46 protein-coding genes, 1 tRNA gene and 1 rRNA gene (1 of these 48 running past the window's edge) are annotated in these 57,254 nt (G+C 71.9%); 12 read left to right on the top strand and 36 right to left on the bottom strand.

Features of this window, described 5'->3' with window-relative positions; genetic code table 11:
• The 4 genes from ACXVGS_RS01175 to ACXVGS_RS01160 form a co-directional block, all read right to left on the bottom strand.
• Window positions 1–855: the start of a multicopper oxidase domain-containing protein gene (locus ACXVGS_RS01175; protein ID WP_458536544.1), read on the bottom strand. 2,322 nt of this gene lie to the left of the window's left edge; 855 of the gene's 3,177 nt are visible here — the first part of the coding sequence; the start codon lies at window positions 853–855; its stop codon lies off the left edge, out of view.
• Between the two features lie 10 nt (window positions 856–865).
• Window positions 866–2,164 (bottom strand): multicopper oxidase domain-containing protein, encoded by a 1,299-nt coding sequence (locus ACXVGS_RS01170; RefSeq protein ID WP_458536543.1) that lies wholly within the window; start codon window positions 2,162–2,164, stop codon window positions 866–868.
• Between the two features lie 17 nt (window positions 2,165–2,181).
• Window positions 2,182–3,447, bottom strand: coding sequence for a multicopper oxidase domain-containing protein (locus tag ACXVGS_RS01165; RefSeq protein ID WP_458536542.1), 1,266 nt, complete (start codon window positions 3,445–3,447; stop codon window positions 2,182–2,184).
• 76 nt (window positions 3,448–3,523) lie between these two features.
• The gene (locus ACXVGS_RS01160; RefSeq protein ID WP_458536541.1) at window positions 3,524–8,911 is read right to left on the bottom strand and encodes an IPT/TIG domain-containing protein; all 5,388 of its coding nucleotides are present in this window, start codon (window positions 8,909–8,911) and stop codon (window positions 3,524–3,526) included.
• Between the two features lie 337 nt (window positions 8,912–9,248).
• Here ACXVGS_RS01160 and ACXVGS_RS01155 point away from each other — a divergent pair, with 337 nt between their 5' ends.
• Together ACXVGS_RS01155 and ACXVGS_RS01150 are read left to right on the top strand one after the other, a co-directional pair.
• Complete coding sequence (locus ACXVGS_RS01155) at window positions 9,249–9,920, top strand: response regulator transcription factor (protein ID WP_458527828.1); 672 nt, start codon at window positions 9,249–9,251, stop codon at window positions 9,918–9,920.
• Window positions 9,910–11,043 carry a sensor histidine kinase gene (locus ACXVGS_RS01150; RefSeq protein ID WP_458527827.1) on the top strand — a complete coding sequence of 378 codons (1,134 nt, stop codon included), beginning with the start codon at window positions 9,910–9,912 and terminating at the stop codon, window positions 11,041–11,043. Before ACXVGS_RS01155 ends, ACXVGS_RS01150 begins: the two co-directional genes overlap by 11 nt.
• 9 nt (window positions 11,044–11,052) lie before the next feature.
• Here ACXVGS_RS01150 and ACXVGS_RS01145 read toward each other — a convergent pair whose 3' ends face one another.
• Window positions 11,053–11,535 carry a MarR family winged helix-turn-helix transcriptional regulator gene (locus ACXVGS_RS01145; protein ID WP_458527826.1) on the bottom strand — a complete coding sequence of 161 codons (483 nt, stop codon included), beginning with the start codon at window positions 11,533–11,535 and terminating at the stop codon, window positions 11,053–11,055.
• A gap of 129 nt (window positions 11,536–11,664) precedes the next feature.
• Here ACXVGS_RS01145 and ACXVGS_RS01140 point away from each other — a divergent pair, with 129 nt between their 5' ends.
• Both ACXVGS_RS01140 and ACXVGS_RS01135 read left to right on the top strand, forming a co-directional pair.
• A complete protein-coding gene (locus ACXVGS_RS01140) occupies window positions 11,665–12,882 on the top strand; it encodes an MFS transporter (protein ID WP_458527825.1) in 1,218 nt (405 codons plus the stop codon).
• A gap of 214 nt (window positions 12,883–13,096) precedes the next feature.
• On the top strand, window positions 13,097–13,705 hold the full coding sequence (locus ACXVGS_RS01135) for a hypothetical protein (RefSeq protein ID WP_458527824.1): 609 nt from the start codon (window positions 13,097–13,099) through the stop codon (window positions 13,703–13,705).
• A gap of 3 nt (window positions 13,706–13,708) precedes the next feature.
• On the opposite strand, the gene ACXVGS_RS01130 is transcribed toward ACXVGS_RS01135, so the two are convergent.
• Entirely contained in the window at window positions 13,709–14,599 is an 891-nt protein-coding gene (locus ACXVGS_RS01130) for a LysR family transcriptional regulator (RefSeq protein ID WP_458527823.1), read from the bottom strand.
• A gap of 83 nt (window positions 14,600–14,682) precedes the next feature.
• Here ACXVGS_RS01130 and ACXVGS_RS01125 point away from each other — a divergent pair, with 83 nt between their 5' ends.
• Window positions 14,683–15,585 (top strand): EamA family transporter, encoded by a 903-nt coding sequence (locus tag ACXVGS_RS01125; protein WP_458536540.1) that lies wholly within the window; start codon window positions 14,683–14,685, stop codon window positions 15,583–15,585.
• Window positions 15,586–15,617: 32 nt separating this feature from the next.
• Here the strand turns inward: ACXVGS_RS01125 and ACXVGS_RS01120 are convergent, their stop codons facing one another.
• The 5 genes from ACXVGS_RS01120 to ACXVGS_RS01100 all read right to left on the bottom strand — a co-directional run bounded on the left by ACXVGS_RS01120 (window position 15,618) and on the right by ACXVGS_RS01100 (window position 24,065).
• Window positions 15,618–18,362 carry an FAD/NAD(P)-binding protein gene (locus ACXVGS_RS01120; protein ID WP_458536539.1) on the bottom strand — a complete coding sequence of 915 codons (2,745 nt, stop codon included), beginning with the start codon at window positions 18,360–18,362 and terminating at the stop codon, window positions 15,618–15,620.
• A 242-nt stretch (window positions 18,363–18,604) separates the two neighbouring features.
• A complete protein-coding gene (locus ACXVGS_RS01115; protein WP_458527820.1) occupies window positions 18,605–20,509 on the bottom strand; it encodes a hypothetical protein in 1,905 nt (634 codons plus the stop codon).
• A 650-nt stretch (window positions 20,510–21,159) separates the two neighbouring features.
• Entirely contained in the window at window positions 21,160–22,131 is a 972-nt protein-coding gene (gene sigJ / locus ACXVGS_RS01110; protein WP_458536538.1) for an RNA polymerase sigma factor SigJ, read from the bottom strand.
• Window positions 22,128–23,093, bottom strand: coding sequence for an NAD-dependent epimerase/dehydratase family protein (locus ACXVGS_RS01105; protein ID WP_458527818.1), 966 nt, complete (start codon window positions 23,091–23,093; stop codon window positions 22,128–22,130). The genes sigJ and ACXVGS_RS01105 overlap by 4 nt, the downstream gene beginning before the upstream one ends.
• A 705-nt stretch (window positions 23,094–23,798) precedes the next feature.
• On the bottom strand, window positions 23,799–24,065 hold the full coding sequence (locus tag ACXVGS_RS01100; protein ID WP_458531344.1) for a hypothetical protein: 267 nt from the start codon (window positions 24,063–24,065) through the stop codon (window positions 23,799–23,801).
• A 517-nt stretch (window positions 24,066–24,582) separates the two neighbouring features.
• On the opposite strand from ACXVGS_RS01100, the gene ACXVGS_RS01095 reads away from it, so the two are divergent.
• Complete coding sequence (locus ACXVGS_RS01095) at window positions 24,583–24,819, top strand: hypothetical protein (RefSeq protein WP_458531343.1); 237 nt, start codon at window positions 24,583–24,585, stop codon at window positions 24,817–24,819.
• Between the two features lie 216 nt (window positions 24,820–25,035).
• On the opposite strand, the gene ACXVGS_RS01090 is transcribed toward ACXVGS_RS01095, so the two are convergent.
• Together ACXVGS_RS01090 and ACXVGS_RS01085 are read right to left on the bottom strand one after the other, a co-directional pair.
• A complete protein-coding gene (locus tag ACXVGS_RS01090; protein ID WP_458527815.1) occupies window positions 25,036–25,419 on the bottom strand; it encodes a hypothetical protein in 384 nt (127 codons plus the stop codon).
• A gap of 8 nt (window positions 25,420–25,427) precedes the next feature.
• Window positions 25,428–25,730, bottom strand: coding sequence for a three-helix bundle dimerization domain-containing protein (locus ACXVGS_RS01085; RefSeq protein WP_458527814.1), 303 nt, complete (start codon window positions 25,728–25,730; stop codon window positions 25,428–25,430).
• A 459-nt stretch (window positions 25,731–26,189) separates the two neighbouring features.
• Between ACXVGS_RS01085 and ACXVGS_RS01080 the strand changes: the two genes are divergently transcribed.
• Window positions 26,190–26,621 carry an SRPBCC family protein gene (locus tag ACXVGS_RS01080; protein WP_458531342.1) on the top strand — a complete coding sequence of 144 codons (432 nt, stop codon included), beginning with the start codon at window positions 26,190–26,192 and terminating at the stop codon, window positions 26,619–26,621.
• Here the strand turns inward: ACXVGS_RS01080 and ACXVGS_RS01075 are convergent, their stop codons facing one another.
• Window positions 26,622–26,855, bottom strand: coding sequence for a hypothetical protein (locus tag ACXVGS_RS01075; RefSeq protein ID WP_458527812.1), 234 nt, complete (start codon window positions 26,853–26,855; stop codon window positions 26,622–26,624).
• A 278-nt stretch (window positions 26,856–27,133) separates the two neighbouring features.
• On the opposite strand from ACXVGS_RS01075, the gene ACXVGS_RS01070 reads away from it, so the two are divergent.
• Window positions 27,134–28,087 (top strand): hypothetical protein, encoded by a 954-nt coding sequence (locus tag ACXVGS_RS01070; protein ID WP_458527811.1) that lies wholly within the window; start codon window positions 27,134–27,136, stop codon window positions 28,085–28,087.
• A 939-nt stretch (window positions 28,088–29,026) separates the two neighbouring features.
• Here the strand turns inward: ACXVGS_RS01070 and ACXVGS_RS01065 are convergent.
• The 6 genes from ACXVGS_RS01065 to ACXVGS_RS01040 form a co-directional block, all read right to left on the bottom strand.
• A complete protein-coding gene (locus tag ACXVGS_RS01065) occupies window positions 29,027–33,244 on the bottom strand; it encodes an HAD-IC family P-type ATPase (protein ID WP_458536537.1) in 4,218 nt (1,405 codons plus the stop codon).
• 182 nt (window positions 33,245–33,426) lie between these two features.
• Window positions 33,427–33,861 (bottom strand): hypothetical protein, encoded by a 435-nt coding sequence (locus tag ACXVGS_RS01060; RefSeq protein ID WP_458527809.1) that lies wholly within the window; start codon window positions 33,859–33,861, stop codon window positions 33,427–33,429.
• A gap of 108 nt (window positions 33,862–33,969) precedes the next feature.
• Window positions 33,970–34,215 carry a hypothetical protein gene (locus ACXVGS_RS01055; protein WP_458527808.1) on the bottom strand — a complete coding sequence of 82 codons (246 nt, stop codon included), beginning with the start codon at window positions 34,213–34,215 and terminating at the stop codon, window positions 33,970–33,972.
• A gap of 356 nt (window positions 34,216–34,571) precedes the next feature.
• On the bottom strand, window positions 34,572–34,796 hold the full coding sequence (locus ACXVGS_RS01050; RefSeq protein WP_458527807.1) for a hypothetical protein: 225 nt from the start codon (window positions 34,794–34,796) through the stop codon (window positions 34,572–34,574).
• A 362-nt stretch (window positions 34,797–35,158) separates the two neighbouring features.
• A complete protein-coding gene (locus ACXVGS_RS01045; RefSeq protein WP_458527806.1) occupies window positions 35,159–35,362 on the bottom strand; it encodes a hypothetical protein in 204 nt (67 codons plus the stop codon).
• 710 nt (window positions 35,363–36,072) lie between these two features.
• Window positions 36,073–36,156, bottom strand: a tRNA-Tyr gene (locus tag ACXVGS_RS01040).
• 124 nt (window positions 36,157–36,280) lie between these two features.
• Here ACXVGS_RS01040 and ACXVGS_RS01035 point away from each other — a divergent pair.
• The gene (locus tag ACXVGS_RS01035; protein ID WP_458527805.1) at window positions 36,281–36,775 is read left to right on the top strand and encodes a YajQ family cyclic di-GMP-binding protein; all 495 of its coding nucleotides are present in this window, start codon (window positions 36,281–36,283) and stop codon (window positions 36,773–36,775) included.
• Between the two features lie 96 nt (window positions 36,776–36,871).
• Here the strand turns inward: ACXVGS_RS01035 and ACXVGS_RS01030 are convergent, their stop codons facing one another.
• The 13 genes from ACXVGS_RS01030 to ACXVGS_RS00970 all read right to left on the bottom strand — a co-directional run bounded on the left by ACXVGS_RS01030 (window position 36,872) and on the right by ACXVGS_RS00970 (window position 50,417).
• On the bottom strand, window positions 36,872–37,942 hold the full coding sequence (locus ACXVGS_RS01030; protein ID WP_458533102.1) for an alkene reductase: 1,071 nt from the start codon (window positions 37,940–37,942) through the stop codon (window positions 36,872–36,874).
• A gap of 157 nt (window positions 37,943–38,099) precedes the next feature.
• Window positions 38,100–40,595 (bottom strand): aminopeptidase N, encoded by a 2,496-nt coding sequence (pepN, locus tag ACXVGS_RS01025; protein WP_458531338.1) that lies wholly within the window; start codon window positions 40,593–40,595, stop codon window positions 38,100–38,102.
• Between the two features lie 113 nt (window positions 40,596–40,708).
• A complete protein-coding gene (gene htpX / locus ACXVGS_RS01020) occupies window positions 40,709–41,587 on the bottom strand; it encodes a zinc metalloprotease HtpX (RefSeq protein WP_458527802.1) in 879 nt (292 codons plus the stop codon).
• Between the two features lie 80 nt (window positions 41,588–41,667).
• On the bottom strand, window positions 41,668–43,140 hold the full coding sequence (locus ACXVGS_RS01015) for a proton-conducting transporter transmembrane domain-containing protein (RefSeq protein ID WP_458536064.1): 1,473 nt from the start codon (window positions 43,138–43,140) through the stop codon (window positions 41,668–41,670).
• Window positions 43,137–44,621 carry a complex I subunit 4 family protein gene (locus tag ACXVGS_RS01010; RefSeq protein ID WP_458536536.1) on the bottom strand — a complete coding sequence of 495 codons (1,485 nt, stop codon included), beginning with the start codon at window positions 44,619–44,621 and terminating at the stop codon, window positions 43,137–43,139. The genes ACXVGS_RS01015 and ACXVGS_RS01010 overlap by 4 nt, the downstream gene beginning before the upstream one ends.
• Before the next feature lie 2 nt (window positions 44,622–44,623).
• Window positions 44,624–46,501: an NADH-quinone oxidoreductase subunit 5 family protein gene (locus tag ACXVGS_RS01005; RefSeq protein ID WP_458536535.1), complete on the bottom strand. Its 1,878-nt coding sequence runs from the start codon at window positions 46,499–46,501 to the stop codon at window positions 44,624–44,626.
• A complete protein-coding gene (gene nuoK / locus ACXVGS_RS01000) occupies window positions 46,498–46,797 on the bottom strand; it encodes an NADH-quinone oxidoreductase subunit NuoK (protein WP_458527798.1) in 300 nt (99 codons plus the stop codon). Before nuoK ends, ACXVGS_RS01005 begins: the two co-directional genes overlap by 4 nt.
• Complete coding sequence (locus ACXVGS_RS00995) at window positions 46,794–47,351, bottom strand: NADH-quinone oxidoreductase subunit J family protein (RefSeq protein ID WP_458527797.1); 558 nt, start codon at window positions 47,349–47,351, stop codon at window positions 46,794–46,796. Before ACXVGS_RS00995 ends, nuoK begins: the two co-directional genes overlap by 4 nt.
• Window positions 47,348–47,962 (bottom strand): NuoI/complex I 23 kDa subunit family protein, encoded by a 615-nt coding sequence (locus ACXVGS_RS00990; protein ID WP_458536534.1) that lies wholly within the window; start codon window positions 47,960–47,962, stop codon window positions 47,348–47,350. Before ACXVGS_RS00990 ends, ACXVGS_RS00995 begins: the two co-directional genes overlap by 4 nt.
• Entirely contained in the window at window positions 47,962–48,921 is a 960-nt protein-coding gene (gene nuoH, locus ACXVGS_RS00985; RefSeq protein WP_458531334.1) for an NADH-quinone oxidoreductase subunit NuoH, read from the bottom strand. Before nuoH ends, ACXVGS_RS00990 begins: the two co-directional genes overlap by 1 nt.
• Window positions 48,918–49,445, bottom strand: a complete 528-nt coding sequence (locus tag ACXVGS_RS00980; protein WP_458531333.1) for an NADH-quinone oxidoreductase subunit C — start codon at window positions 49,443–49,445, stop codon at window positions 48,918–48,920. The genes nuoH and ACXVGS_RS00980 overlap by 4 nt, the downstream gene beginning before the upstream one ends.
• Entirely contained in the window at window positions 49,442–50,035 is a 594-nt protein-coding gene (locus tag ACXVGS_RS00975) for an NADH-quinone oxidoreductase subunit B (protein WP_141790034.1), read from the bottom strand. Before ACXVGS_RS00975 ends, ACXVGS_RS00980 begins: the two co-directional genes overlap by 4 nt.
• Window positions 50,036–50,057: 22 nt before the next feature.
• The gene (locus ACXVGS_RS00970) at window positions 50,058–50,417 is read right to left on the bottom strand and encodes an NADH-quinone oxidoreductase subunit A (RefSeq protein ID WP_458527793.1); all 360 of its coding nucleotides are present in this window, start codon (window positions 50,415–50,417) and stop codon (window positions 50,058–50,060) included.
• 208 nt (window positions 50,418–50,625) lie between these two features.
• Here ACXVGS_RS00970 and ACXVGS_RS00965 point away from each other — a divergent pair, with 208 nt between their 5' ends.
• From ACXVGS_RS00965 to rarD, 3 genes are read left to right on the top strand one after another with little or no spacing between them, the layout of a single operon-like run.
• On the top strand, window positions 50,626–52,509 hold the full coding sequence (locus tag ACXVGS_RS00965) for a 2-oxoacid:acceptor oxidoreductase subunit alpha (protein WP_458536533.1): 1,884 nt from the start codon (window positions 50,626–50,628) through the stop codon (window positions 52,507–52,509).
• Window positions 52,506–53,588 carry a 2-oxoacid:ferredoxin oxidoreductase subunit beta gene (locus ACXVGS_RS00960; RefSeq protein ID WP_458527791.1) on the top strand — a complete coding sequence of 361 codons (1,083 nt, stop codon included), beginning with the start codon at window positions 52,506–52,508 and terminating at the stop codon, window positions 53,586–53,588. Before ACXVGS_RS00965 ends, ACXVGS_RS00960 begins: the two co-directional genes overlap by 4 nt.
• Window positions 53,585–54,529, top strand: coding sequence for an EamA family transporter RarD (gene rarD / locus ACXVGS_RS00955; protein ID WP_458536532.1), 945 nt, complete (start codon window positions 53,585–53,587; stop codon window positions 54,527–54,529). The genes ACXVGS_RS00960 and rarD overlap by 4 nt, the downstream gene beginning before the upstream one ends.
• 4 nt (window positions 54,530–54,533) lie before the next feature.
• Here the strand turns inward: rarD and ACXVGS_RS00950 are convergent, their stop codons facing one another.
• From ACXVGS_RS00950 to rrf, 3 genes are all read right to left on the bottom strand, one after another.
• Window positions 54,534–55,835, bottom strand: coding sequence for a D-arabinono-1,4-lactone oxidase (locus tag ACXVGS_RS00950; protein WP_458534418.1), 1,302 nt, complete (start codon window positions 55,833–55,835; stop codon window positions 54,534–54,536).
• Window positions 55,832–57,010, bottom strand: a complete 1,179-nt coding sequence (locus ACXVGS_RS00945) for an amino acid deaminase/aldolase (RefSeq protein WP_458536531.1) — start codon at window positions 57,008–57,010, stop codon at window positions 55,832–55,834. Before ACXVGS_RS00945 ends, ACXVGS_RS00950 begins: the two co-directional genes overlap by 4 nt.
• 156 nt (window positions 57,011–57,166) lie before the next feature.
• Window positions 57,167–57,254, bottom strand: a 5S ribosomal RNA gene (rrf, locus tag ACXVGS_RS00940); the annotation flags it as partial.

The following is a 57,254-nucleotide window of genomic DNA, read 5'->3' as shown; positions in this document are numbered from 1 at the left end:
CAGGACCCGGTGCCCCTGGTCAGTGCTGACCGGGTCGGTCGACGGGAACGGCTTGCCGTTGATCAGCCGGTACTTCGGTGCGAAGTCGCGCATGTCGAACGTCGCCGGCGCCGCGTTCAGGGCCGGGTCGACCTCACTGAGCACCACGACGGCGTCGTCGTCGTAGCTCGTGCCGGACGAGCCGTAGGCGGTGCCGTCGGGCGCGAGCACCACGATGGCGCCGGCCAGGCCCATCGCCACCTGACGGGTGCCATCGGCGGTGTGCCCGGCCTCGTACAGGTAGGTGCCGGGCCGGCCGGCCGTGAACGTGTAGGTCGACATGCCGCCGGCCGCTGTGCCGGACACCTCGGCCGTGGCCGACAGCCCGGCGGAGAACGCGGCGGCCGGCTGGCCCGGGAAGGCCAGGGAGGTCGCCTCGTCGAGCTGGTTGTGCAGGGTGACCGTGACCCGGTCGCCCTGGTGCACGACGAGCAGCGGGCCGGGGGCGGTGGCCGACCCGGCCGCACCGGTGCTCGAGTAGCCCCAGATCGGCACGGTGCGGCCGAGCAGCGAGGTGGTGCCGGCCATCGCCCACAGGTCGCAGGAGACCGTGCCCGACCCGGTGCAGCCCTGCCCGGAGAGCTTGCCTGCCGCGGCCGCGGGCACGGCCGTTGTGGCCCGGGTCGGCAGGCTCCTGGTCGAAGCCCTCGCCGGGGCGGCCAGGGGCCGGCCGGCGGCGGCCGGTGTGACCGCACCTGCCGCGTCGGCCCGTGAGGCGACAACAGGTATGCCGAGCAGGCCCACCGCGGCGAGCGCCGCGATACGTCGTGCCCACCGGGGCGAGCGCGCCCGGTGACAGGGGGTGTTGCGGGTCATCGCCCTCACCTCAGTTCGCCGGGCAGCCGGCGGGCGGGTCGATGCGGAAGACCGTCATCATCCCCCCGAAGGTCGCCCCGTAGTTGGTGGCCTGCTGCAGCGCGTGGCTGTGTGCGACGTGGTAGTACTCGCCGCACTCGTTGTTGGCCGTGATGTTGGCCGGGAGCGGGTTCTTCACCCCGAGGTAGGGACTCTCGCTGAACCACGTGTCCGAGCCGACGAGCAGCTGGTCGGTGATTGCCGGCACCTGGGTCGGGATGGGGTTCGTCTTGGGGTCCCAGTGCTCGACGTCGCGCCAGTCCATCAGCGCGTCGACGCTCTGCCCGGGCTCCACGTCGAGGTCGTACTTGAGGTACGACAGGTCCTGCCCCGTCGGTCCTTGCAGCGCGTGCCCGTCCTTGTTGACCACCCGCTCGTCGCTGCCGTGCGGGTGGAACGGGTAGTTCACCGCGCCGGCGTTGAGGTAGCGGATGACCGCGGGCAGGGGGTTCGTCACCGCGTCGTACGGCTGGATGTGGACCAGCGCGCCGTAGGGCTGGTTCGGCAGCCACGAGGCGTGGTTCGGCGCCAGGGTGTCGGGCATGCTGCGCCCGTTGATCATGTAGTACCGGGCTCGGTACTTGCTCATGTCGTAGGGCTGGCGCCGCTCGACCGCAAGGTGCAGGTCGGGGTCGACCTCCGAGAGCAGGAACACGTACTCGTGCGCGGGGTTGAACCTCGAGTCGGGCCGGCCGTTGACCTGGTCGGGGGGGCCGGCCGGGCGCACGACCAGCGCGCCGTACAGCCCCATCTGGACCTGCTTGTCGACGTCGGTGCCGCTCTCGTACAGGTACGTGCCGGGGGCGCCGGGGGTGAACGTGTAGGTCACCGAGCCGTCGTTCGCGGCCGCGGGCTGGACCAGCGAGGTGAGCGACCCGCCCGAGTCCAGCTGCGGCTGGGCCGGGTTGCCGTTGGCCTTCACGCCCTTCTGGCCGGGGAAGACGATCGAGGTGGCCTCCGGCAGGGTGTTGTGCAGCACCACGGTGACCGGCTGGCCCTCCGTGACGCACAGGGTCGGGCCGGGGAGCTGGAAGTGCCCCCGGCTGTCGGCGAAGCCCCACATGTAGAGCGAGTTGCCGTCGGGGGTCGAGACGTAGCCGTCACCGGCGGTGAGCGAGAACGTCTGGTGCGTGTCGGTCAGGCACTGAAGGCCTTCGGAGGTGGCTGCCTCGGCCGACCGCTGGCTGGTCACCAGGGCGGTGACCGCGAGCGCGCCGACCAGGGCCGCGGCGCCGGCCCGGCGCCGCACGGAGCGGGTGATGGGTTGCATCGGGTCTCCTCTGTCGGTCACGCGTTCGGGGCGGTCTGCGGGCCCAGGGTTCCGGCAGGGGAGACGACGATCTTCGTCATCATCCCGCCGTAGCCGGGGCCGCCGCCGTTGTCGAGGTAGGAGTACTGGCGGTCGTAGAGCAGGTACTCCCCCGGAGCCGGCGCCACGAAGATCACGTCGCGGCTCTCCCCCGGGCCCACGTCGACCGTGTTGGTGGTCAGGTAGTTGGTCGTGCCGTCGCGCCCCTTGAGCAGGCTCGCGTCCTTGGCGATGACCTGCAGGTCGATGTTGTCCACGGTCATCGCATGGTTCTGGTAGCCGAGGCTGGACAGGCGCAGAAGCACCCGCTCCCCGGCGTTGCACCGGATCAGCGACGAGATCGGTTGGTACTGAAGGCGTCCCGCAGCCGTGGAGTTCGGGTTGCCGTTCGCGGCGGTGGTGTCGGGCCAGGCCCGCCCGTTGAGCAGCCAGAAGCTGGGGTCGAAGTCGGTCCAGTCGCTGACCTGGATGTGCGCGTCGCGGTAGTGGGCGGCCGACCACAGTTCGGTGATCATGAACGCGAACTCGCGGTCGTAGCGGGTCGACCCGTCCCCGTCGTTGTAGGCGTACTTCGAGCCCACCGGGTCGCCGGCCACCGGGTGGCGGTTCTGCTGCGGGCGCACGAAGACCATGCCGGTCATGCCCATCTGCACGTGCTCCACGTCCTCGAAGTGGCAGTGGTACATGTAGGTCCCGGCGTCGTGCGGCCGGTAGAAGTAGGACAGGTCGCGGCCGATCGGCACGGCCAGCGACAGCTCGGGAACACCGTCGAACAGCGGGATCGCGTTGACGAAGCCGTGCCAGTGCAGCGTGTGGCCGTCGAAGAGGTCGGGCCGCTGCTGCAGGCCGAGGTTGGTCAGGGTGAGCGTCACCTCGTCGCCCTCGTCGAAGGACATCATCGGCGCGCTGATCTGCGCCTTGCCGCGCTGCGCCGCGACCTGCGTGGTGCTCATCCCGGTCACGTCCCGGAAGCCGAACACGTACGTGTTGAACGGGCTCGGCGCCAGCGAGTCGGGGAAGAACGGCGGGTCGGCCGGTGCGTTGGGCGGCATGGACACCCAGCCGTCGGTGCCGACCAGGTGCACCGTCCTCTGCGGAGCGGCGGCTGCCGCCGGGCGGCTGGCTGCGCGGGCGACCGGGCTGTTGAGCAGCCGGGCGCCGATCAGGGTGGCGCCGGCGATCCCGCCGGTGCCCGCCAGGAACAGGCGGCGGGACAGGGCCCGGGGCGTTGCGTTCTCGGTCATCTCAGCTCCACGTGAGGTGGTGGTGGCTTGGGCTCCGGCCGGTCCGTCGAGCGGGGCGGACCGGCCGGAGGGTCTGTCAGGGCTTCAGCTGGTCCGAACCGGCGTCGTACCGGCTCCCGGTGCCGGGTCGGGAGTCGCCGTCGATGTCCTTCGCCGGCGAGAAGACGGTGTAGCTGAACCCGGTGGTCCCGGTGCCCCACCGGACGACCGCGTTGGCGGCGCCGCGTCCCCAGGCCGGCGACGACGTCCCGGCGAGGTGGTAGTCGCCCATCAGCGTCGGCGGGAGAATCTCCGCGACGATGACCGCCTGGCGGAAGGCCGGGTAGGTCCTCGAGGCGAGGATGTTCACCGTGACGTCGAACGGGTCCTTCAGGCCCGGAGCCGAGGTGACGGTGGTGTTGGACCCGCCGTCGGTGCCGTTGGTGGACTCGATGACCGAGTTCACCGGGCTCAGCGACCCGGCCGTGTCGACCACGCCCATGTCCCACGGGTTGACGCCACCACTGGTGCCGTCCGGCAGGGTGCCGCCGATCCCGTAGACCCAGCCGCCGTTGAACGTGCCGGCCCGGTTGTCCGAGAACACGTCGTCCAGGAGCGTGGGCTTGCTGAACGTGGTGGTCTGGAGGGTCGTCGAGCCGGGGAATGCCGAGCTGCGCAGCCGCGCCTGCAGCGGGTCGCTGTTGGCCGCGGTGGACAACCCGGCCGGGGCCGGCTGGCCGTCGCTGGTCACCGCGGTCGCGGTGGTCAGGTTGCGGGCAATGGTGTTGTTCACGACGTTGACGAAGACGGCGTCGTCGAGCGCGATGCCGCCACCCTCGTGGGCCGAGACGTTGTTCGCGATCGTGTTGTTGGTGATCGAGATCGTCTCGGGGTTGTTCCGCGAGATGTGCGACCCGCTGGTCTGCAGGAGCCGGATGCCACCGCCGTCGTCGTTGGCCAGGTTGGCCTGGACCACGTTGGCGTCGATGGTGACCGGCCCGCTGCCCGCGGAGAGCTGCGTCGGGTCGGCCGGCAGCTCTCCCGCGACCATCACCGCGCCGCCCTCGTCGTAGGAGGCGTTGAACCAGATGCGGTTGCGGGTGATGGTGCCGCCGGTGCTCCCGCCCGGGTTGGCGTTGTAGCCGAACGCCGAGAGCGCGCCGCCGTACTCCGCGGAGAAGTTGCCGCAAAGAGCGTTGTCGGTGACCTGGTAGCCGTCGCTGCCGGTGAACAGGCCGATGCCGCCGGCGAGGTTGGTCCCGCCGTTGTCGCGGATCTGGTTGTGCGCCACCGTCAGGTCGTAGTTGCGGTTGTCACCGACGTACGGCGTGCCGACGCGGATGGCTCCACCGTAGGAGCCGCCGTTGCCGCGGATCACGTTGTCGGAGACCTGCATCGACCGCACGTTGCTGTGCAGGTAGATGCCGCCACCCTGGGTGACCAGCGCCCCGGTCGCGCCGTACGGCGTCTTCACACCGCCGGTGATCTCGTTGACGTTGCCGGCGAAGTCGCTCTGGGCGCCACCGGTGATGGTGAAACCGTCCAGGCTGACGTTGCCGTAGCCGCCGAACGGACCGCTGGGGTCGTCCAGCACGGTGACCACCGCGGCGTCCGGGACGGCTGGGTCGCCGGAGTAGCGCAGGCTGCTGAGCAGGGTGACCCACGCGGTGCCGCTCGGGTTGTCGGGGTTGAAGCCGGACCCGTCGAGGATCGACCCGGGAACGTAGGTCTTGTCGGGCAGGAACCCGCCCGGGCCGACGCCCTGGATGCGCACCCGGTGGTGCACGATCAGGTTCTCGGTGTACTCACCCTGCGGGTTGGCCGAGGTCTGGGCGTTCGGCCAGACCACGACCATCCAGTACGGCCGCAACGTGGTGGGCCGTGCCGCCTCCAGCGCCGCCTGCACGGTGGCGAACTGCTTGCCCGGACCGACCTCGGCCAGCTGCGGGTTGCTCGCCGCCCGCCCCAGCTGCGACGCGGTGTTGACCCCGAGCACCTGCAGGGTCAGGCCGTTGACACTGGTCAGCCCTGCGGCGTTGGTGATGTCGATGCGGGTGGCACCGACCGCTGTCGTCTGCGGCACGGTGAACACGATCTTCGTGTCGCTCCACGACGACGTCGCCACCGAGGCCCCGCCCAGCTTGAGCGTCCCGCTGCTACCGAAGCCCATGCCGGTGACCGTGACGACCCGGTTGTCGCCGGGCGTGCCCTGGCGGACGTAGGGCCGGTCGACCGCGAACAGCTGCGGCGTCGCCCCCCCGAGGTCGCACCGGGTGTCGTTGGCCGTGGTGGTGTCGGGGGCCAGGACGGTCGCCGCCACCTGCGTCGGCGCCTCGTCGGTGACCGTGTAGAGCCCGGGCCACGCCTGGAAGTTCGTGGCGATGGTCCGGAACCGGGAGTTGTAGTCCGGGTTCAGCGCACCGGGCTGCCCGGGGTCGTTGCCCACGAACCGGTACATGTTCGGGCAGGGCCCGGCCGGCACGGGGCAGTTGTAGGTCGAGGTCGACGGCTCCAGCGCCTCGTAGAGGCCGTTGAAGTCGGTGTGAACGGTGTCCACCAGGCGACCCGACCAGTCGTAGAGCCCGACCGGGACGAACGGAAGGCCTTGCGCCTCACCGTAGTTGACGCTGCGCTTGTCGAGCGTGAGCCCGAGGTCGTTGAGCGTCAGGCCCCAGAAGTGCGTCGGGATCGGCACGTCGGTGAAGAGGTTGAAGTTCGGCGCCGTGGCCTGGCCGGAGCGCACCGTGACCAGCTTGTCGGTGCAGAACGGCCGGTCGTAGCCCTCGAACGGGCTGCCGCCACCGTCGACGAAGTCCTGGTTGGTGACGTGCACCGTGTGCAGCGGGCCGGCGCAGGGCGAGATGATGCCCGCCTGCTGCGACGGGGGCTGGGACGGCTGCTTGGGCGACTTCTCCGGCGGACCGGCCGGGTCGGAGGCCGCGGCCGGGGTGGCCGGCGGGTAGTTCTCCTGCGGCAGGTAGCTGTCGCCCGAGAAGACATTGACGTCCTCCTCCTTGGTGACCTGGTACATCGGCTTGCCGTCCACCGGGTCCTTGGGGATGTCGACGGAGACGATGTACTCGATCGGGGGCAGGTCCTCCTCGTCGTAGCCCGCGTCGTGCAGGTTCGCGTAGAGGGCCAGCTGGTGGTCCGGCGCCGGGTTCCTCGGGTCGCCGGGCGCGTAGAGGTTGATGGCCGAGGTGGAGAAGCCGTAGTTGCCGTTGACGGTCTGGCCGGCGTTGCCGGGCGTCGCGTCACTCGGCCCGGCGGCCACGCCCATCATCGGCGCCTCCACGCACAGCCGGTTCGCGGTGGTGCCGAAGTCGGGCAGGGCCTGCTGGTCGGTCAGCGGCTGGCCGTTGTACATCCGGGCGGTGCAGCCGCGCGGGGCGGCCCACTGCTCGGAGGTGTAGGACTCCTGGACCTCCGGGCCCTTGACCATCTCGCCGCGCTGCGGGTCGGGGTTCTCCATGACCTCGCCCGGGTGCGCCGGATCCGGCACGGTCAGCGGCACGATGGCGTAGCCCTGCCGGCACGCGTTGGCGACCTCCTCCGGCGTCGTGGCCGAGCAGGGGGTGGGGACGTACAGCCGGACCGGTACACCCGGGATACCCGGCTGGTAGCCCTCGGACACCGCGTCGGCGGGGTCGAGCTCGTTGCGGGTCGTGTCGTAGCTGACCGTGCCCACGATGCCGCCGTTGGTGCCGTTGTCGTACGGCTGCACGCCCCAGTCGATCTCGCCCTTGAGGCCGATGATCGGGAGGAAGTCCAGGTCCACCAGGCCGCCGAGCTGGGTGGTCGGCTTGGGGTCGTTCTCGCCCTGGTAGGTGACGCCGGTCGTCCGGTAGCGGGTGTTGAACGCCTCCAGCACCAGCCACTTGCCCAGCGGGTAGGCCTCGCGGATGTCGTACGCGCCGTTCGAGTCCGTGGTGGCCGTGTTGGTCGCCTGGTCCATCAGGGAGTTGTCGCGCTCGCGGACGGTCAGGGCGAACTGCGGCACCGCCTTCTCCCCCGTGTCCCACTTGCCGTTGCCGTTGGCGTCGACGAACACCCGTCCGTGCAGGTGGGTGAACCAGCCGACGACCATCTTGTTGCCGACGTTGGTGACCCCTCCGTCGTGGACCTCCACGTTGAAGCTCCACAGGATGTAGTCCTGGTCGTCGTCCCAGATGGAGAGCTGGTAGGTGCCGTCCGGCAGGTTCTTGATGTCGAAGCTGCCGTCGGCGTTGCCGCGGCCGACGTAGACCTGCGCGTCGCCGGCGTCGAGGTCGGACAGGGCGATCCACGGGTTGGCGAGCGGCCCCTCGACCTTGGCCCCGGCGAAGCCCGTCTCCGGCACGGTCTGCCCGTTCTGGCCGCCGATGTAGGGCAGGCCGGAGACGGCGACGCCCTTGATCTCACCGGTGGGCACGGGGCCGCGACGCGGGAGCGCGACGGCCTGGGTGCGCACGAAGCCGAACTGCACCGACGGCACCAGCTCCGCGCCCTTGGTCTGCTCGGTGTCGTACCCGGTCTCGCCCTCCTGCTGCCAGATGTCGTGGTCGTGGCCGCCCTCGAGGGTGGTGGTCTGCACCCACTTCCAGGTCTGGGTGGCGGTGGGCACCGGCGGGGTGACGGTCGCGGCGTACCGGTTCGGGCCGAGGTTCGGGATGACGATCTGGCCGTTGCGGTCGCTGGTGCAGCGACCCGTCGAGCGGGTCGTGTCGACGATCGGGTGGTTGTCCGCGTCGAAGAGCATGGGGCCGCTGCCGTTGCGGCCTGCGTGCTGGTAGACCGTGCACAGCGCGTTGCCGTAGTAGTCGGTGCTCACCGTGCCGAAGACGTCTGTCAGGTGGGCGGTGAACCCGGACAGCCCCTGCTCGGCGTCGACCTCGTACGTCGCGTCGACGGGGGCGTTGTCGTTGAACACCGTCAGCCGCAGCGTCGTCAGCGGCAGCGGCGTCGGGTTCATCTCGACCTGCACCGGCGTCGTCTGGCCCGGGGTGACGGTGAAGTGCTTGCCGTCGATCTTGAAGCCGTCGGCGGTCACCGAGATGAGGTACTTGCCCGCGGGGAGGCCGTCGAGGGCCTTGCTGCCACCGAGGTCGGACTCATCGCCCTGGGCCACGATCGGCGCGAACCCGGAGGTCGGCCGGGTGGAGGGCCACAGGCAGGTGTCGGCGTAGTCCGGGTTGGAGCTGCCGCCCGTCGCACGCGAGGGCAGGCACTTGTCGAGGCCCGGGTCGGCCGCCGTCCCGGGGTCACCGGTGTCGTCGACGTTGATGATCCACTTGTATGCCGTGACAGCGTCGCCCTTGTGCACGAAGCCGGGGCCGGTGTTGACCGACCTGGCGCTCGTCACGCTGAGGGTGATGCTGCCCGGCCCGCTCGTCGCGGCACTGGCCCGGGACGGCGCGAGGGTCATGGTCGCCGGCAGCAGGACTGCCACCAGGCTGAGTCCGAGCAGACCGCGGGCGAAGCGCCCACGCGTTGTTGGGGTCTTCACGTGCCCCCACCTCTTTCCTCACCGCACGGCGTCCGACGGACGCAGGTCTGGAGCCGAGGGTGAGGCGGGGCAGGGGGGTCAGGCGGCAACGTGGCAGCACTCTCACCGCAGCGTCACGGCGGTGTCAGTCCACTGTCCGGAACCTGTCCCGCGGCTGTCACGGATCGTCACCGCCCGGTCATCCGGCCGTCACCGGATCGGCGTCGCCCGCCAACACCTCCACCAGATGACGGAGGGATATGACTAGGGGCCTTAGTCCGCTCGGGTGAGATTGGCGTAGCGGCCTTTCCTCGTGGCTACGCCAGGTCGCATAGTGCGCTCGGGGAGGTGAAGGCCCATGAGCACTGTCATGGTCGTCGACGACGAGGAGCGCATCCGCTCGCTGCTGTCACGCTCACTGTCGACGGAGGGGCACTCGGTCGTGTCCGCGGCCGACGGCCAGGGGGCGATGGAGCGCCTGTCCCGGGGTGGGGTCGACCTCGTACTGCTCGACCTGGTCATGCCGGGCAGCGGCGGCCTGGGCGTGCTGGCGACGATGCAGGACCGCGGCGACACCACGCCGGTGATCGTGCTCTCCGCCGTGAGCGAGGTCGGCGCCCGGGTGCAGGCTCTCGACCGGGGGGCCGTGGACTTTGTGGGCAAGCCGTTCCACACCGCCGAGCTCATCGCCCGGGTGCGCCGCCACCTCACCTCGCGTCCGGCACCCCAGCGGGAACACCGGTACCTCGAGGCCGGGGGCATCCGGCTGGACCTGGACCGCCGCCGCGTCGAGGTGGGCGGCCGGGAGGTGGGCCTGACCGAGCGGGAGTTCTCCCTCCTGGCCCACCTGATGCGCAGGCGGGGGGACGTGTGCCGGCGCGACGAGCTGCTGCACGACGTGTGGGGCCTCGACTTCGACCCCGGCAGCAACGTGGTGGACGTGTGCGTGCGGCGCCTGCGGCACAAGCTCCAGCCGGAGCCGCCGATCGAGACGATCCGCCGGGTGGGGTACTGCTTCTATGGACGCTGAGCACCGGACCGAACGCGACCTGTACCCGTGGTGGCTGGCCCTGGCGGTGGTCAGCACCGTCGGCATGTGGGTCCAGCCCGGCGACGAGACCATCCCTTACCACATCGGCTGGGCGGGGTTCGGCCTGATGTACGGCCTGGGCCGCGCGTGGTCGCCCCGCCGGACCGCCGTGGCACTGGGGCTGTTCACCGGAGTGACCGGAGGCATCCTCGTCGCGCGGGCCGCCGCGGGTGTGCTGGCTTGGCAGGAGACCGCCGAGATCCCGCTGATGCTGCTGCTCGTCGCCCTCATGGTGTGGCACGTGCGCCGCCGCCAGCTGGCCCTGGCCGCGGCGACCCACCTGGCCCGACGGGATGCACAGCGGGCCCACGACCACGAGCGCCTGACCCGACTCACCTCGCACGAGCTGCGCACCCCCCTGACCATCGCCCGGGGCTACGTCGAGCTCCTCCGGAGCACCGAGACCCGCACCGAGCGCATCGTCGACCTCGACGTGGTCGACGACGAGCTCCAGCGCCTGTCGCGGGTGTGCGATCGGCTCGTGCGCGTGATCCAGGCCCAGACCGAGCCCGAGCTGAACCGGTTCGACGTCGACGAGCTGCTGAGACAGACCGGCGAACGGTGGGCGATCGTGTCGGCGAGGCGGTGGGTGGTCCAGGCCGAGGCCGGCGAGGTGGAGTGTTCGGCCGAGCGCCTGCGCGCCGTGCTCGACACGCTGGTCGAGAACGCGGTGCGGTACACCCGCGAGGGAGACACCGTGCGGATCTTCGGCCGGCGCAAGGGCGGGTGCGTGGAGCTGGGCGTCGCCGACTCCGGGCCAGGCATGTCCCCAGGGCAGATGGCCCTGCTGAACCGGGGCACCGCCCCGACGGAGGCCGTCCCCGACACCCTGCCGCGCGACGCTCTCTCCCAGACGGGCCTGGGGCTCGGCCTGGTGCGCTCGGTCGTAGCGGCGCGAGAGGGCCGCCTCCTGGCGCGTACCGCCCCCGAGGGGGGCGCCGAGGTGGCGGTGTACCTGCCTCTCGGCACCGCGCCAGCCATCGAGACCCCGTCCCAGCTCGCGCTCAACGGGACGCTGCGCCGGGTCATGCGAGACGCGACAGCACGGGCGGCGACGGGCTGAGACCCTCCGTCAGGCGGAGGCGCGGGCGCGCTGCGGAACCTCGGCGGCCGGGGCAGGCAGGCGGTGCAGGGCGGACACGAGCGGCGCCAGCTCGGGCATGTGCTCGGCCTCGGCCAGTGCTCGCCCGAGGACCTCGTCGTGGGTCGGCCGCGCCGCGTCGAGCAGCTCGCGCCCGGCGTCGGTGAGCTCGGTGTAGATCCCCCGCCGGTCCTCCTGGCACAGGATCCTGGTGAGCAGCCCGCGGTCCTCCAGCCGGTTGACCAGCCGGGTCGCTGCGCTGCCGGACAGGGCTGCCGCGCGGGCGAGCTGCTGCATCCGCATGTGCCATCCGTCCTGGCGCGACAGGGCGTCCAGGACGGTGAACTCCACGACGGACAGGTCGTGGCCGGACTGCAGCGCCTTCTCCAGAGCTGTCTCGATGAGCCCGTGGAGCGCTGCCAGCGTGCGCCACCCCTGGGCGCGGATCTGGACGGCGTCGTCGGCGATGCCCATGAGCTGCTCCTTCCTGGCGTCGACCGTGGGCACCCATCTTAGCCCGTTTTGAAATAACCAGCGCATGCAACTACATTGTTGACCGCGCCGCTAGTTGCAGACGCGGCATATTGCAGATTGGGAGGAATCGTGAGCACCCAGCTCGCCGAGCCCGCCACGCGGGCCGCAGAGACCAACCGGACGTCGTCGCGCCGTCCGCCAGCAGCCTTGGTGGCGTTGATGATCGGCGCGTTCGGGATCGGCATGACCGAGTTCATCGTCGCCGGGCTGCTGCCGGACATCTCGTCCGACCTGCATGTCTCGCTGTCCGCCGCCGGGCTGCTCGTCAGCGGTTACGCGGCCGGCGTCGCCGTCGGCGCTCCCCTGCTGACCGCCCTCACCGGCCGGCTGGACCGCAAGCACCTGCTCCTCGGCCTCATGGTCATCTTCATCGTGGGCAACCTCGTCGGGGCCATCGCCCCGAGCTACGGGGTCCTGATGACGGCGCGCGTCATCGCCGCCTTCGCCCACGGCACCTTCTTCGCGGTCGGCGCGATCGTCGCCACCCAGGTGGTGCCCCCGGGCAAGGGCGCCGCCGCCATCGCGACGATGTTCACCGGGCTGACCTTCGCCAACGTCATCGGCGTCCCTGCGGGCACCGTCATCGGCCACCAGCTCGGCTGGCGTGCGACGTTCTGGGTCATCACGGCGCTCGGTGTCCTCGGCGCCGCCCTCATCGCCGTCCTCGTGCCGTCCCTGAAGGTCCAGGACCCGCCCAGCCTGCGCCAGGAGGTCGGGGTGCTGCGCCGCCCGCAGGTCCTGCTGGCCCTCGCGATGACGCTGTTCGGCTACGGCGGCATCTTCGTCGCCTTCACCTACATCGCCCCGATCCTGGAGCAGATCACCGGGTTCTCGCAGTCCATGGTGACGGTGCTGCTCGTCCTCTTCGGCCTCGGCCTGTTCGTCGGCAACACCCTCGGCGGCAAGCTCGCGGACCGGCACGTCATGCGCGCCCTCATGGGCATCCTCACGGCCCTGGCCGCGGTCCTCGCGGTGCTGTCGGTGACCGCGCACAACCAGGTGGCGGCCGCGGTCACCGTGTTCCTGCTCGGCGCCGCCGGCTTCGGCACGGTGCCCGGCCTCCAGCTGCGGGTGATGGACAAGGCCGAGGGCGCGCCCAACGTCGCCTCGGCGCTCAACATCGGCGCCTTCAACCTCGGCATCGCCGGCGGCGCCTTCCTCGGCGGCGTGGTCGTCGACAGCCCGCTGGGCCTCGGGGCGACCCCCTGGGTGGGCGCGCTGGTCACGTTGGTCGGCCTCGCGCTGGCCGCCGTGTCCGCCCGGATGGACCGGACGCGACGCGCCTGAGCCGGCCACCCGGCATACCGGGGAGCGACCCACGAAGGCCCCGTCCGACTGCCGGTCGGACGGGGCCTTCGTCGTCGGCGTGGCAGGTGGGGCACTTGGCCCCCTTGCCGGGCCCCGACGTCAGGACGAATGTTGCCACTGGCGTGCTGTGCGTCTGCAGGCAGCCAGCGCCCCGGCTGGAGGCTGATCGCGACGGGCGCGCCAGGAGGTCACCATGTTCATCCAGGTCATCCAGGGCAAGGTCGCCGACTCCGAGCGCCTGCAGGCGCAGATGGACAGGTGGGTCCGTGAGCTGCAGCCGGGCGCGACCGGCTGGCTGGGCTCGACTGGCGGCACCACCGACGACGGCACCTACGTGTGCACCGTGCGCTTCGAGTCCGAGGAGGCCGCGCGGCGCAACAGCGACCGGCCCGAGCAAGGCGCATGGTGGGCCGACACCGAGTCCTGCTTCGCGGGTCCGGTGACGTTCATCGACTGCCCAGACGTGTCCGAGTGGTTGCAGGGCGGCTCGGACGAGGCCGGTTTCGTGCAGGTCATGGAAGGCCACACCAGTGACGCCGCCCGCATGCGCGAGCTGCTCGAGCGCAGCGCGGAGGAGATCCACCGGCTGCGCCCGGAGATCATCGGCGGCACCATCGCCCTGCAGCCCAACGGGGACTACGTCGAGACGGTGTACTTCACCGACGAGGCGCAGGCCCGTGCGCACGAGAGTGCCGAGATGCCGGCCCCTCTGGCCGAGGCGATGCGTGAGGAGCAGGAGGTCATGGGCACCGTGACCTACCTCGACCTGCACCACCCGTGGCTGGTCTCGGCGAGCCGCTGAGCGTCAGGTCAGCGTGGCCCCCTCGAGCAGCCGCAGGACCGCGGCGAGAGGGGGCCATGCCGCCCGCCCGCGTCGGGTGACGGCATAGGCACGCAGGGTCACGTCGGGCTGGTGCAGCGGGAGCAGCGCGACCTGCCGGATCGTCGGCTGGTCGGCCGGCAGCAGGCCCACGCCCAGGCCCGCCGCCACCATGTCCTGGACCAGGTCCAGGCTGTCGGCCCGGTGCGCGACGTGCGGCGCGAAGCCCGCCAGCGAGGCGAGGATGCGCACGACCTCCTCGTCGGCGGTGTTGCGGGAGTTGACGATCCAGTCCACCTCGCGGAACCGGCCCACCACGGCGCGCGCGCTCCCGGCACCCGCGTCGACCCCCGCCGGCACCCCCAGTGCCCATGCGGCGGTGCCCAGTGGCGCGGTGACGACGGTCGGGTCGAACGTGGCCGGCGCCAGGTCGTAGTCGTAGGTCAGGGCCAGGTCGACGTCGTCGGAAGCCAGCAGCTGCAACGCCTCCGCCGGCTCGTGCTCGTGGATGCGCAGGCCGACGCCGGCGTGCCGCTCGGCGAGCTGCGCCACCACGGGCAGGAGGGCACGGCGGACGGCCGTGGCGAACGCGGCCACCCGCACGGTGCCCGCCGGCTCCGCGGAGGGGTCGAGGTCGAGCCGGGCCTCCTCGAGCGCCGCGAGGACGGTGACCGCGTGGTCGGCGAGCCTGCGCCCGGCCGGGGTGAGGCGGACCCGGCGTCCGACCGGCTCGACCAGCGGGGTGCCGACCTCACGGGCGAGCGCAGCGATCTGCTGGGAGACGGTCGAGGTGGTGGTGCCCAGCGCCTCGGCGACCTCGCGCATCGACCCGAGGCGGGACAGCTGCAGCAGCATCTCGAGGCGGCGCGGATCCATGGCCTGATTGTTCAAGATTCACGAACGTTATGTCCACGTTTCTCACGTGGACACGGACGGTCACGAGTGGCTCTACTGGAGTCATGAGCACGCCCACCACCGCCCGCAGCCACGCCCGGACCGGCACCTTCATGGCCGTCGGGTCCATGACCTGCGTGCAGCTCGGTCTGGCCCTGTCGGTCGGCCTGTTCGACCGGGTGGGGCCTCTGGGCGCGGCGTGGCTGCGGCTGGCCTGGGCCGGCCTCGTCCTGCTCGTCGTGGTCCGCCCCCGGCCGTCTCGTTTCAGCCGGCGCGGCCTGCTGACCGCCGTCGCGCTCGGGGTGGTCACGGCCGGGCTGACCATGCTCTTCATGGCGGCGGTCGCCCGGCTGCCGCTCGGCACCGCCAGCGCCATCGAGTTCCTGGGCCCGCTGGGCGTCGCCGCCGCGCGCAGCCACCGGGCCCGCCAGCTCGTGTGGCCGGCCCTCGCCGCGGTCGGCGTGCTGCTGCTCACCCGCCCGTGGGAGGGCACGGCCGACCTGGTCGGTGTCGGCTTCGCCCTCGCCGCCGCAACATGCTGGGCGGCCTACATCCTGCTGACCCAGGCGGTCGGCGACGAGGTGTCGGGGCTCCAGGGGCTGGCCGTGTCGCTGCCCGTGGCCGGCCTTGTCGCGACCGCCGTCGCCGGCAGCTCGGTCCTGCCCCACCTCACGCCGTCCGTCGCCCTGGCCGGCCTGGGCCTGGCCCTGCTCCTGCCGGTGGTGCCGTTCAGCCTCGAGCTGCTGGCCCTGCGCCGGCTCACCACGGCCGCCTTCGGCACGCTGATGAGCCTCGAGCCCGCGATCGCGCTCGTCGCCGGCGTGGCCCTGCTGCACCAGGTGCCCGACCCCGTCGCCCTGGCCGGCATGGCCTTCGTCGTGGCCGCCGGCATCGGTGCCGAGCGGACCGGAGCGCGCCACCACTCGCCGCAGCCCGGCCCGGCGCCCCTCGAACCGGTCACCTGCTGACGCAAGGCGAGCGCCCGGCATGCACGCCGAGCTCAGACGGGGACGCGCCGTAGCCGCTGCCGGTCCAGCGGCGACGGCCGCCGGTCCAGCCGTGCCTCCAGCAAGGCGCGCGCCTCGTCGCAGCGGCGCGCCCCGATCAGCGCGTGCAGCAAGGTGTCCTCCACGATCTCCCGCTGCGCGGCGCTCCCACCGAGCTGCACCAGCCACGGGCCGAGCAGCCGCAGCACCCGCACCGCCTCGCACCACCGGGCCTCGACGACCGCCACCAGCGCGTCGCACAGCGACACCACGACATCGGTCATCACCGGGTTGGCCGTTGCCGCAGCATGCGCGCGCAACCGGCTCAACCCCGCGACGTCACCGGCCGCGGCGAGGGCCAGCGCCGCGTGCATCGCGGTGAACGGCGTCGAGGGTCGCTCCAGCAGCTCGACGCCGACGAGCTCGAGCACCGCCGGGAGCGGGAGGTCCTCGGTCCACGACCCGGTCATCCGGCAGCGCCACAGCAGCGACGCCGAGTCGACGAGGGCGCGGACGCCGGTCACGTGGGGCGGGGCCAGCTCGCCGTCGTAGCGACGGTGCAGCGCGTCGAGGTCCCCGAGGGAGAGCTCGTGCAGCGCCGCGTGCCAGGAGAAGTGCGCCCGGTGCGAGGCGCCCCGGCCCGACGTCGCGATCCACGGGCTGAGCCACTGCAGCCCGGCAACATGCTGACCGGTCTCGTAGTAGACGTGCGTCTGCGCGTGGACGGCGTGTCCGGACGCCGCATCGATCCGCAGCGCCGATCCGGCCAGCGCGGCGGCCTCGTCGTAGCGCCCCTGGTCCTGCCGGACGAACGCCAGCAGCCCGGCGTACCACCAGTCGTCACCGTAGGCAGGCGCGAGCCCCTCGACCAGCGCCCACGCCTCCTGCTGCACGTCGGTGACGCCGGAGAACGCGATGGTCGGCACGGCCGCACTGACGGCCAGCGCGTCGCGCGGGTAGGCCTCGATGTGGTGCACCAGCGCGGTGGCGCCGCCACCTCGGCAGTCCTGCACGCGACGGGTGATGACATCGACCAGGCTGCGCTCGCGGTCGTCGCCGCGAGCGCGCACCGCCCCCTGCGCCGCCGCGAGGTATGCCGAGACGTCACCGCCCGCTCCGCCCTCGTGTCCCAGCAGCGCCAGCGCGGCGTGGGCCAGGGCGAATCCGGGGTCGAGCTCGGCGGCCCGCCGGAACGCGTCGTCGGCGCCGGACTGCACCCGCAGCACGCGGCCCAGGCCGTCGTTGTATGCCGCGGCCGCGGCGGCAGAGGTCGACAGCGACAGGCCCATCAGGTCCCGCGGGCGCCGGCGGCCGGGCACCGCGAGCGCACCCACGAGGGCCTCGGCGATGGTGGCCGCCTGCGCCCGGATCTCGGGGATGGCGGTGGACTCCCACAGCTCGCCGCGCCGCGGGGTGCCGAGGGTCCAGAGCGACCCGACGCTGTGGTCGGCGGCACGGACCCGCCCGTCGCGGTCGGTGGCCAGCCCCATTCGCACCGGGCCCGGCACGGCGCGACCGTGGTCGAGCAGCGCGGTCAGCAACGGGTCACCAGCCAGCTCGACGTCGGCGAGCGGCCCGGTGCAGTTGACCACGTAGCCCACCCTCCGGGTGGTGCCGTCGGACAGGTGGACCACGAGCGCGCTGCCGTCGTCGTCGACCGCCACGACCTCACCCGTCGCGACCTGCAGGGCCCCTGCTGCACGCATCTGGCTCACCGCGGCCGCCGTCCGGCGCGGCATCCGGTGACGGTGCACGTCCCAGCCGGAGGCATCCTGGCGGAGGAAGTCAGCGCGGCAGTCATCGCACAGCGCCGACCACAGCCGGCCGGTGTGCGCGCGGAGCCCGTCGATCGCGGGGCGCCAGTCGCCGGTCTCGCGGACCGTGCGGCGCACGTGGGCCAGCACCGCCTCGCGCAGCGACGCCCCATCCAGGTCGAGCTCGTCCGGCAGGTCGGTCGGCTCGACGCCAGGCTGCGGGTGCGCGGCGTGCACCGTGGGCAGCCGGCCGTGACGGGACACGGCATACAGCATGCGGCCGGGACGCGCCGCGCTGAGCGCCACGTCGACCATGGTCAGTCGGGTGCCGACGAGCAGCACGTCGCCGTCAGCGGCGGCGAGTGCGGGCAGGGCGCCGGGCGACCAGGGGTCGACGACGAAGCGGGGGGAAGCGAGCAGCGCCGGCGGCGCCCAGCCGGTGCCCGGCGCGTTGTTGCCGGTCGCCAGGACGACGCTGCCGGCCACCACGGTCCCGCCGGTGCACAGCTGGATCCAGTGCGACCGGTGGCGCTCCTGGAGATCGACCGCGTGCGCGGTGACGCGGTGCAGGTCGACGGTGGACGCAGCGGCGAGCTCGCGGCGCAGGGTGTCGGCAAGGTAGGTGCCATAGACGCGGCGCGGCAGGAACTCCCCGGGGCCGGTGTCGGCGTCGTGGTGGGCCCGGGCCCAGTCGAGCAGGTGGTCGGGCTCGTCGGGAAACGCGCTCATGCCTGCGGCCGGCACGTTGAGCAGGTGGCGGTCGTCCTCGGTCGAGTAGGCGACGCCCCGGCCGGTCGCGGGGGCCGGGTCGATCAGCACGATGCTCGCGCGGGCGCCGCGGCGCCCCAGGGCGCGCAGCAGGTGCATGGCGGTGAGGGTGCCGGCGGCACCGGCCCCGATGATGCCCACCACGGGGCCGGCCAACGGCGAGACGGCCGTGGGGGCGCCGGTCAGGCCTGGCGCCGGTCGGGTGTCACGACAGCCACAGGAGGGATCCCCGCTCATCGCAGCTCCAATTGTCAGTTCACCGGTAGCCAAGGTGGGGTATGGCGACGGACTCACTGTGGCCCACCACCTCATCGGGACCCTCCACCAATGCGCGTAACTCGCGCCCGACACAGACACGAAAAGGCCCCGCCCGGCTGGCGCCGGACGGGGCCCTCGTCGTGCACCGGTGGGGGGTGGGTCACGACGAAGAGCTCGTGGTCCACGACCCTGGCGCGGATGGGAGCGCCATCAACGCAGGCTCATCCGGGCTGGAGCTCCATCCAGTTGAGGTTGATGGACCCGGCGTCGCTGGCGCCTCGCCCGATGGTGACCAGGTTCAGACCAGCCTCGAGCCGCAGCCGGCTGAGCCGGTCCTGCCAGCTGTCCCACGTCGTCGTGGAGGGGAACGTGACGCGCCGGGGCGCATCGACGATCGTGCGGTCGGCGAGCTCGCTCGAGACGGTCATGGTGCTCGGGACGCTCAGGCCGTTCGCGTATCGCCACCGCACGGCATACGTCCCGGCGCGAGGAGCCTGCACGGCGAACGTGACCAGCGGGTCTCCGGGGACCCCACCTGCCTCGAGCTTGTCCACGAAGCCCGACCCGACGTAGCCGGGGTGGTTGTTGTTGAAGTTCGCCCCACCGCCCCAGGCCGCCCACGCGGCGTGGAAGCGCGGCGTCGGGCGCTGCGGGGTGACGTGGAACAGCGCGCAGCCGTGGGGTGCCAGGGTCGCCCGGGCCTCAGTGCGCACGCCCAGGTTGCGCCGGGCCCAGACGTCCCTGACCTGCGCCGCGCCCGCGATGCCCAGGTCGCGGCTGAAGTGGAGGGCCTTGTCCACGGTCGCCGTGTCGTCCCGGTTGAACAGGGCGACGACCCAAGACCCGTCGGGCAGCTGCCCGGCCCAACGCTCGCTGTCACGCGACCCTGGATCCACCGAGTACGGAGTTCCGTTGTAGTACAAGGGTTTGCCGACCAGACCCTTGCGATGCAGGTCAAGCACCTCGGGCTGGGTGAAGACCCAGCCGGTGGAGCCGATGTCGGAGTGCAGGTCGGCTATCGCGATCGGCGATCCCGCGATCGTCATCAACGTCACGGCCGTCTTGCGTTCTTCGTCGGTGGCGAAGGTGTGGGCGCGCAGGAAGTCACCGTCGAGGATGAGCTGGCCGCGCCCGGCTCGGTGTGACCACCCGGTGAAGCCGCAGAAGGGGTTGAACCAGTTGGGCCAGGCGTCCTGCCACCCTTGTCGGCCTCCGCTGAGTCGGTCCCAGCCACCCTTGTCGGCGTCAGCGTTGATACGCACCAGGTCGCCGTTCGCGAGCTCCGCGGAGGCGTTGTCGAACAGGTGCGGCATGACCAGCGACACCTCCATCGTGTCGCCGGCAGCTTCGTTCATCCAGTGCAGGGCCGTGAGGTAGTTCGCCCGGCCGTGCGGCGCGTTGACCTGTCCGATGTTGGCGTCCATGCCGTTCTCGTACCAGGACAGGAAGTCGACGCGCAGGTACGGCACCCCTATGGCCTTGAAGTACTCGACGTACCCCTGGACGTACTCCCTGGCCCCCGGCCTGGTGACGTCGACCCAGTACAGGGTGTTGCCGCCGATATCCCTGGCGAAGTAGTCACCCTGGTCCACGATGTCGGCGATCTTCACGTCGGGCCGGCCCGCGACGGTCTTGGCCGGGTCCTCGACCGCGGCCCGGTGCACCCACAGCGGGTTGTAGTACACCCCCAGGCTCATCCGCCGTTGGGCGAGGTATGCCGCCCAGTAGGTCCAGTCATGGGTCCACGAGTCGTTGTAGGTGGTGATGTACCCGTGCTCGGTGGTGCGCGACGAGCCCTCGATCCACCCGTCGGTGCAGGCCATGTCGTATCCGCTCGGCGCGAACGCGCTGGCCAGCCAGTCGATGTTCGCCTTCCACTCGTCCTCGGGGATGGGCGCGTTGTGGGGGAAGGACCAGCCGTAGATGTTCCAGTACAGCGGGCCCGGGCCGCTGCGGGTCCAGGGGCTGTTGCGGCTGACTCGCGACAGCGGCGCCGCGGGAGTCGATGCGCGGGGCGCCGACCCGGCCTGCGCCGTCGCCGCGTAGGCCGGGTCGGCCAGCTCGAGTGCCGTGGCTAGCGAGATGAGTCCACCGGAGGCCAGCAGCGCGCGTCGGGAGATCGCCATTGATCATGCTCCTTCAGGAGGTTCATGGATGTGGCTATGCGGTGATATGCGGCATTTGTCCAATAGACCTTCCTCTTCGGGTGTGGATGCGTCAACCACCTGAAACAGCCCTGGGATCCGTTGCGACGGCTGCTACACGACTGTCAGGACCACCGCCGGGCAGGCAGAGTCACGCAGCCCCGAAACACCTCCACCAGCCCACGGCTCGCCGCCGGCCGGAATGCGGTCGTTGATGAGGTCGACTGCCTCGCCGGCCCAGACCGGTAGCCACCCATCGGCGCCAGCGCGACCGGGTGCCGCAAACCCGGCATCCCCGTGAATGCCGTTGTCAAAGCCATGCCGCGTCATCACCTGTCGTCCGACGTCGGGATCACAACCGCGGCAACTGCCCGCCGCGGACCGGCCCCGCCACACCCAGCCACCATCTCGTCGGCGGCTCCTGGCCACCCGACCGTCGGCCCGGCTACCCGCAGTAGGTGCGTCGCCGGGCTCGGTCCGCACCCACCGTTGGCGCCTGCGATCCTTCACCAGCCAGCTGTGCGAACCCGGGTTTGTGCGCCCCGTTCGCCAAGCGATCCCCGGGTTGACACCGCGGGTTGCCCGCCCGCTGACCGTTACGCGGCGGGGCCGAGGCCCCGCCGCGTCGCACCTCAGTCGCCAGGCCGTGCGCCGCCCAGCTGACGAACGAGGGCGTTGGCGTCGCCGACGGGGCCGAGGTGGACGAGCTTGTCCGGGTTGACGACCGCGCGGACGGCCGCGACCCGGCCGTCGAGGATGTCGAGGGCCCAGACGGCCAGCAGCTGACCATCGACGAGGAACGTGGCGCCCGGGTCGCCGTTGACCTCGGCGAGCCGGATCTCCATCTCGGGAAGGCGGCGCAGCACGCGCAGCCAGTTGGTCAGCGTGTGCGCAACCCGGCTGCGGCCGCGCTGCGAGCGAGCAAGCGAGGGTGCCTTGCCACCGCCGTCGCCGACGAGCTCGACGTCGTGCGCGAGCAGCGACTCGAGCCCGGCCAGGTCACCCTCCTGGGCAGCGGCGAAGAAACGGCTCGCTAGCTCGGTCTGCTGCTCGCGCGTCGTCGTGAACCGCGGTCGCCGCTCCTCGACGTGCCGTCGCGCGCGAACGGCGAGCTGGCGCACGTTCGCCTCCCCCTTGCCGACGATCTCCGCGACCTCGCCGTATCCGTAGCCGAATACGTCATGCAGCAGCAGGACTGCCCGCTGTTCCGGCGAGAGGCTCTCGAGCAGCACGAGCAGCGCCATCGACAACGAGTCGGCGGTCTCCGCATGTCGCGCCGGGTCGGAGCCAGCCCCGGAGCCGTCGGTGAGGATCGGCTCCGGCAGCCAGTCTCCGACATACCGCTCCCGACGCACCCGTGCCGACCGCAGCTCGTCCATTGCGAGCCGGGTGGTCACGGTGGCCGTGAACGCCCCTAGCGAGGCGATCCGTTCGCCCGACTCGAGCGAGCAGTGCACCCGCAGCAGCGCCTCCCGCACCACGTCCTCAGCCTCGGCAACGCTGCCCAGCATCCGGTACGCGATCCCGAAGGCCACCGGCCTCAGGTCAGCCAGCAGCCGCTCCCGGTCGGGAGCAGCCGCCGGCGACTCGCGCTCGTCGGTCACGCCGCGGCGTCGGTTTCGGCCCGGGCCGGACCGGCCAGCTCGCGGAAGCCGTCCCGCCACGTGGCGTGCGCCGGGGTCCAGCCCAGTTCACGCTTGGCCTTGGCGTTGGACGCGCCCCGTAGCTGAGTCATCATCACGGCCCCAGTCTCGCCCGCGAACAGCTTCCCGACGAACCGCGGCACGCGCATCGGCGCCTTGGCGCCCAGCGACTCGGCCAGGACCGGCAGCCACGTTGACACCCGCGCCGGCTCGTCGTCGACCACGTTGTAGACACCGGGCGCGCCAGACTCGACCGCGGCCACGGTCGCTTCCGCCGCGTCGGCGATGTGGATGAACGACCACACCCCGCCACCGTCACCGACGACCGGGAACTTCCGCTGGCGGACGGCGTCGGTCTGCTCGCCGTCCGGGCCGAGCGAGGTGTGCGGGCCGTAGAAGCCGCCGTAGCGCAGTACGAGACCCTGCGTCCACGTCGCGGCGAGCACCGCGTCCTCGACGTGCCGGATGGCCCCGACGGTCTGCTCCATCCCGGGCGGCGGCTGGGTGCCGAACGGGTCATCCTCGGACTTCACCGGACCACCTACCCGGTCGTACCCGGCGAAGAAGCTCTGCGCGACGAACCGCTCCACCCCGACTGCCTGGGCCGCCGAGAGCAGGTGGTCCGTGCCCTCGGTCCGCAGCCGGTTGGTCGGTGCGAACGCCCGGTCGAAGTGCCGCATGTCCATCGGCCCGATCGAGGTCAACTGGTGCACGACCACATCCGGTCGCGCCATGGCAACCGCCCGCGCCACCTGGTCCGGGTCGAGCGCGTCGGCCACCACGGGTACGGCCCCGAGCTCCCGCAGGAAAGCCTGCTTCGACTCGCTGCGAGTCATCGCATGGACCTCGTGCCCGGCCCGCACCAGGCGCGGCACCAGCTGCCGCCCCATCGCACCGGTCGCTCCTGCCACGAACACCCTCATCACACGCTCCTTCGTCGGTTCCCTGCGTACACCCACCCAGACGAGACAGCAGCCCGTCCTGTGACACCGGGGCGCGAAACGGGGGAGGACGACGTACGCCCGCGGCCGCCGTCGTGGGACGGCGGGCGCGTGCGAGGGCGACGCACGGGTCACACCTCCGCGGTGACCGGGAGCGCCCCGCCGGGCCTGGGCCAGGTCGGCACGACATGCCGACATCCACCCCGCGGCCGGGCGTGATCGGTCTTCGCGCGACGAAGGTGGATGACTCTGCCTTCTCCGGGCTCCTGACCAGTGGGACGGCGCCCCTGCCCACCGCCCGGTCGCGGGTAGGCCGTATCGCACCCATCCCCGGGCACGTGACGTACAAGACGGAGGGCCGGTCGCGTCGTGTTGTCGTGGCCAGCCAAGACGCGGAAGGTCTGGGCCTCCCCCTCCGTGGCGGTCTCCCGCGGCGGCGCTGGAGATCAGCCCGGCCTCATTGGACGGCATGACCCTTCAAGAGGCCCTGGACACCGCCCGGAGGGTGAAAGCACCGGGTGATGTCTCGACCTGTCTGCGGACGGTGGGCCTTCGGAGACGACACGTATGCACGTGAACTGGAGGATGCCCTGAATGGCGGCGCCCCACACGCCCGAGACCTGGGCAACAACGGAACTCAAGAGAGCCCAGCCATCAGTGGTTGCGAGACACGGGCTCATCCGCTCGTCACCGGTGCAGGGTCCTGATGAAGTCGGCGGCCGCGATGTCCCCTCGCTCCTGCGCCCGGGCGGCGACGAGCCACAGTGCCTGTTCAGCGTCCAACGGCTCGAGGTCGCTGACGGTTACCTCGCCCTTGGCCAAGGCGAGCACGATCGGGTTGAGCAACGCCAACTCGGCTTCGTCGCGCTGCCTGAGCGCCTGCCGGATTCGGCCGGGAAGGTCCGGTGTCGTGGTGGTGGGCTCAACGCCACTGCCGCGGTCGTCGGAAGCCATGGCCCTAGGTTTCACGGACTCAACCGTGGACCTCGTGGGTGAGCGCCCTTCGACAGGGGGATGAACGAGACCCAACCCGAAGGTGTTCCTTATCAGCGCCCGAGTACCTCGGCTCGCCGACCGAAACCACTCGGTGGCTGCGGGGTGACGGTCCCGGTCTCAGGTCCCTAACGAGACCGCAGGACGCATGCCGGGTGGGCGAGTCCGGGTGATGAGTCGGTCGCTGGGACCGGTGTCCGTCAGGATCGAGGACGGTTCTTGCCATCATCACCTGCAGACTCAACGGAACCCGCTCCCTCGTAGCGGTCGCGTCCGACTGAGACTGCAAGGCTCCGGGCCCGTCGAAGCGGCCGCTGGGCCGTCAAGGGGTGCGCGCGGCAGGCGTGGAGTGGCGGATCCGCGGCCATGGTTCGCAATGGTCGGGTCCGGCATTCACATCGGCGTTGCCTGGCGATCACTGTCGGGGCCGAGGGTGAGGCGACCGTTCAGAGATGGCGTGTTGGAGGCTGGGATGAGCATGGAGATGGACCTTCTGGTGTCGACGGACCTGCCGACCCGGCTTCGTCGGGCAATCGCCCACAACGATGCCCAGGAGCTGCAGGTCCTCAACCCGATCATCCGAGGGCTCACTCAGGGACTGGTCCGGTTGAGCGAGATCGAGGCCCTGGACGCCGAGGTGGCCCGGCGGCTGGTCTTCGCGCGGGAGAAGGCCCGCGCCGCCCGGCGCCGCCGGGTCGTGCCGTGGACATCCTGAGGCTCTGGCCCTTCCCGCCGGGGTGAGGTCGCTCCGTCGGGGGTTGGAGCACAGCTGCAGGCAGTCGACCTTTGACCCGTCGGCCGGCATCCCGCTCAAGACGTGGTTGGCCAACGTGCGCGGCCGGGGCTGGGGACCGGTCCGTGGGGTTCGTACGATCGTGCGGATCCCGACCGGGCTGCGCTTGTGCGTCGTCATGCGCAAACAGCAGGTGGCCTAGGGGTTGAACTCCACCCTTGTCCAGCGCACGGAGTCGAGCCAGTCGGGGTGGTCCAGGGCCCAGCCCGCCACGAGGTGGTGGGCGGACTCGATGTCGCCAACGGCGGTGTGGAAATGTCTTTCCGGACTGCCCGCGCGGTGCTCGACCTCCCAGCCGGGATCGCGCTCGGTGCGCAGCACCTGCACGTACGTCTGGCCCGAGCGGTCGTCGAGTCGTTCAACGATCAGGCAGCTGCCCTCGCCGGCGTCGATGTCCTCCAGGAGCCCGAGCAGCTCAGCGTCCGAGGGGTCGTCCAGCACCGTGCCGCGATCGGTGGCGGCCCGCAGCCGCCCTCCAACGGACCGGTATGCCGTGGGGTCGGGTTGGCCTCCGCCCGGCATGGCCTTGGTCAGCCCGCCGACGAGGCTTGCGAGGCGACTCCGCTGGCACCAGCCCTGCCCGGCACGGCCCCACCTGGGGCGAGGGTGACCGAACGCAGGTCGCTCCTGGCGTAGCGGTGGACCAGCAGCGGCAGGAACGTGCGCACACGGGCGTCGGCGAAGCGGGCAGCCACCTCGTCAAGAACCCGATCCACCACCTCCGCACCGGTGAGCAGGTCGAAGTCCCGATGCAGTTGCGCGGCGACCTCGCGGAAGTCGGGATGCAGCCCGTGGCGGATCCGGGAACTGAGCGGGGTCGAGTCCTGATCCATGCCTGATGGTCACGTGCGATCTCGCGCCCTCGCAATCCCCAATAGTCCCGGGTCGGGCGGCCGCTGACCTCCCAGCCCTCGCCCGAATTGGGTTGTTTGCCTGGTTGCGCAGCGCTCTTCCTCGCCACGTTTCCGCCGTTCATGCCGCTGACGCCGGGTGCACGCCCGGTCATTGCATCGTGGGTGTCTGGACGAGGAACGAACCGAGGGAGTTGCCCCCGCACCGCAGTCGCCGAGGCGTCCGAGGCCCAGGTCAAGGCGCTGGACGCCGAGCAAGCGCTGTGGCTCGTGGCAGAACACGAGAAGGAGAAGGGCGCCTCCATTCGAGCCCGCCTCTGGAGCGGTCTCGCCACCGCCATTGACTAACGTCAGCGGGAGCCATCCGGGCCGGACGATGCCGGCATCATCGGGGCCGGCGACCATGGTTTGCGCAGGGGTGCACAGCTTTGGAGAAACCCCATGCCACAGGCGCAACGCTCGGTCCTCATCGGGCGTCCGGTGGAGGCCGTCTTCGCGTTCTTCACCGATCCGGCCAACGACCACCGGTGGCGGCCCCAGGTCATCCGGACCGCCAGCCAGGGACCGCCGGTCGTCGGGGAGAGGATCCATCTGGTCGTGAACGGCCACGGAGGCCGTGGGGTCCCGGCGGACGTCGAGGTGACGGCCTACGAACCGGCCACCCGCTACGCGTTCAGGGGCGCCGACGGGCCGGTCCGCCCCAGGGGCGAGTACCGCTTCGCCCCGTACGGCTCCGGCACTGAGGTCACCTTCATGCTCGACGCCGAGATCCCTGGCCTTCGGAAGCTGTTCCTGAGCGCCCGCGTTCGGAAGCACATGAACGGTGAGATGAAGGCCCTCGACACGGCCAAACGACTGCTCGAACTGGGCTGATCAGCCAGCCCCGTCCGCGGGCCCGAGCGGTATGCCGTCAAGGGGCGGCCCATCCTCACGCCGCTGGAGCTCGCTGCGAACGTCGAAGTACCGCGACAGGTCCTCGTCCATGTCGCCCATCGTGGGGCGCTCAAGCGTGTCGGAGGCCTGGGCGAGACGAGCCTCGTACATCCGCTGAAGCGCCTTTGCCTCGGCGACCAGCTCCTCGGTGGTCATCAGCTCGACCGGCCGCATGGCCCAACCATAGGCGGCACACGCCGCAACAGGGAGCCCCGTTCATGGCCGCATGCACGCGGCGGGCCCCCGGCGCACGCACGTGAGATCAGCGATGGGACATGGGCGGGGCGGCGTCCTCCTCCGTTGGGAGGGCGCCGCGCTCAAAATTCCCGTCCTTTTGACGGTACGTGCGTAGACGGACGTCCGCGACCATCGGTATTCGGACGTAGTCCCTCCCTGTCAGCCCAACGCTGGTTTGCCCGGGTGCGGCAGGGCCCGGTTCAAGGGGAGGTTTCGTGAAAGCTCGGCGCCGTTGGCTCGCGTTCGTGGTGGCGGTGGTCGCCGCGATGCCGCTCGTTCTGGCCCTGCCGGCCACCGTGACGCAGGCGGCCGGGGATCCGGTCATCGCCGCCGCAGGCGACATCACTTGCCAACCGCCGGGCAAGGCCAAGGCCAACGCCTGCCACCAGCAGGCCACGGCCAACCTGCTCGGTCAGGTCCTGTACGACGCGGTGCTGCCACTCGGGGACGGCCAGTACGACTGTGGCACGCTGAGCGGCTACCAGCAGGTCTACGCCCCAACCTGGGGGAAGTACCTGGCGAAGAGCCACCCTGTGGTCGGCGACCAGGACTACGGCGGAAGCACCTGCTCGGTCCCCGGGGCCTCGGGCTACTTCACCTACTTCGGAGCCAACGCCAGCCCGGACAACCCCTCCTGCACCTCGGCCTGCAAGGGCTACTACAGCTACGACATCGGCGCCTGGCACGTCGTGGCGCTCAACTCCGAGTGCACCCAGCCGGGGGTGGGCGGGTGCTCGTCGACCAGCCCGATGCTCACCTGGCTGGATAAGGACCTGGCGGCCCACCCCGCCCAGTGCACGCTGGCCTACATGCACGAGCCGTACTGGGCCAACGGCACCCTGGCCAAGAAGTACCTCCCCGTCATCAAGGCGCTGTACAAGGCCCACGTCGACGTGCTGCTGACCGGGCACAAGCACATCTACGCCCGCTACGCCCCGCAAAGCCCTACCAGCGCCAACGACCCGACACAGGGGGTGCGCGAGTTCATCGTCGGCACCGGCGGTCACAACCACGCCGCGCTGGCCAGCCCGCTGCCCAACCTGCAGGCCTCCGACAACACCACGTTCGGCGTGCTCCAGCTGACGTTGCACAGCAGCAGCTACGACTGGACGTTCGTGCCCGAGGCAGGCCAGTCCTTCACCGACAGCGGCACAACGGCCTGCCACTGACCCCTGCGCCAGCGCGCACGCTCGACGTACCGGTAGGGCTCGCCCGGGAAGCCGACCCCGCCGTACAGCGGGAGCGGGTGCGGGGTCAGCGGCCAACCCTCGAGCCACCTCCGGTGCGTCACCGAGCGGACAGGGATGGGGCCGCCCGGTGACCGAGGGCGCACAGGGGCGCACGTGGGGGCGGACAGCCATCGTCAGCCGGATCCCACCGGGCACGCCCGGACAGAAAAGAGATCGGCCCCCGTGCTGAGCTGGTGCTCAGTCGGGGGCCGATCTGCACTGGGTGGCAGGTGAAGGATTCGAACCTTCGTAGCCTTAGCGACGGACATACAGGGAGCCAGCAGCGACCTCCTGACCAGCGCAAACGCGCCCGGGCTCTCGTCTCGGTCGCGCATGGGCCGTATGGGTACCCACAGAGCGGCATCCCTCACCTGAGTTGGGCGGCTACGAGCTTGCGCTACCGGCGGGCCCCAACCATGAAACGCTCCGGCATTCCGTTGAGTGCATCGCCCCGGCTGTCCAGTTGGCCCCAGACCGGGCGGCGCCCCGGGCCACCTGACGCCGGAGGCGAGACCGTGCACTGACCGCCGCGTGGGGCGCCGGCCGGATTCTGCGCCATCGCTGTAGTTTCGGCGGTGCTCACGCCGGTTCACCGCCCAAGACCTGGCACCCGGTTCTCGATCTCACCGCTGTGGGACACGGTGCTGAGCCTCAAGGGGCCCTTCGAGGGCGCGGGGGCGCCACGGCCCACTTGCCGTGGGCGAAGCGGGTCCGGCAGCACGTGGGCGCCGCGTTCACCCTGCTGGTCTACCGACGGCTGCTGCGCCGGTTCGGGTCAGGCGCCTCGCCGAGTCCGGACCGCCCCCGTGAGCCCGGCAGCGCCGGCCAGCCCTTCCTTCCACGCTTCCGCACCATGCTGAACGGCACCGGGTGGCGCGTTCACTCGCCGTCGGACGCCCACACCCGGTCCATCGGCCGACTCACCGCCGGCGCCGCCAGCGTCGACCCGGCGGCCGCGGTGACCCCGATGGTCCACCCGACCGGCCCCAGTGGGCGACTCCCGAAGAACTGCGACAACCCTGGCGTCTGCACGACTGCGGCCAGAGCCGCGGCGCTGGCCAGTGAGGAACCCACAACCAGAGGGTTGCGCCAGCCGGCTGCCAGCGTCTGACCCAGCTGGGAACCCACCAGTGAGACCAGGGCCACCGTGTTGGCGCGGCCCCTGGTGAGTCCCGTGAGCCGGCCCGCCTGCCACCCGAGGGCCCCGGCGGCGGCGGTGACCACCCCCCGGGTCAGGATGTCCCGGGCGAGCGCCGGACCAAGGGAGGCGTCGGGCCCCTCCCGCGCGAGAGCGGCCGGCTCTGCGCGGTCGGGCGGCCGGACGGCCAGTGCCAGTGCCGGCACGAGGTCGGTGAAGAGGTTGACCAGGAGGAGCTGGCGCGCGTTCAACGGGCTCCCTCCGGGCAACAGCAGCTCGCTGCCGACCGTGAACACGATCTCGCCGAGGTTGCCGCCGACAAGGACCGCGACCGCGTCCCTCACCGAGGCCCACATCGCCCGGCCCTCGACGATGGCGTCGATGATGGTCTCGATCCGGTCGTCGGTGACGACCACGTCGGCGGCTTCCTTGGCAGCGTCGGTCGCCCGGTCGCCCAGCGCCACCCCGACGTCGGCCGCCCGGATGGCGGCGGCGTCGTTCGCGCCGTCGCCGGTCATCGCGACCACCCGCCCCGCTGCCTGGAGAGCCTGAACGATCCGGACCTTGTGTGCCGGGCTGACACGGGCGAACACCGCGACGGACCTGACCTGCTCGAGGAGCTGCTCGTCGGCCAGGGCGTCTACCTCCGAGCCCGTCAGCACCCCGTTGCCGTCGAGCAGTCCGAGCTCGGCGGCGATGGACTCGGCCGTGCTCGGGTGGTCACCGGTGACCATGACCACCTGGACCCCCGCCGCGCGCAGGGAACCCACCGCCTCCGCCGCGGAGACGCGGACCGGGTCGGACATGGCGACCAGACCGACCAGCTCGAGTCCGGCGACGCGCTCATCGTCCAGGTCCGCTGTGCCCGTCGCCGGGCCCTCCGCCACTGCCAGGACGCGGTAGCCACGCCGCGCCAGCTCGTCGATCCGGCTGTTCAGCCGCGTCCGGCCACGGGCATCCAGCCGGGTCGCGCCCCTCGCCCGCCGCCAGGTCCGGCACCGGGGCAGGATCACCTCCGGTGCGCCCTTGACCGCCAGGCGGCGGCCGGCCCGGACCCGCCCCACCACGGCGTGGTAGCCCCGGCTGGGCTCGAACGGCACCTCGACGTCGACGCGCCACCCCGCCGCGTCCAACCCCTGCGTGACCGCCGCGACCCGTGCTCCCTCGATGACCGCGCGATCCGTCGGGTGCGACACGTGAGCGCCGTCCTCGCCGGACGGAGTGGCTCGCAGGGCGGCGGCGAGGATGGAGCGCGCGGGGCCATCCAGCTCCCCCAGGGGCAGCTCAGACACGCCGTCGGATACGCAGGTGAGCTGAATCTGCCCCGTTGTCAACGTGCCCGTCTTGTCGGCGCAGAGCACATCCACCCGGCCGAGCGCCTCGATCGTCGAGGCATGTCGCACTAGCGCCTTGCGGCCGGAGAGCCGCCGTGCGGCCGCGAGCTGCGCCACGGTCGCGACCAGGGGAAGCCCCTCGGGGACTGCGGCGACGGCCAACCCGACGCCGGTCGTCAGGGTCTGCCCCAGCTGACGCCCGTGGAGCAGACCCCCAGCCAGGAGTGCTGCTCCAGCGCCCAGCGACAGGGGAACGGTCTGCGCGGTGAGCCGTCGTAGTCGGGCCTCGACCCCGCTGCGTCTGGGCTGGTCGGTCCCGATCCGTGCGCTTCGTCCCACCTGCGTGTCGTTACCGGTGGCGACAACCACCGCCGTCACCTCACCCGCGGCGACCGCGGTCCCCGCATACAGCATGCTTCGCCGGTCGGCGACGCTTCGTGCCGCCGAGGGCTCACTCGTCTTGGTGACGAGCTGTGACTCGCCGGTCAGGCTCGCCTCGTCCACCTCCACGCCGCGGGCGGTGAGGACGCGGCAGTCAGCGGGCACCGCGTCGCCGGCCCGTAGCACGACCACATCGCCCAGCACGAGGCCCTCGCTGGGCGTCATGAGCTCGACCCCGCCACGGCGGACGCGCACCCGGCCGGCAGCGACTGCCATGAGACGCCGCAGCGCCTGGTCCGCCCCGACGTGCTGGATGCCCCCGATCAGGGCATTGAAACCCATCACGCTGCCGATGAGGGCGGCGTCCACGATCGAGCCGAGAGCCGCCGAGAGCGCGGCACCGCTTGCCAGGGCAGGCGTCAGTGGGTTGGCCAAGGAGTCGAGGGTGGCGCGCAGGACACCGGCCCGTTCCGCTTCGGCCCCCTCCTGCTGGGCCGCGGCGTCGCGCCCCGCAACCTCGTCCCCCGTCAGCCCCTGGGGTCGGCTTTCCAGGGACGCCAGCACGTCCTCGACCGACATGGCGTGCCAGTCGGACACGTCATCGCCAACGGGTTCCGGCCGCTTTCCGAGTCCTCGCGCCGCCCAGGCACCGGCGGCCAGGGAAAAGCCGGCCGCGGCATTGACCCCCAGGGCCGCCCGTGAGGATGCGCCGCGGCGTCGACCTGACAGGGCCAGCAGCGAGGCGGCACCCGATCCGTAGGCTGCGCAGGCGATGCTGCGCCGACTCACCGTGCGCGCCACGGGAATGGCTTCCAGGACGAGCCAGGCGTCCAGCAGCCCACGGGAGCTCAGCAGGTGCGCCCCCCACGGCGGGCGGTCAGGCTCGCGGAGCACCCCGATGCCGACGTCGGCGGCCGCCAGCGCGGCCCGTTGCCGGGCGGTGACCACCGCGACCACGTGGCCCGCAGCCTGCAGCTCGCGGACCTCCCCCGCCAGGCGCGACCCGCCACGCACCAGCTGGTCCACACCCAGCCGAACCGTCACCGATGAGGCGTGCAGCCCTGCTACCGCCACGTTGCCGGCCTCCCGGGCTGCCACCACCAGGGCCGGCGCGAGGGGGTCGACCTGAGGCAGGACCTCGACGAGCGCGGCCAGGCCGTGTGGGTCGTGAAGACCCAGCACCAGGGCTCGCCCCCGGCGCAAGGCCCGTTCCGCCACCCACGCCTCGCTTCCGCGGGGCACGTCCCCTGAAGCCAACGGAGCCAGCCTCCAGCGCCCCGACGTCCGGGCCTCCCCGGGTGCCTCGGTGTCGAAGAGCATCCGGCTGGCGAGCCACAGCTCGTCCTCCTGGCCCGCTCGTTCCGGCGGCGTCCAGACCGAGCCGAGCGTGGCACGCCCGGTCAGCAACACCTCCGCATCGAGGACGACCGTGTCGACGCGGTCCAGACGGCGCAGCGCCGCAGGATCCATGGACAGGACGCCGCGCGCGGCCAGGAGCCGGCCCAGGGAGGTGGCGAACCCTTCCCGCCCCAGGCGGGCCGGTTTGGGGTTGCTCGCCACGGTGGCCGCCACGGCCAGTCGCGGATCGCGCGTGGCCGCCAGCGCCCCGAGGGCGCCGGCCACACCGGCTGCTGCGGACCGTCGTGAGTAGCGCTCCACCGGGCCCTCGGGGGCCGCACCCCGTCGTTCGGGCAGGGCGAGGGGGGCACATCCGAGGTCCGCCCTACGGTGCAGCTCGGCCTCCCGCTCCTCCCAGACGCGCCGGCGCCCGGCGAGCTCGGCGGCGGCCAGCGCGCGATACATCCCGTCGACGGCCAGGCTCAGGGGAGACCCGGCCAGTGACTGGGCCAGCGCGTGCACCCCGGCGAGGCCGACGTCGGCGGCCGGCCCCAGCCTGTCCTCCAACGGCCTGCGGACCGCGGGCGTGGCCTCCGCCAGGCTCACCAGGGCTGCCGTCTCCGTGGACACGGCGTTGGCGCGTAGGGCACGGGTGACCAGCCCCAGGCCGAACCCTGCAGTGTCGGCCGCCAGGGCCCACATCTGGCGCTGACCCGGCTCGTCGTCGCCCGGGTGCTCCGGACGGTCATGGGGAAACAACGTCCTGGACAGGCCGTGACGTTGCTCGAGCGCCTCGATGACGCCGACAAGGTCCTGGAGGTCGACCTGGTCGGGGACGAACGCCACCACGACGCGACCAGTGACCTGGTTCACCGCGGCCCAGTCGACCCCGTCAAGCCGGTCCATCTCCCGCTCGAGCTCACGTGCCAGGGGCTCACGGCCTTCTTCGTGGATGCCCCGGACCTCGATGTGGGCGCGGCCGTCCCGGGTCCAGACGCGTCTGCCCCGACGCCCCGCGCTCGTCCTGCGGCGGCCGGCAACCGGTCCGCCGGTCTCGTTCGCGGACGGATCGGAGCGCTCGCCCGCCGTCACGTGGCGACAGGCTTGGGGACCGGTTCCAGGCGCTCGGGGACCGGTGCCGAAGCCACCTTCTCGGCCAACCCCGCCCTGGCCCTCCGTTCAGCGATGTACGAGCCGGCTGCGACCACGCCGGCGACCGGCCAGGTGATCACGTCCAGGGCCGCCAGAGCAGCGAGTCCGCCGAACCACAGCACCCTGTTGGTGGTGGCCTCCGGCAGCCGGGGTTGCAGGGCATGGGGCACCGACACGTGCACCCCGGGCACGGAGACGCCTGACATGTGCACCTCAGGAAGGGGCACGTGCCGTACGTGTACCTCCGGAACCAGCACCGGGAGCGTACGGAAATGCTCCTGCTTCTCGGGAGCCGCCTGCTTCTCGAGAGTCGCCTGGCGCTTGGCGACGCGCCGCTCGCCGGTACGCGCGGGTGTTGCCTTCTCGGGCATGGGAACCTCCCCGTCTAGGACCATCTCAACCTCATCCCCCGCGGCCCGGGCGACAAGGGACGCAGGTCCCCGGGCCGGTATGGCTGGGGCCGCGGGCGTGGGGCGTGCTCACGCCTCCTCGAGTGCCTCGCCGAGGGCGGAGAGCCCGGGGCGGCGGGTCAGGTCGAGCAGAACGTGGCCGACTCCGAGCGCAAGGGCGATCGGCAGCTCGATGAGCTCCGCCTGGACGAGCGCAGCGAGCCCGGCGTAGTAGAGCAGGTGCTCGATCGGGGGTGTCTCGACCTGCCTGCCCGAGACGGTGAGCAGGACCCTGTGGCCGCCCCTCTCGGTGATGATCTGCGCCTGGATGTCCATCGGTGTCTCCTGCGTCTGCCGACCTCTCCCGCACCTCCGGGACTGCACCGGTTCTCTGGAGCCTCTCCGGGCTGCGGCCGCCACGCTTCATCCGGGGGGAATGATTCCGGCCCGGCCGCCCCCATCGCGCGGCCCCGTCCAGGGGCTGACCCGCGCATACCGGCCGTTCGTGAGGATCCCTGTCCCGCAACGGGACAGGGCTCCCGGCTGCTCTGCCGCGTGGGCACCTGTAACGGGACCGCAACACCGCGGACCTTCCCTCGGTGGTCTCTCGGTGTCAGGGGCTCACCCGAGCCTGGGGTGTCCTCTCATCCGGATGCTCGTACGCTTTGCCGCGAGCCCGGCAACCAGCCGGCCTAAGCCTGCGGCTTGTCCCGTTCGCTGAGCAGCCACAGCGCCTGCTCGGCGTTGAGGGCCTTGATCTCACCGACGGTGACGTCGCCGTACGCCAACGCCCGAATGATGGGGTTGAGGTAGGTCAGTTCGTCGCGGTCCTGCTTGGCGATGGCACGCCGGATGCGACCGGGCAGGTCGGGAGTCACGGGAACGTCGAGTGAGAGCGGGCCGGGTGCGATGCTCATGGGAATGTCCTCGTGTTCGTGCCGGTCATCACTTTGACCACGTTGCCGCGTCGCCACGAGCAGCGCTCGACTAGGGCATGAACTGAGTGGGCGCCGACGGCGAATACTGCCTCGAAAACACCCATAGGTCGCCGGTAGGGGCACGGCAGCCTCTGCTGGGGAGGCTGTGTCGGTGTCTCAGGTTCCTAACGAAGGGTCGCGAGCCGAGGACCCCGGTGCGCGGACGTGTCCAGAATGGGTTGGCACCCGGCCCCGCTCCGGCTCGGACAGTCGGGGTAGGGCTAGGCGTCCGGGACCTCTCCCTCGACCCCTGCGGTCATCCCGGGCGCCGGGGGTGCTGCACCAGGTCACCGGCACCCGGCTCAGCCCTGATCCGCGCGGATGGGTTCACCCCGTGGTACGTGCCGCATCCGGAACGCCAGAACGGAGCCGGCGGCGGTGCTGACCACGGCGATGCCTCCCCGGATCGGGACCCACCCCTCGGCCCGCCGGTGCGCGAGCCACGCCTCCAGCGGCACGCCGTCCTGGGGGTCGAACTCGATGTGTCTCGTGGCCGTCGACACCATCCATCCACGCTAGGTCGCGCCGGCGGCCCGTGGTAGCTCCGGGAGCTGGCAGGGTCAATCGCGGGCAACCACGCACCGCGAGTCCTGAGCACCTATCGTTGCTGGTCACGGGCCGGTCGAGCAGATGACCGAGGGGGATCTGGTCGCCGAGGCGACGCAGCTTCAGCACGTGTATGAGGCTCACCTCCGCCAGGTCTCGGAAACCGTGGGACGGCCCACGATGGGCGACATGGACGATCAGCTGACGCGCTAATTCGACGTCCGCAGCGTCGAACTACTCGGCTACCGCGCTGATGACTGGACGCCTCGCAGGGAGTCGGTTCGCTCGCCTACGGCGCGGGCTCGGCAGCATCTTGGGTGACCCCGAGACTTACGGTAGGGGTATGCGGTGGTGCCCCGATCCGGGGTCGTATCAGTCAACTCTGACTGTGCACGTTGACCCATCCGACACGCCTGTTGTCACGCACTCCAGCAACGCGGGGTCGACCCCACGTCAGGGGTCGCTGGGGCGTCGTCGACGGGTCAGACAGACCTGAGACGTCGGCAGTCGAAGGGCGGCCAGCGGCGATGCCCCCTCCCCCGGGGTGCCCCCTCATCCACTCGTCAGCCGAGGACAGCCCTTGACGGCCGGGCGTGGCAGACCAGAGCCGGACACAAAAGCAAAGGCCCCCGACCGGCGTTTCCGCCGGTCAGGGGCCCATCGTGCACGGTGGTGGCAGGTGAAGGATTCGAACCTTCGTAGCTTTCGCGACGGATTTACAGTCCGCTTCCATTGGCCGCTCGGACAACCTGCCGTGTGCGGTGTGAAGGATAGCAACGACACCACACCCGGAGCCAAATCGGGTCGGCGTGGCAGGCTTGGACGCGAGCCAGACCCCCGCGAGCCCAGTGGCTCCGTGCCGAGAAGAAGGAGCAGCCATGGCCGACTCATCGTTCGACGTCGTCAGCAAGGTCGACAAGCAGGAGGTCAGCAACGCGCTGCACCAGGCCGAGAAGGAGATCTCGCAGCGCTACGACTTCAAGGGCGTGGGCGCCTCGATCGAGTGGTCCGGCGAGAAGATCCTCATGAAGGCCAACTCCGAGGAGCGCGTGCGCGCGGTCCTCGACGTCTTCCAGACCAAGCTGATCAAGCGCAACGTCTCGCTCAAGGCCCTCGACCTCGGCGACGGCGACCCCAAGCCGTCAGGCAAGGAGTACCGCCTCGAGGCCTCGCTCAAGGACGGCATCAGCCAGGAGGACGCCAAGAAGATCTCCAAGCTGATCCGCGAGCAGGGCCCCAAGAACGTCAAGCCGCTGATCCAGGGCGACGAGCTGCGGGTGACCGGCAAGTCCCGCGACGACCTGCAGGCCGTGCAGCAGCTGCTCAAGGGCGCCGACCTCGACGTGGCGCTGCAGTTCGTCAACTACCGCTGACCTGACGCACGAGGGCCCCGCACCGTCACGGTGCGGGGCCCTTGTGTGTATGCCGGGTGGCAGGGTGCCGGCCACCCGGCATACCGGGGGTGCGGGTCAGGCCGCGGACTCCTCCAGCGTGGGGTAGTCGACGTAGCCCTTGGCACCACCGGCGTAGAACGTGTCCATGTCGGGGTCGGCCAGCGGGGCGTCGGCCTTCAGGCGCTCGACCAGGTCGGGGTTGGAGATGAAGGCCCGGCCGATGGAGAACAGCTCGCCGCGGTCCTGGGCCAGGGCCTCCTTGGCCGTGGTCAGGTCGCTGGAGCCGGCGAAGCCCGTGTTGACGATGACGGTGCCGTCGAAGCCCTCACGCAGCGCAGCGGCGACCTCACCCGACGGGTCGTCGATGACGTGCAGGTAGGCCAGGCCCAGCGGCTTGATGCCGGCGAGCAGCTCGGCGTAGGTCTGCGCCGCCTCGGTCTCGTGGATGTCGTTGAAGTCGCCACCCGGGGAGACGCGCATGCCCACGCGCTCCGCGCCGATGGCCTCGACGACGGCCTTCGTGACCTCGACGACGAAGCGGGCGCGGTTCTCCGGGGAGCCGCCGTACTCGTCGGTGCGCTGGTTGGTGTTGTCGGAGAGGAACTGCTGCAGCAGGTAGCCGTTGGCGGCGTGCAGCTCGACCCCGTCCAGGCCGGCCGCGACCGCGCGGCGGGCGGCGTCGACGTACTCGGCCACGATGCCCGGCAGCTCGGCGGTATCCAGGGCGCGCGGGGTCTCGAACGGCTTGAGGCCCTCGGGGGTGAACACCTCACCGGCGGGCTTGACCTCGGACGGGGCCACCGGCTGGGTGCCGATCAGCGCGGGGTGGGAGATGCGGCCGGCGTGCATGATCTGGGCGAAGACCACGCCACCCTCGGCGTGCACGGCGTCGGCGACCTTGCGCCAGCCCTCGACCTGCGCGTCGGTGTGCAGACCCGGCGTGTGCGGGTAGCCCTGCCCGGTCGCCGACGGCTGGACGCCCTCGGTGACGATGAGGCCGGCGCCGGCACGCTGGCCGTAGTAGGTGGCCATGATGTCGGTCGGGACACCGTCGGCGTCGGCGCGGTTGCGCGTCATCGGCGCCATGACGATGCGGTTGCTCAGCTCGTGCGGGCCGAGGGAGAACGGGGCGAACACGTCGCTCACGGGTGGCTCACCATCCTGGGGAAGAAGGTCGGGTTTGTCCTACCCCAGTGCCAAGACGATTGAAGCGTGAACGATTCCGGCCCCCGGGCGTGAGCAGTCTCACGCCCGGGGGCCGGAGCGGTATCGCGGGCCGTCACCCACGAGGTCGGGTCACCTCTCAGGCGCCCCAGGTCGCCCGGGAGGTCACCGCCTCGCGCAGCTGCGAGCCGGTGTCGACCATCGCGCGGTGGACTGCCGGGGTGAGCGTGCCTCCGGCCAGGGTCTGCTCGAGCAGCTCGAGGGTGGCCGGCTCGACGACGACCGACGGAAAGGCCGGCTTGGCCACGTTGTTCAGCGCGTCCTCGCCGACCCGCCCGGCCATCGCCGGCACGTCGGTGAAGTAGCGCTCGGCGTAGGGGCGCACCAGGTCGAGCTGGCCGGCCTGCCAGAAGCCCTGGGCGAGCCAGACCATCTCGTAGTTGGACCGGTCGTGGTCGCCGGTGATCTGCTCCCACGCCCACGCCTTGGCCTCCGCCGTCGGACGGGCGGCTTTGGCGTAGAGCGCCTGGAGGCCGCCCTGCATGGTGTTGTCCCGCTCCAGCGCCGCGTCGATCTCGGCCTCGCCGATGGCACCGCGGCCGGCGAGGTTGCGCAGGACCAGCCAGCGCAGGTCGTTGTCACCGGCCAGACCCTCCGGCACGCCCTCGCCCGCGGCCCAGCGCCGGAGCAGCTCGACGTCGTCAGTGGTCCTCGCGAGGTAGCGCGCGGCCAGCAGGGCGGTGGTCGAGCCGGGCTCGGCGCGCTCGAGCAGCGTCGCCGCCGCCCGGGCCACCACCTGGGTGGCGGCCTCCTGCTCGGCGGCCGGGAGGAACTGCGGAATGATCCGGCCGACCATCTGGATGGCCATGCGGGACAGGATCGACTCGTGCGTCTCCAGAGCCCACGCGCCCTCGAAGACCCGCAGCATCTGCCGCGGGTCGACGGTGCCGAGGCACACGCCGTCGACGAGCGCGGTCCACACGACCGCCCGGGCCTGGCCGTCGGGGATCTGCGCCAGCTCGGTGGGCAGCGCCTCCACCGTGGCGGGGTCGAGGATGACCGTGGCCCAGGTCAGGTCGGCGGCGTTGGGCACGACCACGCGGGCTGCCGGAGCGCCGACCAGGTCGGGCAGCGTCATGTCGTCCCGGTCGAGCACGGCCTCCACGCGGAACACCTCCTCGCCTCCGGACCAGCCGGCCACGTCGAGGCTGTGCGGACGGTCGGCGGGGTGGTCCTTGGGCCGGGTGCGGCGCAGGCTCGCCCCGGCGATGACACCGTCGCCGGTCTCGAGGTCGAGCTCGATGGTGTCCAGCTGGGCGGTGCGCAGCCACGCGTCGGCCCAGGCGCCGAGGTCCTTGCCGCTGGCCCGCTCCATGGCGCCGAGGAAGTCGGCGAGGTCGGCGTTGCCGTACGAGTGCGTGGTCAGGTGGTCGCGGACGCCGGCGAGGAACGCCTCGTCACCGATGTAGGCGATGAGCTGGCGCAGGGTGGCCGCGCCCTTGGCGTAGGAGATGCCGTCGAAGTTCTGCAGCGCGGTGTCACCGTCGGGCGCCGGGGAGCCCGCGACCGGGTGGGTGGACGGCATCCGCTCCGCGGCATAGCCCCACGCCTTGCGCGCCACCGAGGAGTCGATCCAGGCGTCGTCGAAGCCGCAGCCCTCGAAGGTCGTGCGGTGGGCCATGTACTCCGCGAACGACTCGTTGAGCCACAGGTCGTCCCACCACTTCATGGTCACCAGGTCGCCGAACCACATGTGGGCGCACTCGTGGGCGATGGTGTTGGTGCGGGTCAGCACCTCCTCGTGGGTGGCGCCGTCGCGGAAGAGGTACGGGTCGCGCAGCGTGACGCAGCCGGGGTTCTCCATGGCCCCTGCGTTGAACTCCGGGACGAACACCTGGTGGTACTCCCCGAACGGATAGCGGATCCCGAACAGCGAGTGGTAGTAGTCCAGCGACTGCTTCGTGACGGTCATCATCTGCTCGGCGTCGCGCTCGAGCGCCTCCCGCAGCGAGGCGCGGGCGTGGATGCCCAGCGGGATGCCGTCGTGCTCGGCCTTGACCGAGACGTAGGGGCCGGCGCAGACGGTGACGAAGTAGGTGGCCAGCGGCGGCGTGGTCGCCAGGGTCCACTGCCCCTCCGAGGTCTGGGTCGCCGCACCGTTGCCGACGACCAGCCAGTCCGAGGGCGCCTGCACCCGCACGTCGTAGGGGGCCTTGAGGTCCGGCTGGTCGAAGCAGGCGAACACCCGCGGCGCCGCGTCGAGGAACAGGTGGCCGTAGACGTAGTGCCGCCCGTCGGCGGAGTCGACCGCCCGGTGCAGACCCTGCCCGTCCTTGCTGTAGGCCATCGTCGCCACGACGGTGACCTCGTTCTCGGCCTTCAGGTCCTCCAGGACGACACGCTGGTCACGCACCGCTGAGGGGTCGATCTCCCTGCCGTTGAAGGTGATCGAGTGCACCTCGACCGCCTTGACGTCGATGAAGGTCGACGCACCCGGCTCGCGGGAGGTGAACCGCACCGTGGAGGTCGACCCGAAGGTCTTCTCCCCCGCGTCGAGGTTCAGGGAGACGTCGTATGCCGTGACGTCGATGAGCGCCGAACGCGCCTCTGCTTCAACTCGTGTCAAGCTCGCCATGGGCACACCTAACCAGAGGCCCTGGCGGGGTTGTCACCGGTTTGCGCCGACAGCGCAGCGGCGGGGCCCCTGTCGGGACCCCGCCGCACGTCGTCGACCGCTCAGCCGACCGTTCAGTGCCCGCGGTAGCCGGTCGCCATCGCCTCCAGCCGGGCGATCCGCTCGGCCATCGGCGGGTGGGTGGAGAAGAACCGGGACACGTCCTGGGTGCGGAACGGGTTGGCGATCATCATGTGGCTGGCGTTGACGATGTCGCGCTGGGGGGCCAGCGGCGCCTGCGAGACGCCGATCTCGAGCTTGCGCAGCGCGGAGGCGAGTGCCAGCGGGTCCCCGGTCAGGGTCGCGCCGTCCTCGTCGGCGTCGTACTCCCGGGTGCGGCTGATGGCCATCTGGATCATCCCCGCGGCCAGCGGGGCCAGCAGCGCCATGGCCAGCATCGCGATCGGGTTGCCGCCCTCATCGTTGTCGCGGCCGCCCCCGCCGAACATGCCGAAGAACATGAAGAACTGGGCAATGCTCGTGATGACGCCGGCGATCGCCGCGGCGACCGAGGCGGTGAGGATGTCGCGGTTGTAGACGTGCATCAGCTCGTGCCCCAGCACGCCGCGCAGCTCACGCTCGTCGAGCAGGCGCAGGATCCCCTCGGTGCAGCACACCGCGGCGTTCTGCGGGTTGCGCCCGGTGGCGAAGGCGTTGGGCGCCTCGGTCGGCGAGATGTAGAGCCGCGGCATCGGCTTGCCCGCCCGCGTCGACAGCTCGCGCACGACGCGGTACATCACCGGCGCCTGCGCCTCGCTGACCGGGTAGGCGTGCATGGCGCGGATCGCGAGCTTGTCACTGTTCCAGTAGCCGTAGGCCGTGGTCCCCAGGCCGATGAGGGCGAAGAACCAGATGAAGCGGCCGCCCTGGACCAGCGCGCCGATCGCGAGCAAGAGAGCCCAGATGCTGCCGAACAGCAGGGCGGTCTTGAGCCCGTTGTAGTGCTTGTGCATGCCCAGTCCAACGTCGATGGGTACGCGCGCGTTCCGTCCAGCCGGTGCCCAGCCGCCGTCCAGACTCGGGCCCGGTCCGGTCAGCCGCCGACGAGGTGCAGCAGCAGCTGCGGCGCGGCGCTGGTGACCACGAGGGCGAGCGCTCCGAGCCCGACCGCGAGCAGCACGGCCGGGTGGGCCCGCCGGGCGGTCGGCACGTCAGCTCCCTCGGGACGCTCGAACAGCACCCGCAGCCAACGCAGGTAGACCGCGACGCCGAGCACCGCGTTGGCCGCCGCGACCAGGGCCAGCAGCCACAGCTGCCCGGCGACCACCGGCCGCAGCGCGACGACCTTGGCGACGAGACCCAGGACGCCCGGCGGCAGGCCTGCCAGGGACAGCAGGCCCAGCCCCAGCGCGACGGCCAGTCCCGGCCGGTCGCGCAGCATTCCCCGGTATGCCGTGAGCGTGCGCGCCGCGCTCATGCCGCGCAGCTGGGCGACGGCGGCCACGACCGCGAACACCGTGAGCGTGGCGACCACGTAGGCCAACAGGTAGGCGGTGGAGGCCTCCACCGCCCCGGCCGAGACCGTGGCCAGGGGCAGGACCACCCAGCCCGCCTGGGAGACGGTGGACCAGGCGAGCAGGCGCAGCACGGTGTCCTGGCGCAGGGCCATGACGTTGCCCAGGGTCATGCTCAGCGCGGCCACCACCGCGACCGCGGTCAGCACCGGGGCGCCGAGCGGGGTGATCGCTCGAACCACGACCAGCAGGGCCGCCAGCGCAGCGACCTTCGAGGCGCCGGCGAGGAACGCCGTGACCGGCAGCGACCCGCCGTCGTAGGCCTCGGGGGTCCAGGCGTGGAAGGGAACCAGCGAGAGCTTGAAGCCGATGCCCGCGACGAACAGGACCACGGCGAGCACCAGGACGGCACGCCGGGCGGGGTCGGCGTTGGCGGCGAGCGCCGCGTCGGGTGCCAGCAGCGGGCTCGCGGTGGCGGTGTACCAGCAGGCCGCGGCCAGGGCGAGCATCGCGAACGACACCAGCGAGGTGGTCAGCAACGCGACAGCGCCGGAGATCGCAGCCCGGACGCCGCGCAGGGCGACCAGGCCGATCGTGGGCAAGGTGGCCAGCTCGAGGGCCACGAGCCAGGAGCCGAGATCACGGGCCGCGGCCACCGCAGTGGCACCGGTGGTGGCCGCGAGCACGAGGCTGACGGTCACCGCGGTGCGGCCGCGGGGAGCGTCGCGCTCCCCCGGCCAGGCCAGCAGCACCGTGACGACCGCGCCGAGCAGGGCGGCCAGCTGCAGCGCGGACGCCGCGGGGCCTGCGGTGTAAAGGCACACGTCCGGGTGTCCGGGCAGGCACAGCGTCCTGCGGACGTCACCGGCAGCGGCGCCCAGTCCACCGATCGTGCCGGCGGCACCGAGCGCGAGCGCGACCAGGGCCAGGACGAGGTGGGTGCGACGCAGTCGCGGCACCGCGGCGTCGGCGACCAGCACCGCCGCAGCCCCTGCGGCCGGGGCCAGGACCGGGGCAAGGGTCAGCAGGTCGACGGAGACCACGGCGCTCATCGGACGGCCTCCACGGCGATCCGGGCCACGTCCGGCGCGGTGCTGCGCAGCACCGTGCCAGGCAGGACGCCGAGCCCGACGACGGCGACGACCAGCACCGCCACGACAGCCAGCTCCGTGCCGCGCGCGTCGGGCAACGCCGGGGCGTCCCGGTCGCCGGCCCAGACGGTGCGCAGGACGCGCAGCGAGTAGGCGGCGGCCAGCGCGGTGCCGACCACGGCCACCGCCGCGAGCACGCGGAAGAACGTGACCGGGGAGCCCACGGCCGGTGACCACGCGGCATACAGCGCCAGGAACTCACCCCAGAAGCCGACCAGGCCGGGCAGCCCGAGGGAGGCGGCGAAGCCGACGACGAGGGCGAAGCCGAGCCGCGGGGAGACCTCCCGCAGCGCGGCGCGGGCCACCCGCAGGTCGGCCGAGCCCCAGCGGGACTTCAGGCCGCCGACGAGGAAGAACAGCAGCGCCGAGACCACGCCGTGGGCGACGTTGGCGAACAGCGCTGCCTGCAGACCGGTCGCGGTGCCGCTGGCGAGCCCGAGCGCGACGAAGCCCATGTGCGCCACCGAGGAGTAGGCGATGAGCCGCTTGAGGTCGTCCTCGACCAGGCAGGCCAGGCCTCCCCAGAGGATGCCGACGACCCCGGCGGCGCCGAGCACCGGCGCGACCGCGGCGAACCCCTGCGGGACCGTGGCGACGGCGAGCCGGACGATGCCGTAGGTGCCCATCTTGAGCAGCACCGCGGCCAGCAGCACCGAGCCGGCGGTGGGCGCGATGGTGTGGGCCGGCGGCAGCCAGGTGTGCACGGGGAACAGCGGGACCTTGATGCCGAGCCCGGCGACGAGCAGCACCGCGATGGCGGTCTGGGTGCCGCGGTCGATGCCCGCACCGCGGCCGGCGGCGAGCGCCGTCAGGTCGCCGGTGCCGGCGGCGTGCACGAGCGCCAGGATGCCGATGAGCATCAGCGTCGAGCCCAGCGCGGTGTAGAGGACGAACCGGCCGGAGGCGTCGGCCCGGGCCGCTGGGTCGTGCCGGTCGCCGTAGCGGCTGATGAGCACCCACATGGGCACCAGCACGGTCTCGAACGCGACGAAGAACAGGACGGCGTCGCGGACCAGGAATGTGGCCAGGGCGCCGAGCTCGACGATGAGCAGGCAGCCGTAGAACGTCGTCACAGAGCCGCCCTCGGGCGGCTGGCTGCGTGCGTGCAGCACGACCGCCACGCCGAGGGCGGCGGTGAGCAGCAGCAGGGGCGCGCTGATCCCGTCGACGCCGAGGTGCAGGCGCACCCCGAGCGAGGGCACCCAGGGCCGGTCCAGGCCAGGGCGCGCGATGACGGTGGCGACGACCAGCAGGAAGGTGAGCACGGACGCCCCGAGGGCGAAGGCGTTGGCGCGCAACGGGTCCACGGCGCGGACGGCCCGGCCGGCCAGGACCAGCCCGGTCCCGGCGACGGCCGGGACCGCGAGGGCGGCAAGCAGCACGGCTACCACAGGCTCACCCCCGCGACGGCGACCGCGAGCATCCCCAGCAGCACCCAGACCAGGTATGCCGAGGGCTTGCGGGTGTGGGCACGCTCGGCTCCCAGCCCGGCCCAGCGGGTGGCTACGGCGGTGCCGCGGACGTAGGCGTCGATGACGTCGCGGTCGGCCCTGACCACGACATGGGCCAGCCAGGTCACCGGCCGGGCGACCGCGCGGACGTAGAGCGTGTCGACGCCCAGCCCGGAGTCGAGCAGGGCGGTGCGCCCCGGCCCGAGCCGCTCGGCGGCGTCGCCGCTGGTCGTGGCGGTGGCGCCGCGGCGGACCCCGAGGAAGGCTCCGGCGACCAGCAGCAGGGACAGCACGGCAGTGAACCAGCCGATGCTGCCCACGTCACCGACGAGCGGCGTCAGCACGAGGAGGCCTCCGAGGACGGTGAGCACGCCGAGCGCCTGCACGCTCAGCCTCGCAGGGGTGTCGATCGGCGCGTGCCCGTGGCCGGCGGTGCCCGCCTCCGGCACGGCCGGCTGCGCCAGGTCGGCCCGGTGGTGGGTGAGCACCAGCCACGCGCGGGTGCAGTAGGCGGCGGTCAGGAGCACCGTGACGAGCAGGGCCACCAGGACCAGCCACGCACCCAGGACCGGGCCGTGCCGGGTGCCCTCCTCGGCCGCCCCGATGACCAGCTCCTTGGACACGAAGCCGACCAGGGGCGGCACGCCGGCCAGGGAGAGCAGGCCGACGCCGACCAGGGCACGCAGCATCGGGTGCGCGCGCAGGCCGCCCGTCATGGCCACCGCGGTGGTGCCGCCGGTCAGGACGCTCAGCCAGCCGATCGCGAGGAACAGCAGCGCCTTGAACATGGCGTGCGCGAGCAGGTGGGTGACCCCCGGCCATGGGGACGCGGGGGCGACGGCCAGACCGGAGAGCATGATCGCGACCTGGCTGACGGTCGACCAGGCGAGGAGCCGCTTGAGGTCGGACTGGCCGAAGGCCAGGACGGCCGAACCGACCATGGTCACCGCGGTGACGACCGCCAGCACGAGGCGCGCGGTGTCGGAGGCGAGGAAGAGGGGGAACAGCCGGGCCACGACGTAGGTGCCGGCCGCGACCATCGTCGCGGCGTGGATCAGGGCCGATGCCGGTGTCGGGCCCTCCATCGCGTCGGGCAGCCAGTCCTGGAACGGGAACTGGGCCGACTTGCCGGCGATGCCCGACAGCAGGCAGACCAGCGCGGCGGTGAGCAGGGCGCCGTGGTCGCCCTGCCAGTGGGCGATGACCCGCGGGATGGCGGTCGTGCGCGGCCCGGCGGCCAGGATGACCAGGCCGAGGACGAGCGCGAGGTCGGCGGTCCGGGTGACCAGGAAGGCCTTGAACGCGGCCCGTCGGGCCGAGGCGCGGCGGCTGTCGTGGCCGATGAGCAGGTAGGAGCACCAGCCCATGACCTCCCAGCCGACCAGGGTCAGCACGAGGTCGGCGGACTGCACCGTCAGCAGCATCCCGGCGAGGAAGAGCGAGACGCTCGCGGCGAAGACCGGGTAGCGGTCGTCCTCGGCGAGGTACCACCGGGCGAAGCCCTGGACCGCCACGCCGACGACGGTGACCGCCAGGGCCACGACCGCCGACAGCGGGTCGGCGAGCAGGTGCAGCGGCACGGCGAGCTCGCCCAGCGGCAGCGCGCCGATGGTCCCGATCGAGGAGGTGGCGCCACCGGAGTGGACGGCCACCAGCTGCAGGACCGCGAGGACGACCCCGGCGAGCGCCGCGCCGATCGCGACGACCCCGGAGCCGGCGCGGGACCGGCGGGCGAGCAGCAGTCCGGCGAGCGCCGCGAGGGCAGGCAGGAGGACGACGAGCCGCGCCGTCGTCGTGGCCAGGCCGGTCATGTCCCGGGCTCGCTGAGGTCGACGTGCCCGCGGTCGCGGAACAGCGCCAGGATGACGGCGAGCGCGACACCGACCTCGGCCGCCGCGATGGTGATGACGAACAGCGCCAGCACGTGGCCCGAGCGCAGCGTGTCGGCGGTGACCGAGCCCATGGTGACCAGCAACAGGTTGGCGGCGTTGAGGATCAGCTCGACCCCGATGAGCACGAGGACGGCGTTGCGCCGGGCGAGGACCCCGTAGGCACCGGCGCCCGCGAGGATCGCGACGAGGGTGAGCGGCAGGGCGAGGTGGATCACGGGACCTCCACCGCGTCGTCGGCCCGCCGCTCGGGTGAGGTCGCCTCCGCTCCGGTCGCGGACGGCATACGGGAGACCGCGAAGGCTGCGATCAGCGCGACGAGCAACAGCAGCGAGAGCAGCTCGAACGGCCACACCCACGTGCCGAACAGCTGCTCGGCGACCCCGTGGGTACGACCCTCGCGGGTGCTGACGAGCCTGCCGCCGAGCGCCACGAGCAGCACCGCGCCGAGCAGGCCGGCCACCCCGGCACCGGCCACGGCCGCGGCGACCCGCTGGACCGGGCCGGAGGTGTGCTCGGGGCTCGGGCCGATCGGAGCGCGGGTGAGCATCAGCGCGAACAGCACGAGCACGACGACGGCGCCGACGTAGACGAGCAGCTGCACCAGCGCGACCAGCTCGGCGCCGAGCACGAGGTAGCAGCCGGCGAGGGTGCCGAGGGTGACCACGAGCCACAGCGCGGCGTGCACGAGGTGGCGGGTGGTGACCGCCAGCACGGCGCTGGCGGCGGCGATCAGGCCGATGGCGGCGAACAGCACGTCAAGGGTCGTCACGCGTCCCCCTGCGGGGCAGGCGGCTGGGGGCGCACGGTGGTGGCCGGGCGCGCCGCACGGGCGGCACGCGGCGGCTTGTTGGCCGCGGCCACCTCGGCCGGCTCGGGCGCACCCGGGTCGAGCGCCGGGGGCGGCGGCACGGTCGGCATCCACTGCCCGAGCCGCTCCTTCTCGTGGAGCAGGTCGCGGATGTCGAGCTCGGCGTACTCGAACTCCGGACTCCAGTGCAGCGCGTCGAACGGGCAGACCTCGATGCAGATCCCGCAGTACATGCACAGCGAGAAGTCGATGGCGAACCGGTCCAACACGTTGCGCTGCCGCTCGCGCCCGCCGGGCGTCGGCGCGGGGATCGTCTCCTTGTGGGAGTCGATGTAGATGCACCAGTCCGGGCACTCGCGCGCGCAGAGCATGCACGAGGTGCAGTTCTCCTCCAGCAGCGCGATGACGCCGCGGCTGCGCGGCGGCAGGTGCGGCTGCGCGTCGGGGTACTCGGCGGTGTGGGACGGCTTCGCGAGCGTGCGCGCGGTGGTCGCCAGCCCCTTGATCAACCCGGGTATCGCGCCGCGCCCCTTGGGTGCCGGGGAGCCAGGAGCGTTCTGGTTGCTGGACATCAGGAGGTCACCACCACGAGGACACTGGTCAGGGCCAGCTGGGCGATCGCCACTGGCACGAGGACGAGCCAGGCCAGGCGCTGGAGCTGGTCCTCGCGCAGCCGCGGCCACGCCACGCGGAACCAGATCACGACCATCGCGACGACGGCGGCCTTGAGCAGGGTCCACACCCAGCCGAGGGTGTCGGCGAACGGCCCGTGCCAGCCGCCGAGGAACAGCACCGCGAACAGCAGCGACATCACCACGATGCCGGCGTACTCCGAGAGCAGGAAGAACGCGAAGCGCAGCCCGGTGTACTCGGTGTAGGGGCCGAACACGATCTCGGAGTCGGCGACCGGCATGTCGAAGGGCGGGCGCTGCAGCTCGGCGACAGCGGCAAGCAGGAAGCAGAACGCACCGGGGGCCTGCCACAGCAGCCAGAGCGGGTGCCAGGCCTGGACGATGCCCGGCAGCGAGACCGTCCCGGCGGCGAGCGCGACCGACGCCGTGGCCAGCACGATCGGCAGCTCGTAGCTGAGCAGCTGGGCGGCGGCGCGCATCCCACCGAGCAGGGCGTACTTGTTGGCGCTGGACCACCCGGCCATCAGGGTGCCGAGGATGCCGACGGCCGAGGCGGCCAGGACGAACAGCACGCTGGCGTCGACGTCGGCGGCCACCACGGTCGGCGACAGCGGGATGACCGCGAGCGCCACGAGGTAGGGCACCAGTGACACCGCCGGCGCCAGCTTGAACACCGGCCGGTCGGCGTCGCGTGGGGTGATGTCCTCCTTCTGGACGAACTTCACCCCGTCGGCGACGAGCTGGGCCCAGCCGTGGAACCCGCCGGCGTACATCGGCCCGAGGCGGCCCTGCATGTGCGCCATGACCTTGTGCTCGGTCTGGCCGACCAGCAGCGGCAGCACGAGGAAGGCGGCAAGCACGCTGACCGTGCGCAGCACCAGCTCGAGCGCGTCGCTCACCGCGGCCCCCAGGTGCTGTCGGGGACGCCCGGCGGCAGCAGCTTGCGGCGGCTCGGCGACGAGCCCGCCTCGGACTCCCCCGGCTCCTTGGCCCCCGGCCACGCCTTGCTGGCCCGGGCGGCGAGGACGAAGGACTTGCGAAGCGGGGTGCCCTCGAAGCCGTCGGGCAGCAGCAGCGGGCGCAGTCCCTGGCCGGTGCCGTCATCGAAGCCGTCGAAGTCGACGCCGAACATCTCGTGCGTCTCGCGCTCGTGCCAGGCGGCGCCGCGCCAGACGCCCGTGGCGCTGGCGACCGGCGCGTCCAGCGGCACCCGGGTGCGCAGCAGCAGCCGGTCGAGCTCGCCGGGGGCCCGGTGGCGCATGATGTGGCAGACGAGGTCGAAGCCGGGGGCCTCGGCGTCGTCGGTCTGGTCGACAGCGGTCAGCCAGTCGAAGAAGGCGAACCCCTCCTCGCGCGCGGCGGTCAGCGCGGCCACCCACTCAGCGACGGCCACGTCGCGGCAGGGGGTCTCCAGCACGGTCATGCCTGCGCCTCGGGCGCGGCGGCCGACGGGACCGGCCCGGCGGGCTTGTGCAGCAGCGGACGCGTCACGGCACCGGCGTGCGTGCGCCGCGACCCGGCATACTTGGCGCGAATTCCCTTGGTGGACAACGTCTCCGCCGCGATCTTCTCTTGCAGGCGCATGATCCCCTGGAGCAGCGCCTCGGGGCGGGGCGGGCAGCCGGGGACGTAGACGTCGACGGGGATGACCTGGTCGACGCCCTTGGTGACGCAGTAGGAGTCCCAGTAGGGCCCGCCGCTGTTGGAGCAGGCGCCGAAGGAGATGACGTACTTCGGCTCGGGCATCTGGTCGTAGAGCCGGCGCACCGCCGGGGCCATCTTGTCGGTGACCGTGCCCGAGACGACCATGAGGTCGGCCTGGCGCGGCCCGGGGGCGAACGGGATCACGCCGAGGCGGATGAAGTCGTGACGGGCCATCGACGCGGCGATGAACTCGATCGCGCAGCAGGCCAGGCCGAAGTTGAACACCCACAGGCTGTAGCGCCGGCCCCAGTTGAGGACCACCTTGATCGGCGTCGGGGCGTGCTCGGTGCCCGGGCCGACCCGGGGCATGGGCAGCGACGTGGTCACCGGCTCACCACCACCGCAGCAGGCCGCGGCGGGCGGCGTGCGCCAGGCCGATGAGCAGGACGGCGACGAAGATGCCCATCTCCACCAGGCTCGCGGCGCCGAGGTCGGCCTGCCGGATGACGGTGGCCCAGGGGAAGAGGTAGACCGCGTCGACGGCGAAGATGACGTAGAGGAAGGCGTAGACGAAGTAGCGCACGTTGGTCTGCGCCCACCCCTCCCCGACCGGGTCGACACCACACTCGTAGGTGCTCAGCTTGGCCGTGGTCGCGGCCCTCGGGGCGAGCAGGCGGCGCGCCCCCATGGCGGCGACGAACAGCAGCACACCGACGACCACGACGGCGGCGACGACGGCATAGGGCGACACGTCAGCCAGCCTAGTGCGCCTGCGGTATGCCGTCCGGTCCGGACCGCAGGACGGGTCGTCCGTTCGGCCGGTCGGGACCGGGACGAACGTCCCAAACGCCGGACTCGCGCCGTCCACCATCTGGGCGCGACTTACGATGGAGGTGGCGTCCTGACGCCACCTGACGACGTCGGGGGATGCAACGAGAGCTTGGTTGGAGAAAGCGGTCATGAGTAGCAAGCCAGTCCAGCGGCTCGAGCGTGTCGTCATCCGGTTCGCCGGAGACTCCGGCGACGGCATGCAGCTCACCGGTGACCGGTTCACGTCCGAGACGGCCATCCTGGGCAACGACCTGTCGACCCTGCCCAACTTCCCGGCCGAGATCCGCGCCCCCCAGGGCACGCTGCCCGGCGTCTCCAGCTTCCAGCTGCACTTCGCCGACCACGACGTGCTCACCCCGGGTGACGCCCCGGACGTGCTGGTCGCGATGAACCCGGCCGCGCTCAAGGCCAACCTGCGCGACGTCCCGCGCGGGGCGACGATCATCGTCAACACCGACGAGTTCACCAAGCGCAACCTGGCCAAGGTGGGCTACGCCGAGAGCCCGGTCGACGACGGCTCGCTGGACAGCTACCACCTGCACCCGGTGGCGCTGACCTCGATCACGGTGGAGGCCCTGGCCGGCTTCGACCTGTCCCGCAAGGACAAGGAGCGCGCCAAGAACATGTTCGCGCTCGGGCTGCTGTCGTGGCTCTACACGCGCCCGACCGAGGGCACCGAGCGGTTCCTCAAGGCCAAGTTCGGCCCCAAGCCGGAGATCCTCGAGGCCAACCTGGCGGCGCTGCGCGCGGGCTACCACTACGGCGAGACCACCGAGGACTTCGCGGTCTCCTACGAGATCGCGCCGGCGACGATGCCCGCCGGCACCTACCGCAACATCACCGGCAACACCGCCCTGGCCTACGGCCTGGTCGCCGCGGCCCACCGTGCCGGCCTGCCGATGGTGCTCGGCGCCTACCCGATCACCCCGGCCTCGGACATCCTGCACACGCTCTCGAGCCTCAAGCGCTACGGCGTGACGACGATGCAGGCCGAGGACGAGATCGCCGGCATCGGCGCGGCGCTGGGCGCCTCGTTCGCCGGGTCGCTGGGCGTGACCACGACCTCCGGCCCGGGCATCGCGCTCAAGGCCGAGACGATCGGCCTGGCCGTGTCGCTGGAGCTGCCGCTGGTCATCGTCGACGTGCAGCGCGGCGGGCCCTCGACCGGCCTGCCGACCAAGACCGAGCAGGCCGACCTGCTGCAGGCGATGTTCGGCCGCAACGGCGAGGCCCCCGTGCCGGTGGTCGCGCCGCAGTCCCCTGGCGACTGCTTCGACGCCGCGATGGAGGCCGTGCGGATCGCCACGACCTACCGCACCCCGGTGTTCCTGCTCACCGACGGCTACCTCGCCAACGGCTCCGAGCCGTGGCGCATCCCGGAGGTCGGCGACCTGCCCGACCTGACCGTGGAGTTCGCGACCGAGCCCAACGCCGTGGACGCCCAGGGCAACCCGAAGTTCCACCCCTACCAGCGCGACCCCGAGACCCTGGCCCGCCCCTGGGCCGTCCCGGGCACCGCCGGCCTCGAGCACCGCATCGGCGGCATCGAGAAGAAGGACGTCACCGGCGAGATCTCCTACGACCCCGACAACCACGACCACATGGTCCGGCTGCGCCAGGCCAAGGTCGACGGTGTCGCCACGAGCATCCCGCCGCTGCAGGTCGACGACCCCACCGGCGACGCCGACGTGCTGGTCCTGGGCTGGGGCTCGACCTACGGCCCGATCGCCGCCGCGACGCGGCTCGTGCGCAACACCGGCGCCACGGTCGCCCGGGCGCACCTGCGCCACGTCAACCCGTTCCCGTCCAACACCGGCGAGGTGCTGCGCTCGTACAAGCGGGTGATCGTGCCGGAGATGAACCTCGGCCAGCTCGCGCTGCTCCTGCGCGCCAAGTACCTCGTCGACGTGCAGTCCCACACCCAGGTGCGCGGGTTGCCTTTCACCGCAACGGATCTGGCCGACGTGCTGCACAAGGCCGTCAGCGAGATCGAGGAGGGATCCGACCGATGACCGCCATCGACCTCGGTATGCCGGGTGCGGGCACCCACGGGGTGCCGCACCTTCCGGAGGGCGCTCCCGCCCAGACCAAGAAGGAGTTCACCTCCGACCAGGAGGTCCGCTGGTGCCCCGGCTGCGGTGACTACGCGATCCTCGCGGCGGTGCAGGGCTTCCTGCCCGAGCTGGGCCTGAAGCGGGAGAACATCGTCTTCGTCTCCGGCATCGGCTGCTCCTCGCGCTTCCCCTACTACCTCGACACGTTCGGGATGCACTCCATCCACGGCCGCGCCCCGGCGATCGCGACCGGCCTGGCGACCGCCCGTGGCGACCTGTCGGTGTGGGTGGTCACCGGTGACGGCGATGCGCTCTCCATCGGCGGCAACCACCTGATCCACGCGCTGCGCCGCAACGTCAACCTCAAGATCCTGCTGTTCAACAACCGGATCTACGGCCTGACCAAGGGCCAGTACTCCCCGACCTCCGAGGTCGGCAAGGTCACCAAGTCCACGCCCGTCGGCTCGGTGGACAACCCCTTCAACCCGGTCTCGCTGGCGCTGGGCGCCGAGGCGACGTTCGTGGCCCGCACCATGGACTCCGACCGCAAGCACCTGACCGAGACGCTGCGCGCGGCGGCCGAGCACCGCGGGTCGGCGCTGGTGGAGATCTACCAGAACTGCCCGATCTTCAACGACGGCGCGTTCGACGTGCTCAAGGACCGCACCTCGGCCGAGGCGCGCATCGTCCACCTCGTCGACGGCGAGCCGGTGCGCTCCGGCCCCGAGCACGTCGTGGTCCGCGGCGACTCGGGCGAGCTCAAGGTCGTGCCCGCGGTCGACGCCGACCCGACCCGGGTGGTCACCCACCGGGCCGGAGCCGACGACCCGTCCGCGGCGTTCGCCATCTCCCGGCTCGACGACCCCGAGATGGTGCACGTGCCGATGGGCATCTTCCGCAGCGTCGAGCGGCCCACCTACGACGACCTCGTCCGCGCCCAGGTCGAGGGCGCGGTCGCCTCCGCCGGAGGCCCAGCCACCGACGCCGACCTCGGCGCCCTCCTGCACGGCAAGGACACCTGGACCGTGGGCGCGTGAGCGCCCCGGTCACCACGGCTGACCGCGAGACCCGGCGGGGCACGGCATACGGCATCGGTGCCTACTCCCTGTGGGGGCTGTTCCCGCTCTACTTCCACGCCCTGGCGCCCGCGGGGGCCTGGGAGATCCTGGCCCACCGCATCGTGTGGACCCTGCTGTTCTGCTTGGTGCTGCTCGGGATCCGGCGCGACGTCGCCTGGATCCGTCCGACGCTGGGCCGGCCCCGCACCGTGGGCCCGCTCGCGGTGGCAGGGCTGCTCATCGCCACGAACTGGGTCATCTACGTCGCAGCGGTCGTCTCACACCACGTCACCGAGGCCTCGCTGGGCTACTTCATCAACCCGATCGTCACCGTGGCGCTCGGCGTCGTCGTGCTGCGGGAGCGGTTGCGGCCGCTGCAGTGGGGCGCGGTCGCCGTGGGGCTGGCCGGGGGCATCTACCTGACCGTCGACTCCGGCCGGCCGCCGTGGATCGCCCTGAGCCTCGCGTTCACGTTCGCGTTGTACGGGCTCATGAAGAAGCGGATCGGGGCCAACCTCGGCGCGCTGCACAGCCTGACCTCCGAGACGTTCCTGCTCGCCCCGATCGCCATCGGCGTCCTGGTGTGGCTCGCAGTCTCGGGGCGCACGACGTTCTCGGCGGACGCACCGCTGCACCCGACCCTGCTCGCGGTGTCCGGCGTGGTGACCGCGGTGCCGCTGCTGCTCTTCGCCGCGGCCGCCCGGCGGGTGCCTCTTGTGACGGTCGGGCTGCTGCAGTTCATCACGCCGGTGCTGCAGCTCCTGTGTGGCGTGCTGCTGCTGGGCGAGTCGATGAGCATGAGCCGGTGGATCGGGTTCGCCATCGTGTGGCTGGCCCTGGCCCTGCTGACCCTCGACTCGGTGCGCACCGCCCGCGGCCGGGCGCGCCTGGCCCGTGCCGCCGAGTCCGCGACCGTCTGAGCGCTCAGCTGCCGAGGACCCGCTCGAGGTAGGCGTTGCCGAACGTCCGGCCCGGGTCGACCTCGTTGCGCACGGCCACGAACTCGTCGAAGCGCGGGTAGAGCTCGCGCAGCCGCTCGGCGCCCAGGCTGTGCAGCTTGCCCCAGTGCGGCCGACCCTGGTGCACGGCGACGATCGCCTCGAACGCGGCGAAGAAGGGCGCGTGCGGCAGCCGGTGGTACTGGTGCACCGCGACGTAGGCGTTGTCCCGCTCGTAGCCGGTGGACAGCCAGATGTCGTCAGAGGCCGCGAAACGCACCTCCACGGGGAACGGCAGCGGCTCGTCGTGCAGCTCGGTCCAGTCGCGCAGCGCGGCCAGGACCGGGCGCAGCGCCTCGCACGGCACGGCGTACTCGCACTCGCGGAAGACCACGCGCCGCGGCGTGACGAACACCTTGTATGCCGTGTCCGTGAACTCCCGCGCCGACAGGGCGCGGGAGGCGATGGCGTTGAGCCGGGGCACGAGCGAGGGCCGTGCCGTGGCGAGCCGGTTGGTCCACTCGAACACCGTGTTGGCCAGCAGCTCGTCGTCGAGCCGTGCCCGCCAGCCGGGCAACGGGCGCAGCGGGGTTCCCTCCGGGACGCGGTTGTTGCGCTTGGCCAGCACCCGGTCGGTGCGCGGGAACCAGAAGAACTCGAAGTGGTCGTTGCTCTCGGCCTCGTGCTCCAGCGCCTCGAGCACCTGGTCAAGGGGCTCCGGGCGCTCCTGGGCGTGCAGGACGAAGGACGGCACACACTGCAGGGTCAGCTCCGTGACGACCCCGAGCGCCCCGAGCCCGACGCGGGCGGCCTCGAACAGGCGGGGGCGCTCCGTGGCCGAGCAGTCGGCCACGGTGCCGTCAGCCAGGACGATCCGCAGCGCGAGCACCTGGGTGGCCAGCCCGCCCAGCCGTGCGCCCGTGCCGTGGGTGCCCGTGGCGATGGCGCCGGTGATGCTCTGCTGGTCGATGTCGCCGAGGTTGGGCAGCGCCAGGCCGTGCCGCAGCAGCGCCGGGTTGAGGTCGTGCAGGCGGGTGCCGCCGCGCACGGTCACCACGCCGCTGCCCTGGTCGACCGCGACGAGACCGGTCAGGCCGGTGAGGTCCAGGTGGACGCCGTCGGTGACGGCGGCACCCGTGAAGGAGTGCCCGGCCCCCAGGGGCTTGACCCTCAGGCCGTCCGCCACCCCGGCGCGCACGGCAGCGACGACGTCGTCGGTGCTGCGAGCCGCCACCATACGTCGCGGCTGCGCCCGTTCGGTCCCGGCCCAGTTGGTCCACGCAGTCATCCGAACGCCTGCCCCTCTCCCCTGTAGGTAGGCACGCTCGCGACGACGCGGTCGGCCTCGACCAGGTGCAGCTCGCCGACGTGCTCACACAGTTCCCCCGCCTTGGCGTGCCGCCACCAGACCCGGTCGCCGATATGCAGGTCGCCTGCCGTCGGACCGGCCAGCGGGGTCTGCACCTCCCCTGCTCCTTCGGTGCGGGTGAGCCGCAGCCCGCGGGGTCGCCACGGTGCTGGCAGCCGGGACCGCCCGGCGGGGCCGGAGGCCGGCCAGCCACCCCCGAACGTGGTCGCCATACCGGGAGCCGGCCGGCGGACGACGGGCGTGGTGAAGAAGGCCGCCGGCCGCGGCCGGAACGCGTCGTAGCCGTCGAAGAGCGTTGGCCCGAAGAGCCCGGACCCGGCCGAGAGCTCGGTCAGGCTCGGGTCCCGTGCCCCCAGGTGCAGGCTGCCGGTGCCCCCGCCGTTGACCAGCTCGAGCTCCGCCAGTGGGTGCACCGCCTCGACGACCTCGGCGCGACGGTCCAGCAGCTCGAGGGTGGAGCGGCGTTTGACCCAGCGCACTGGCGCCGAGCTGTCGGGCAGGCCGGCGACCTGGGCCTCGTAGAACATCAGCCCCACCAGGCGCAGCGCCCGGTGCCGCACCACCTGCTCCGCCAGCCGTCGCACCTGCGCCGGCGTCCGCAGCGGCGAACGGCGCACGCCGAGGTGCAGCGGGCCCAGCCGCAGCGAGGCGTCCACGTCCAGGCACACCCGCAAGGGCGCGTCGGCCTGCTCACGGGGAGGATGCCGGGTCAGCAGCTCGAGGTGGGCGGCGTCATCGACCATGAAGGTCACCCCGTCGAGCGCCACCGGGTCGGCGCGCAGGCTCCGGAGGGCCTCGCGGTCGACGCTGGGATAGGCCACGAGGATGTCGCTCACCCCCTGTCCGGCGAGCCACAGGGCCTCACGCAGGGAGTAGGCCATGACGCCCCGGAACCCGGGCGTCGTCAGGGCCACCCCGATCAGGTGCCGGCAGCGCACCGACTTGGTGGCCACCCGCACCGGCTTTCCGGCCGCCCGATGCACCAGGTCGGCCGCATTCGCCCGGAAGGCGTCCAGGTCGACGACCGCGAACGGCGCATCCAGCGCGCTGGTCGCGCGCTCCATCTCGTCATACCGCGATGCCGGGGCGGTCATGAACCGGACACTAACGGCGGTTTTGCGGGAGGGACAAGGGTGCGCAAAAGGCGGCGCGCTCGAGGGGAATGCATTCACCTGGACCGCGAAATGGCCCGGGAAATGGTCCTGGACATGCGGAAGGCCCCACCAGTGGTGGGGCCTTCCTGAATGTTTGTCCGGCGGCGTCCTACTCTCCCACACCGTCACCAGTGCAGTACCATCGGCGCTGAAGGGCTTAGCTTCCGGGTTCGGAATGGGACCG

Source organism: Oryzihumus sp. (assembly GCF_054325275.1).
The sequence above is the reverse complement of the archived record's forward strand: the minus strand, read 5'-3'. Positions and strand labels throughout refer to the sequence as shown.

Coding starts and splice junctions, on each gene's coding strand:
- ACXVGS_RS01060 (WP_458527809.1), bottom strand. CDS start 33,861: ATGCCCGAGAAGGCAACACCCGCGCGTACCGGCGAGCGGCGCGTCGCC.
- ACXVGS_RS01045 (WP_458527806.1), bottom strand. CDS start 35,362: ATGGTGTCGACGGCCACGAGACACATCGAGTTCGACCCCCAGGACGGC.
- ACXVGS_RS01155 (WP_458527828.1), top strand. CDS start 9,249: ATGAGCACTGTCATGGTCGTCGACGACGAGGAGCGCATCCGCTCGCTG.
- ACXVGS_RS00990 (WP_458536534.1), bottom strand. CDS start 47,962: ATGTCCAGCAACCAGAACGCTCCTGGCTCCCCGGCACCCAAGGGGCGC.
- ACXVGS_RS01135 (WP_458527824.1), top strand. CDS start 13,097: ATGTTCATCCAGGTCATCCAGGGCAAGGTCGCCGACTCCGAGCGCCTG.
- htpX (WP_458527802.1), bottom strand. CDS start 41,587: ATGCACAAGCACTACAACGGGCTCAAGACCGCCCTGCTGTTCGGCAGC.
- ACXVGS_RS00950 (WP_458534418.1), bottom strand. CDS start 55,835: ATGACTGCGTGGACCAACTGGGCCGGGACCGAACGGGCGCAGCCGCGA.
- ACXVGS_RS00960 (WP_458527791.1), top strand. CDS start 52,506: ATGACCGCCATCGACCTCGGTATGCCGGGTGCGGGCACCCACGGGGTG.
- ACXVGS_RS01130 (WP_458527823.1), bottom strand. CDS start 14,599: ATGGATCCGCGCCGCCTCGAGATGCTGCTGCAGCTGTCCCGCCTCGGG.
- ACXVGS_RS01005 (WP_458536535.1), bottom strand. CDS start 46,501: ATGACCGGCCTGGCCACGACGACGGCGCGGCTCGTCGTCCTCCTGCCT.
- ACXVGS_RS01115 (WP_458527820.1), bottom strand. CDS start 20,509: ATGGCGATCTCCCGACGCGCGCTGCTGGCCTCCGGTGGACTCATCTCG.
- ACXVGS_RS00975 (WP_141790034.1), bottom strand. CDS start 50,035: ATGCCCCGGGTCGGCCCGGGCACCGAGCACGCCCCGACGCCGATCAAG.
- ACXVGS_RS01080 (WP_458531342.1), top strand. CDS start 26,190: ATGCCACAGGCGCAACGCTCGGTCCTCATCGGGCGTCCGGTGGAGGCC.
- ACXVGS_RS01145 (WP_458527826.1), bottom strand. CDS start 11,535: ATGGGCATCGCCGACGACGCCGTCCAGATCCGCGCCCAGGGGTGGCGC.
- ACXVGS_RS01065 (WP_458536537.1), bottom strand. CDS start 33,244: ATGGACCGGCTTGACGGGGTCGACTGGGCCGCGGTGAACCAGGTCACT.
- ACXVGS_RS01085 (WP_458527814.1), bottom strand. CDS start 25,730: ATGGATCAGGACTCGACCCCGCTCAGTTCCCGGATCCGCCACGGGCTG.
- ACXVGS_RS01050 (WP_458527807.1), bottom strand. CDS start 34,796: ATGAGCATCGCACCCGGCCCGCTCTCACTCGACGTTCCCGTGACTCCC.
- ACXVGS_RS01165 (WP_458536542.1), bottom strand. CDS start 3,447: ATGACCGAGAACGCAACGCCCCGGGCCCTGTCCCGCCGCCTGTTCCTG.
- ACXVGS_RS01035 (WP_458527805.1), top strand. CDS start 36,281: ATGGCCGACTCATCGTTCGACGTCGTCAGCAAGGTCGACAAGCAGGAG.
- ACXVGS_RS01125 (WP_458536540.1), top strand. CDS start 14,683: ATGAGCACGCCCACCACCGCCCGCAGCCACGCCCGGACCGGCACCTTC.
- ACXVGS_RS00965 (WP_458536533.1), top strand. CDS start 50,626: ATGAGTAGCAAGCCAGTCCAGCGGCTCGAGCGTGTCGTCATCCGGTTC.
- pepN (WP_458531338.1), bottom strand. CDS start 40,595: ATGGCGAGCTTGACACGAGTTGAAGCAGAGGCGCGTTCGGCGCTCATC.
- ACXVGS_RS01075 (WP_458527812.1), bottom strand. CDS start 26,855: ATGCGGCCGGTCGAGCTGATGACCACCGAGGAGCTGGTCGCCGAGGCA.
- ACXVGS_RS01015 (WP_458536064.1), bottom strand. CDS start 43,140: ATGAGCGCCGTGGTCTCCGTCGACCTGCTGACCCTTGCCCCGGTCCTG.
- ACXVGS_RS01105 (WP_458527818.1), bottom strand. CDS start 23,093: ATGAGGGTGTTCGTGGCAGGAGCGACCGGTGCGATGGGGCGGCAGCTG.
- ACXVGS_RS01100 (WP_458531344.1), bottom strand. CDS start 24,065: ATGGCTTCCGACGACCGCGGCAGTGGCGTTGAGCCCACCACCACGACA.
- ACXVGS_RS01170 (WP_458536543.1), bottom strand. CDS start 2,164: ATGCAACCCATCACCCGCTCCGTGCGGCGCCGGGCCGGCGCCGCGGCC.
- ACXVGS_RS00945 (WP_458536531.1), bottom strand. CDS start 57,010: ATGACCGCCCCGGCATCGCGGTATGACGAGATGGAGCGCGCGACCAGC.
- ACXVGS_RS00980 (WP_458531333.1), bottom strand. CDS start 49,445: ATGACCGTGCTGGAGACCCCCTGCCGCGACGTGGCCGTCGCTGAGTGG.
- ACXVGS_RS01095 (WP_458531343.1), top strand. CDS start 24,583: ATGGAGATGGACCTTCTGGTGTCGACGGACCTGCCGACCCGGCTTCGT.
- ACXVGS_RS01120 (WP_458536539.1), bottom strand. CDS start 18,362: ATGAGCGGGGATCCCTCCTGTGGCTGTCGTGACACCCGACCGGCGCCA.
- ACXVGS_RS01055 (WP_458527808.1), bottom strand. CDS start 34,215: ATGGACATCCAGGCGCAGATCATCACCGAGAGGGGCGGCCACAGGGTC.
- ACXVGS_RS01150 (WP_458527827.1), top strand. CDS start 9,910: ATGGACGCTGAGCACCGGACCGAACGCGACCTGTACCCGTGGTGGCTG.
- ACXVGS_RS01090 (WP_458527815.1), bottom strand. CDS start 25,419: ATGCCGGGCGGAGGCCAACCCGACCCCACGGCATACCGGTCCGTTGGA.